Origin of the sequence: Streptomyces sp. NPDC058051 (genome assembly GCF_042885475.1) — a bacterium.
In the GTDB taxonomy this organism is placed as follows: domain Bacteria; phylum Actinomycetota; class Actinomycetes; order Streptomycetales; family Streptomycetaceae; genus Streptomyces.
This window is the reverse complement of sequence record NZ_JBHVRW010000004.1, coordinates 343,085-400,200: the sequence shown is the minus strand read 5'-3', so window position 1 is coordinate 400,200 and position 57,116 is coordinate 343,085. Positions and strand designations below refer to the sequence as shown.

At 71.2% G+C, this 57,116-nt stretch carries 53 protein-coding genes and 1 riboswitch (2 of these 54 running past the window's edge); of the genes, 34 read left to right on the top strand and 19 right to left on the bottom strand.

The genetic code is table 11. From position 1 onward, the window contains the following. From ACFVUT_RS09755 to ACFVUT_RS09730, 6 genes are all read left to right on the top strand, one after another. Positions 1-494, top strand: partial view of a metallophosphoesterase gene (locus ACFVUT_RS09755; RefSeq protein WP_389645885.1) — the 3' portion only. Its footprint begins 313 nt before the window's first position; only the last 494 of its 807 coding nucleotides appear in the window; its start codon lies beyond the left edge, outside the window; the stop codon is at positions 492-494. Between the two features lie 107 nt (positions 495-601). After that, positions 602-1,051 (top strand): SRPBCC family protein, encoded by a 450-nt coding sequence (locus tag ACFVUT_RS09750; RefSeq protein ID WP_389645888.1) that lies wholly within the window; start codon positions 602-604, stop codon positions 1,049-1,051. A gap of 4 nt (positions 1,052-1,055) precedes the next feature. Beyond that, a complete protein-coding gene (locus ACFVUT_RS09745; protein WP_389645891.1) occupies positions 1,056-2,372 on the top strand; it encodes an ArsA family ATPase in 1,317 nt (438 codons plus the stop codon). A gap of 84 nt (positions 2,373-2,456) precedes the next feature. Further along, entirely contained in the window at positions 2,457-2,915 is a 459-nt protein-coding gene (locus ACFVUT_RS09740; protein WP_389645894.1) for a DUF5304 domain-containing protein, read from the top strand. Between the two features lie 74 nt (positions 2,916-2,989). After that, the gene (locus tag ACFVUT_RS09735; protein ID WP_389645897.1) at positions 2,990-3,931 is read left to right on the top strand and encodes an ROK family glucokinase; all 942 of its coding nucleotides are present in this window, start codon (positions 2,990-2,992) and stop codon (positions 3,929-3,931) included. A gap of 78 nt (positions 3,932-4,009) precedes the next feature. Continuing rightward, a complete protein-coding gene (locus tag ACFVUT_RS09730; RefSeq protein ID WP_389645900.1) occupies positions 4,010-4,768 on the top strand; it encodes an endonuclease/exonuclease/phosphatase family protein in 759 nt (252 codons plus the stop codon). A 66-nt stretch (positions 4,769-4,834) separates the two neighbouring features. Here the strand turns inward: ACFVUT_RS09730 and ACFVUT_RS09725 are convergent, their stop codons facing one another. Continuing rightward, entirely contained in the window at positions 4,835-5,557 is a 723-nt protein-coding gene (locus ACFVUT_RS09725) for a hypothetical protein (RefSeq protein ID WP_389645903.1), read from the bottom strand. Then, a complete protein-coding gene (locus tag ACFVUT_RS09720; protein WP_389645906.1) occupies positions 5,550-6,329 on the bottom strand; it encodes an alpha/beta hydrolase in 780 nt (259 codons plus the stop codon). Before ACFVUT_RS09720 ends, ACFVUT_RS09725 begins: the two co-directional genes overlap by 8 nt. A 227-nt stretch (positions 6,330-6,556) precedes the next feature. Between ACFVUT_RS09720 and ACFVUT_RS09715 the strand changes: the two genes are divergently transcribed. The 5 genes from ACFVUT_RS09715 to ACFVUT_RS09695 all read left to right on the top strand — a co-directional run bounded on the left by ACFVUT_RS09715 (position 6,557) and on the right by ACFVUT_RS09695 (position 11,604). After that, positions 6,557-7,285: a lysophospholipid acyltransferase family protein gene (locus ACFVUT_RS09715; protein WP_389646809.1), complete on the top strand. Its 729-nt coding sequence runs from the start codon at positions 6,557-6,559 to the stop codon at positions 7,283-7,285. A 50-nt stretch (positions 7,286-7,335) separates the two neighbouring features. Continuing rightward, positions 7,336-8,559, top strand: coding sequence for a MacS family sensor histidine kinase (gene macS / locus ACFVUT_RS09710; RefSeq protein ID WP_389645909.1), 1,224 nt, complete (start codon positions 7,336-7,338; stop codon positions 8,557-8,559). Then, positions 8,556-9,248 (top strand): response regulator, encoded by a 693-nt coding sequence (locus ACFVUT_RS09705; RefSeq protein WP_389645912.1) that lies wholly within the window; start codon positions 8,556-8,558, stop codon positions 9,246-9,248. The genes macS and ACFVUT_RS09705 overlap by 4 nt, the downstream gene beginning before the upstream one ends. Positions 9,249-9,361: 113 nt before the next feature. Beyond that, a complete protein-coding gene (locus ACFVUT_RS09700; RefSeq protein ID WP_389645915.1) occupies positions 9,362-10,390 on the top strand; it encodes a 6-phosphofructokinase in 1,029 nt (342 codons plus the stop codon). Between the two features lie 206 nt (positions 10,391-10,596). Next, positions 10,597-11,604 (top strand): 2-hydroxyacid dehydrogenase, encoded by a 1,008-nt coding sequence (locus ACFVUT_RS09695; RefSeq protein WP_389645918.1) that lies wholly within the window; start codon positions 10,597-10,599, stop codon positions 11,602-11,604. A gap of 214 nt (positions 11,605-11,818) precedes the next feature. Here ACFVUT_RS09695 and ACFVUT_RS09690 read toward each other — a convergent pair whose 3' ends face one another. Continuing rightward, positions 11,819-13,741, bottom strand: coding sequence for an anthranilate synthase family protein (locus ACFVUT_RS09690; RefSeq protein ID WP_389645920.1), 1,923 nt, complete (start codon positions 13,739-13,741; stop codon positions 11,819-11,821). Positions 13,742-13,832: 91 nt separating this feature from the next. Beyond that, entirely contained in the window at positions 13,833-13,889 is a 57-nt protein-coding gene (locus ACFVUT_RS09685) for a trp operon leader peptide (protein WP_078513512.1), read from the bottom strand. Between the two features lie 103 nt (positions 13,890-13,992). Between ACFVUT_RS09685 and ACFVUT_RS09680 the strand changes: the two genes are divergently transcribed. Next, a complete protein-coding gene (locus ACFVUT_RS09680) occupies positions 13,993-15,339 on the top strand; it encodes a class II 3-deoxy-7-phosphoheptulonate synthase (RefSeq protein ID WP_389646813.1) in 1,347 nt (448 codons plus the stop codon). A gap of 168 nt (positions 15,340-15,507) precedes the next feature. Next, positions 15,508-15,792: a bacterioferritin-associated ferredoxin gene (locus ACFVUT_RS09675; RefSeq protein ID WP_389645923.1), complete on the top strand. Its 285-nt coding sequence runs from the start codon at positions 15,508-15,510 to the stop codon at positions 15,790-15,792. A gap of 159 nt (positions 15,793-15,951) precedes the next feature. On the opposite strand, the gene bfr is transcribed toward ACFVUT_RS09675, so the two are convergent. Continuing rightward, the gene (gene bfr / locus ACFVUT_RS09670; RefSeq protein WP_389645926.1) at positions 15,952-16,431 is read right to left on the bottom strand and encodes a bacterioferritin; all 480 of its coding nucleotides are present in this window, start codon (positions 16,429-16,431) and stop codon (positions 15,952-15,954) included. 154 nt (positions 16,432-16,585) lie between these two features. On the opposite strand from bfr, the gene ACFVUT_RS09665 reads away from it, so the two are divergent. Further along, positions 16,586-17,218 (top strand): sulfite oxidase-like oxidoreductase, encoded by a 633-nt coding sequence (locus ACFVUT_RS09665; RefSeq protein ID WP_389645929.1) that lies wholly within the window; start codon positions 16,586-16,588, stop codon positions 17,216-17,218. Positions 17,219-17,288: 70 nt separating this feature from the next. Here the strand turns inward: ACFVUT_RS09665 and ACFVUT_RS09660 are convergent, their stop codons facing one another. The 5 genes from ACFVUT_RS09660 to thiO all read right to left on the bottom strand — a co-directional run bounded on the left by ACFVUT_RS09660 (position 17,289) and on the right by thiO (position 22,527). Continuing rightward, positions 17,289-18,146, bottom strand: a complete 858-nt coding sequence (locus ACFVUT_RS09660; protein WP_389645932.1) for a deoxyribonuclease IV — start codon at positions 18,144-18,146, stop codon at positions 17,289-17,291. Between the two features lie 6 nt (positions 18,147-18,152). Then, positions 18,153-20,069: a Stk1 family PASTA domain-containing Ser/Thr kinase gene (gene pknB, locus ACFVUT_RS09655; RefSeq protein ID WP_389645935.1), complete on the bottom strand. Its 1,917-nt coding sequence runs from the start codon at positions 20,067-20,069 to the stop codon at positions 18,153-18,155. A 135-nt stretch (positions 20,070-20,204) separates the two neighbouring features. Next, a complete protein-coding gene (locus tag ACFVUT_RS09650) occupies positions 20,205-20,999 on the bottom strand; it encodes a thiazole synthase (RefSeq protein WP_389645938.1) in 795 nt (264 codons plus the stop codon). A 2-nt stretch (positions 21,000-21,001) separates the two neighbouring features. Beyond that, positions 21,002-21,346 carry a sulfur carrier protein ThiS gene (gene thiS, locus ACFVUT_RS09645; protein ID WP_389645941.1) on the bottom strand — a complete coding sequence of 115 codons (345 nt, stop codon included), beginning with the start codon at positions 21,344-21,346 and terminating at the stop codon, positions 21,002-21,004. Further along, positions 21,343-22,527, bottom strand: coding sequence for a glycine oxidase ThiO (gene thiO / locus ACFVUT_RS09640; protein ID WP_389645944.1), 1,185 nt, complete (start codon positions 22,525-22,527; stop codon positions 21,343-21,345). Before thiO ends, thiS begins: the two co-directional genes overlap by 4 nt. A gap of 21 nt (positions 22,528-22,548) precedes the next feature. Beyond that, a riboswitch (TPP riboswitch) is annotated at positions 22,549-22,662 on the bottom strand. Positions 22,663-22,939: 277 nt separating this feature from the next. Between thiO and ACFVUT_RS09635 the strand changes: the two genes are divergently transcribed. The 5 genes from ACFVUT_RS09635 to ACFVUT_RS09615 all read left to right on the top strand — a co-directional run bounded on the left by ACFVUT_RS09635 (position 22,940) and on the right by ACFVUT_RS09615 (position 27,410). Continuing rightward, positions 22,940-24,193 carry an NAD(P)/FAD-dependent oxidoreductase gene (locus ACFVUT_RS09635; protein WP_389645947.1) on the top strand — a complete coding sequence of 418 codons (1,254 nt, stop codon included), beginning with the start codon at positions 22,940-22,942 and terminating at the stop codon, positions 24,191-24,193. Between the two features lie 64 nt (positions 24,194-24,257). Next, positions 24,258-24,623: an Rv2175c family DNA-binding protein gene (locus ACFVUT_RS09630; RefSeq protein WP_389645950.1), complete on the top strand. Its 366-nt coding sequence runs from the start codon at positions 24,258-24,260 to the stop codon at positions 24,621-24,623. A gap of 97 nt (positions 24,624-24,720) precedes the next feature. Continuing rightward, positions 24,721-25,374, top strand: coding sequence for a thiamine phosphate synthase (thiE, locus tag ACFVUT_RS09625; RefSeq protein ID WP_389645953.1), 654 nt, complete (start codon positions 24,721-24,723; stop codon positions 25,372-25,374). Positions 25,375-25,473: 99 nt separating this feature from the next. Next, positions 25,474-26,391: a methylenetetrahydrofolate reductase [NAD(P)H] gene (gene metF, locus ACFVUT_RS09620; protein WP_389645958.1), complete on the top strand. Its 918-nt coding sequence runs from the start codon at positions 25,474-25,476 to the stop codon at positions 26,389-26,391. A gap of 50 nt (positions 26,392-26,441) precedes the next feature. Next, positions 26,442-27,410, top strand: coding sequence for a hypothetical protein (locus ACFVUT_RS09615; protein WP_389645961.1), 969 nt, complete (start codon positions 26,442-26,444; stop codon positions 27,408-27,410). A gap of 160 nt (positions 27,411-27,570) precedes the next feature. Here ACFVUT_RS09615 and ACFVUT_RS09610 read toward each other — a convergent pair whose 3' ends face one another. The 5 genes from ACFVUT_RS09610 to ACFVUT_RS09590 all read right to left on the bottom strand — a co-directional run bounded on the left by ACFVUT_RS09610 (position 27,571) and on the right by ACFVUT_RS09590 (position 33,621). Next, positions 27,571-29,082, bottom strand: coding sequence for a phytoene desaturase family protein (locus tag ACFVUT_RS09610; RefSeq protein ID WP_389645964.1), 1,512 nt, complete (start codon positions 29,080-29,082; stop codon positions 27,571-27,573). Between the two features lie 30 nt (positions 29,083-29,112). Further along, positions 29,113-29,730, bottom strand: a complete 618-nt coding sequence (locus ACFVUT_RS09605) for a DUF4126 domain-containing protein (protein ID WP_389645967.1) — start codon at positions 29,728-29,730, stop codon at positions 29,113-29,115. A 367-nt stretch (positions 29,731-30,097) separates the two neighbouring features. After that, entirely contained in the window at positions 30,098-30,709 is a 612-nt protein-coding gene (locus ACFVUT_RS09600; protein WP_389645971.1) for a TetR/AcrR family transcriptional regulator, read from the bottom strand. A gap of 55 nt (positions 30,710-30,764) precedes the next feature. Continuing rightward, positions 30,765-32,852 (bottom strand): YhgE/Pip family protein, encoded by a 2,088-nt coding sequence (locus tag ACFVUT_RS09595; RefSeq protein ID WP_389645974.1) that lies wholly within the window; start codon positions 32,850-32,852, stop codon positions 30,765-30,767. Continuing rightward, on the bottom strand, positions 32,824-33,621 hold the full coding sequence (locus tag ACFVUT_RS09590) for an ATP-binding cassette domain-containing protein (RefSeq protein WP_389645977.1): 798 nt from the start codon (positions 33,619-33,621) through the stop codon (positions 32,824-32,826). The genes ACFVUT_RS09595 and ACFVUT_RS09590 overlap by 29 nt, the downstream gene beginning before the upstream one ends. Positions 33,622-33,790: 169 nt before the next feature. On the opposite strand from ACFVUT_RS09590, the gene ACFVUT_RS09585 reads away from it, so the two are divergent. From ACFVUT_RS09585 to ACFVUT_RS09575, 3 genes are all read left to right on the top strand, one after another. Further along, positions 33,791-34,318: an SAV_6107 family HEPN domain-containing protein gene (locus ACFVUT_RS09585; protein WP_389645980.1), complete on the top strand. Its 528-nt coding sequence runs from the start codon at positions 33,791-33,793 to the stop codon at positions 34,316-34,318. Positions 34,319-34,420: 102 nt separating this feature from the next. After that, the gene (locus ACFVUT_RS09580) at positions 34,421-35,179 is read left to right on the top strand and encodes a class I SAM-dependent methyltransferase (RefSeq protein WP_389645984.1); all 759 of its coding nucleotides are present in this window, start codon (positions 34,421-34,423) and stop codon (positions 35,177-35,179) included. 293 nt (positions 35,180-35,472) lie between these two features. Continuing rightward, positions 35,473-35,862, top strand: a complete 390-nt coding sequence (locus ACFVUT_RS09575) for a DUF3040 domain-containing protein (protein WP_389645987.1) — start codon at positions 35,473-35,475, stop codon at positions 35,860-35,862. A 631-nt stretch (positions 35,863-36,493) separates the two neighbouring features. Here the strand turns inward: ACFVUT_RS09575 and ACFVUT_RS09570 are convergent. The 4 genes from ACFVUT_RS09570 to ACFVUT_RS09555 form a co-directional block, all read right to left on the bottom strand. Further along, the gene (locus ACFVUT_RS09570; protein ID WP_389645990.1) at positions 36,494-38,917 is read right to left on the bottom strand and encodes a DUF3488 and DUF4129 domain-containing transglutaminase family protein; all 2,424 of its coding nucleotides are present in this window, start codon (positions 38,915-38,917) and stop codon (positions 36,494-36,496) included. Beyond that, the gene (locus ACFVUT_RS09565) at positions 38,914-40,302 is read right to left on the bottom strand and encodes a DUF58 domain-containing protein (RefSeq protein WP_389645993.1); all 1,389 of its coding nucleotides are present in this window, start codon (positions 40,300-40,302) and stop codon (positions 38,914-38,916) included. Before ACFVUT_RS09565 ends, ACFVUT_RS09570 begins: the two co-directional genes overlap by 4 nt. Next, the gene (locus ACFVUT_RS09560) at positions 40,302-41,351 is read right to left on the bottom strand and encodes an AAA family ATPase (RefSeq protein ID WP_389645996.1); all 1,050 of its coding nucleotides are present in this window, start codon (positions 41,349-41,351) and stop codon (positions 40,302-40,304) included. Before ACFVUT_RS09560 ends, ACFVUT_RS09565 begins: the two co-directional genes overlap by 1 nt. 243 nt (positions 41,352-41,594) lie before the next feature. Next, complete coding sequence (locus ACFVUT_RS09555) at positions 41,595-42,158, bottom strand: beta-class carbonic anhydrase (RefSeq protein ID WP_389645999.1); 564 nt, start codon at positions 42,156-42,158, stop codon at positions 41,595-41,597. 379 nt (positions 42,159-42,537) lie between these two features. On the opposite strand from ACFVUT_RS09555, the gene rsmH reads away from it, so the two are divergent. The 12 genes from rsmH to pgeF all read left to right on the top strand — a co-directional run. Further along, positions 42,538-43,503 (top strand): 16S rRNA (cytosine(1402)-N(4))-methyltransferase RsmH, encoded by a 966-nt coding sequence (gene rsmH, locus ACFVUT_RS09550; protein WP_389646002.1) that lies wholly within the window; start codon positions 42,538-42,540, stop codon positions 43,501-43,503. A gap of 40 nt (positions 43,504-43,543) precedes the next feature. Further along, a complete protein-coding gene (locus ACFVUT_RS09545; RefSeq protein WP_389646005.1) occupies positions 43,544-44,146 on the top strand; it encodes a septum formation initiator in 603 nt (200 codons plus the stop codon). A gap of 4 nt (positions 44,147-44,150) precedes the next feature. Further along, complete coding sequence (locus ACFVUT_RS09540; RefSeq protein WP_389646008.1) at positions 44,151-46,133, top strand: peptidoglycan D,D-transpeptidase FtsI family protein; 1,983 nt, start codon at positions 44,151-44,153, stop codon at positions 46,131-46,133. A gap of 18 nt (positions 46,134-46,151) precedes the next feature. Next, positions 46,152-47,879, top strand: coding sequence for a UDP-N-acetylmuramoyl-L-alanyl-D-glutamate--2,6-diaminopimelate ligase (locus ACFVUT_RS09535; RefSeq protein WP_389646011.1), 1,728 nt, complete (start codon positions 46,152-46,154; stop codon positions 47,877-47,879). A 4-nt stretch (positions 47,880-47,883) separates the two neighbouring features. Continuing rightward, positions 47,884-49,290 carry a UDP-N-acetylmuramoyl-tripeptide--D-alanyl-D-alanine ligase gene (murF, locus tag ACFVUT_RS09530; RefSeq protein ID WP_389646014.1) on the top strand — a complete coding sequence of 469 codons (1,407 nt, stop codon included), beginning with the start codon at positions 47,884-47,886 and terminating at the stop codon, positions 49,288-49,290. Then, positions 49,287-50,357: a phospho-N-acetylmuramoyl-pentapeptide-transferase gene (gene mraY, locus ACFVUT_RS09525; RefSeq protein ID WP_389646017.1), complete on the top strand. Its 1,071-nt coding sequence runs from the start codon at positions 49,287-49,289 to the stop codon at positions 50,355-50,357. Before murF ends, mraY begins: the two co-directional genes overlap by 4 nt. After that, entirely contained in the window at positions 50,354-51,781 is a 1,428-nt protein-coding gene (gene murD, locus ACFVUT_RS09520) for a UDP-N-acetylmuramoyl-L-alanine--D-glutamate ligase (RefSeq protein ID WP_389646816.1), read from the top strand. Before mraY ends, murD begins: the two co-directional genes overlap by 4 nt. 113 nt (positions 51,782-51,894) lie before the next feature. After that, entirely contained in the window at positions 51,895-53,334 is a 1,440-nt protein-coding gene (gene ftsW, locus ACFVUT_RS09515; RefSeq protein ID WP_389646019.1) for a putative lipid II flippase FtsW, read from the top strand. Between the two features lie 6 nt (positions 53,335-53,340). After that, positions 53,341-54,435 carry an undecaprenyldiphospho-muramoylpentapeptide beta-N-acetylglucosaminyltransferase gene (murG, locus tag ACFVUT_RS09510; protein ID WP_124718176.1) on the top strand — a complete coding sequence of 365 codons (1,095 nt, stop codon included), beginning with the start codon at positions 53,341-53,343 and terminating at the stop codon, positions 54,433-54,435. A gap of 51 nt (positions 54,436-54,486) precedes the next feature. Then, on the top strand, positions 54,487-55,281 hold the full coding sequence (locus ACFVUT_RS09505) for a cell division protein FtsQ/DivIB (protein WP_389646023.1): 795 nt from the start codon (positions 54,487-54,489) through the stop codon (positions 55,279-55,281). A gap of 277 nt (positions 55,282-55,558) precedes the next feature. Continuing rightward, a complete protein-coding gene (gene ftsZ / locus ACFVUT_RS09500) occupies positions 55,559-56,773 on the top strand; it encodes a cell division protein FtsZ (RefSeq protein WP_389646026.1) in 1,215 nt (404 codons plus the stop codon). Continuing rightward, positions 56,770-57,116, top strand: partial view of a peptidoglycan editing factor PgeF gene (pgeF, locus tag ACFVUT_RS09495; protein ID WP_389646029.1) — the 5' end (the start) only. The gene runs 415 nt beyond the window's last position; 347 of the gene's 762 nt are visible here — the first part of the coding sequence; its start codon is at positions 56,770-56,772; the stop codon falls past the right edge of the window. The genes ftsZ and pgeF overlap by 4 nt, the downstream gene beginning before the upstream one ends.

Genomic DNA, 57,116 nt, shown 5'->3' with positions numbered 1-57,116 from the left:
CCGTGCGCAAGCAGTACGCCGAGCTCTTCGCCGCCTTCCCCACCCCGACGTACGCCACCTACGGCAACGTCGACATCCCCGGCCTGTGGCCCGAGTACGCCCGCCCGGGCACCACCGTCCTCGACGGCGACCGCGTGGAGATCGGCGGCCGTGTGCTCGGCTTCGTCGGCGGCGGCCTGAAGACCCCGATGAACACCCCGTACGAGATCAGCGACGAGGAGTACGCGGCCAAGATCGAAGCCATCGGCCCCGTCGACGTGCTCTGCACCCACATCCCGCCCGATGTCCCTGAGCTGACGTACGACACGGTCGCGCGCCGCTTCGAACGCGGCAGCCGGGCCCTGCTCGACGCCATCCGCAGGACCCGTCCCCGCTACGCGCTGTTCGGCCACGTCCACCAGCCGCTGGTCCGCCGGATGCGGATCGGCACCACCGAATGCGTGAACGTCGGTCACTTCGCGTCCACCGGCACGCCCTGGGCCCTGGAGTGGTGACCGCACCGGCACCGGACCCTGGGACGAGGCGCCGGGGACACGCGATAGCCTTCTGACGGCAGTCCACTGCCGACGCACCGGTACACCGCACTGGAGGAGCCACGGCGATGGCTGAACACACCAGCTCGACCATCACGATCGAGGCGGCGCCGGCCGACGTCATGGGAGTGATCGCCGACTTCGCCCGCTATCCGGAATGGACCGGCGAGGTCAAGGAGGCCGAGATCCTCTCGACCGACGACGAGGGCCGCGCCGAGAAGGTCCGCCTCGTCCTCGACGCCGGGGCGATCAAGGACGACCACACCCTCGCGTACACCTGGATCGGCGACTACGAGGTCAGCTGGACCCTCGTCAAGTCCCAGATGCTGCGCGCCATCGACGGCTCCTACGCACTGGCCCCGCTCGGCGACGGCGACCGCACCGAGGTCACCTACCGGCTGACCGTCGACGTCAAGATCCCCATGCTCGGCATGATCAAGCGCAAGGCCGAGAAGGTCATCATCGACCGGGCCCTGGCCGGCCTGAAGAAGCGCGTCGAGTCCGTCCCGAAGGCCTGACCCGGTGCGTACGGTCCTCGTCACCGGCCCCGGCGGCGCCGGCCGTACCACCGTCGCCGCGGCGACCGCCCTGGCGGCGGCCCGTCGGGGCCGCCGCACCCTGCTGCTGTCCGCGGAGGCCGTACCGGGCTTCCCCGAGGACACGGAACCCACCGAGGTCACGGACGGCCTGCGGTTCGCCCGCATCGACTCCGGCGCCCACTTCCGCAACGAACTGCTCACCCTCCAGGACCGGGCGTCCGGCGTGCTCGACCTGCTCGGCGGGAACCGGCTGGACGGCGAGGAACTCACCGAACTTCCCGGCAGCGCCCAGCTCGCCCTGCTGCACGCCCTGCGCCGCGCAGCCGAGGGCGACTGGTCGCAAGGCGGCCACGACCTGCTCGTCGTCGACCTGCCGCCGCTGCGCGAGGCGCTCGCCGTGCTCGCCCTGCCCGAGCAGCTGCGCCGCTACCTGCGCCGGCTGCTGCCGCGGGAACGCCAGGCCGCACGCGCCCTGCGCCCGGTGCTCGCCCAGCTCGCGGGCGTACCCATGCCCGCGCAGTGGCTGTACGAGGCCGCCGCCCGCAAGGACGCCGAGCTGGCCGCCGTCCAGGCGCTGATCGAGGACCGCGGCACCACGCTCCGGCTGGTCGCCGAACCCGGACCCGCCGCCGAGGACGCCCTGCGCACCGCCCGCACCGGCCTCGCCCTGTACGGACTGCGCGTCGACACGCTCGTGATGAACCGGGTACTGCCCCGGCACTCCGGCGACCCCTGGTTCGCGGCGCTCGCCGCGCAGCAGGAGAAGACCGTCGACCGCTGGTACGAGGAATGGGTGCCCTCGGCAGACCTGTGCGAAGTGCCCCACCTCGGCCGCGATCCGCGGGGGACGGACGACCTCACCCTCCTTGATGCCGGAGCCGACCGCACCGTCTTCGAGGAGGCGGGTACCGGCGGCGGCCTCTTCGAGGGCGACGGACTCGCCGTGGCACCGGACGACCGGACCCCCGGCCGGGCCGACGACCCCTGGTGGATCGAGGACCCCAACGCCCCGGACGGGCTGGGCTCGTTGCTGCCCGGCGGCCGGGTCGTGGCCGCCGGACCGCCCGGCGAAGGGGACGGCATCCTGGTCTGGTGCCTGCCCCTGCCCGGCGCCGTCAAGTCGGACCTCCAACTGGTGCGCCGCGGCGACGAACTGCTCCTCACCGTCGGCCCGTTCCACCGCATCCTCCCCCTGGAGTCCGGGCTGCGCCGCTGCACCGTGTCCGGAGCCGCGCTCACCGACGGGGTGCTCCGGGTCAGGTTCACGCCCGACCCCGGTCTGTGGCCCAGGAGAGGCTGAACGCCGCGTCGCGGTTCGGGTAACGTCGGTAGTGAGTGCCCCGTATGCCGGGCCCGCCGGCACACCCCGTCGCAGGAGTCCGCCATGAGCGAAGCCACCGATCGTCCCGTCGACGACGACGCGTGGGCGAAGGCCTGCGCCGAGGACCTCGAAGCGGAGAAGGCCCGCCGCCGTGCCCAGCACGGCCCGCCCCCCGGCTCCGCCGCCGAGGAGCTGCGCAAACTGGTCGACGCCGTGGCCGACAAGGTCTCGTCCCTCCAGTCGCCGCTGTTCGGCGCCGCCGCCCAGGGAACCGTGCAGCAGATCATCAAGCAGGCGAAGTCCGCCGTCGAGCCCCTCGTCGAACGCAATCCGGACGTCTTCGACCACATCGCCGCGGCCGGGAACGAACTCCTCGCCGCCTACCGTTCCGCCGTGGAAGGCCAGGAACGCCGCTGGACCCAGGGCGCCCAGGACCCCGCGGGCACGGAGAAGAAGGCCGACGACCCCACCGACCCGCGCGACGAGGGCCCCGGCACGGGCGAACACATCGACCTGGACTGACCGGCACCGATGGGTCGGCCCCCCGGCTCGGGTACCGTTGGACACAGCGGGGCTCGACCGAAACTGAGGGATTCATGGGACTCACCATCGGCGTCGATATCGGCGGCACCAAGATCGCAGCTGGAGTGGTCGACGAAGAGGGACAGATCCTCTCGATGTTCAAGGTGCCGACCCCGCCGACGGCTGAAGGCATCGTGGACGCGATCGCGACGGCCGTGTCCGGCGCGAGCGAGGGCCACCAGATCGACGCCGTCGGCATCGGCGCGGCCGGATACGTCGACGACAAGCGCGCCACCGTGCTGTTCGCACCGAACATCAACTGGCGGCACGAGCCGTTGAAGGACAAGGTCGAACAGCGCGTGGGCCTTCCGGTCGTCGTGGAGAACGACGCCAACGCCGCCGCCTGGGGCGAGTACCGCTTCGGCGCCGGTCAGGGCCACGACGACGTCATCTGCATCACGCTCGGCACCGGTCTCGGCGGCGGCATCATCATCGGCAACAAGCTGCGGCGCGGGCGCTTCGGCGTGGCCGCCGAGTTCGGCCACATCCGGGTCGTGCCGGACGGCCTGCTCTGCGGCTGCGGCAGCCAGGGCTGCTGGGAGCAGTACGCATCGGGGCGCGCACTCGTGCGCTACGCCAAGCAGCGCGCCCACGCCACCCCGGAGAACGCCGCGGTCCTGCTGTCGCTCGGCGACGGCACGGTGGACGGCATCGAGGGCAAGCACATCAGCGAGGCCGCCCGGCAGGGCGACCCGGTGGCGGTCGACTCGTTCCGCGAGCTGGCCCGCTGGGCCGGTGCGGGACTCGCCGACCTCGCCTCGCTCTTCGACCCGTCCGCGTTCATCGTCGGCGGCGGCGTCTCGGACGAGGGCGAACTCGTCCTCGACCCGATCCGCAAGTCGTTCCGGCGCTGGCTGATCGGTGGCGAATGGCGCCCGCACGCCCAGGTGCTCGCGGCCCAACTGGGCGGCAAGGCAGGTCTGGTGGGCGCGGCGGACCTGGCCCGCCAGGGCTGAACCACCTGGACCTGGACACAACCGGACGCCCGTCGCGCCCCTCTGGGGAGCGGCGGGCGTCCGTCGTATCGTGAGCGCATGGTCCTGACGCCGCTGCCCGACTCCCGTACCGAGCCGGATGGTTCGGCCGTCATCAGAGTGCTCAGCTACAACATCCGGTCGATGCGCGACGACCGTGAGGCGCTGGCCCGCGTCATCGGCGCCTGCGCACCCGATCTGGTCTTCGTCCAGGAAGCCCCGCGCTTCTTCCGCTGGCGCAAGCGCGCCGCCTGGCTGGCCGCCCGTACCGACCTGGTCGTCCTGAGCGGCGGTGCCACGGCGGCCGGGACGCTGCTTCTCTGCTCGCTGCGGGCCACGGTGGAGCGTACGGAGGACGTGCTGCTGCCGCTCACCCCCGGACTGCACCGCAGGGGTTTCGCCACGTCGGTGGTACGGATCGCGGGCACCCGGATCGGTCTGGTGAGCTTCCATCTGAGCCTGCGGGGCGACGAACGCCTGGTCCAGACGGAGATGCTGCTGGAACGGCTCGACACGATGGGGGTCGAGCACGCCGTAGCGGCCGGCGACCTCAACGACGTACCGACCGGGACCGCGTTCCGGAGGCTTTCCGGGCAGCTCCAGGACTGCCGCGCCGTACGGCCGTGGGGAGGCGAGGACACCTTCTCGGCGGACCGTCCGCGACGGCGCGTCGACGCGGTGTTCGCGACGGACGGGATCGAGGTGCTCGGCTGCGGTGTCCCGGTGGGGCTGCCCGGCGTCACCAACGCGGACCTGCGGGCGGGCACGGACCACCTGCCGGTCCTGACGGCGCTGCGGGTGCCCGCCACCCGGCCCTGAGCCGCGTTCCGCCGGAGGCCGGTCCCCGAGCCGGATGCGGCTCGGGGACCGGCCTCCGGCCCGGTCTCAGACCACCGCTCCGCGACCGGGATCGTCGTCGTCCTCGCCGCCGTCCATCCGTGCCACCAGCGTGACGAATCCGCCCAGGAATCCGCCCACGCAGACCGTCGTGAGCCACCAGGTCATGTCCCACCGCAGCAGCACCGCGACGAGCATCAGCACCGGACCGCCGACGACAGCGAGCCAGGCGAACTTCGCCGTGACATCGGCCTCCGGCAGCGGCGGCGGCTCCGGAGGGACGAAATGCCCCTCGTCGATGTCGTCGATGTCGCCGTCCTTCGGCTCCGCGACCTCGTAGTCGCGCGGTCCGGCCACGCCGGGCGCGAACACGATCGAGCTGCCGAGCGGCTTCTCCGGCGGTTTCTGGGTCTTCTTCCCGATCCCCTTGTCCGGATCCAGGACGCCCGACTGATCGTCCTCCATCAGCGCCAGGTCCTCGACCGACCTGAACGGCTTGGCTCCCGGCGGGTCCGGCGGTTCCTCGCCGTACCCGGCGACGATCGCCTGCCACGCGGCGTCCTCGTCGACCGTCCGGTCGGTGTCGGTGTCGGTCTCAGCGCCGGACGGCGCCGTCGGGGCCGCGGCGTCCGGCGGACCCGCGCCGTCGTCGGGCACGGCCGTTCCCCCGTCGGGCACAGAGGTTCCCTCGGCGGGGGCGGCGGTTCCTTCCGCGGGCCGGGGCTCGTGCCCCTCCTCGCCGCTCGTGCGCTCCGCGTCGTGCTCAGCCACCTGACGTGCTCCCCTTCTTTCCGACGCTCGGAGCGAGGCGGCCGATGAACCGGTGGCTCTCGTCGAAGATTCGCTCCGCATCGTGGTCCAACGTCGCCACGTGGTAGCTCTGTTCCAGCAGGATCTCCTCGACATCCGTCGAGGACACCCGGCTGAGGATCCGGGCCGAGTCGGCGGGCGGCACCACATGGTCCTGCGTGCTGTGCAGCAGGACGATCGGCTGAGTGACCTGGGGCAGCTCGGCATCGACCAGACGGAAGAAGTTCCGCAGCGAATGCGCGGCGTGCAGCGGCACCCGGTCGTACCCCACCTCGGCGGCGTCCTCCCGCGCGATGTCGCTGGCCAGCCCCTTCGTCGTGCGCACCAGATGGCGGGCGACCGGCAGCGCGTACGCGGACAGGCCGTGCACCCTGTTCGCCGGATTGACGAGCACCAGACCACTGATCGCGTCCCCGTGCTTCGCCGCCAGCCGCAGTGCGAGGGTGCCGCCCATGGAGAGCCCGAAGACGAAGACCTGGCGGCACCGCTCCAACAGGGCGCGCAGCTCCCGGTCGACCTCCGCGTACCAGTCCTGCCATCCCGTGAGCTGCATGTCCTGCCAGCAGGTGCCGTGTCCGGGCAGCAGCGGCAGCGAGACGGTGAGCCCGCGCGCCGCCAGATGGTCGGCCCAGGGGCGCAGCGACTGCGGGGAACCGGTAAATCCGTGACAGAGGAGGACGCCGACCTCTCCGCCCTCGTGGCGGAACGGCTCGGCTCCAGGCAGGACGGGCACCGGGGTCTCCTGTTCGTGAGGCTCGAATGTTCGTGAGGCTCGAAGGGGAGCGAAGGGGGGGAGTGCGGAAGGATTACTTCACCGTACGCGACCGGACCGACACCGACCAGGGCCGTCCCGGTCCCGGGCGCCGCATCGGCTCCGTGCTGGGTGGGAGCGCGGGCGGCAGCACGGGTTAAGGTCTGTCGGACAGCACACAGGAGGCACCCGAGTTGATCTACGGCGCAATGAAGTTCTCCATCGGCGGGTCGCTGAAGCTCGCCTTCAGGCCGTGGGTGGAGGGCCTGGAGAACATTCCCGCGCAGGGACCGGCGATCCTCGCGAGCAACCATCTGTCGTTCTCCGACTCCTTCTTCCTGCCGGCCGTCCTGGACCGCAAGGTCACCTTCATCGCCAAGTCCGAGTACTTCACCGCGCCCGGTGTGAAGGGCAGACTGACCGCCGCCTTCTTCAAGGGCGTCGGCCAGCTCCCGGTCGACCGCTCGGGCGCCCGCGGTGCCGGCGACGCGGCCATCAAGGCGGGCATCGAGGTCATCGAGAGCGGCGGGCTCTTCGGGATCTACCCGGAGGGCACCCGCTCACCCGACGGCCGTCTCTACCGCGGCAAGCCCGGCGGACTCGCCCGGGTGGCGCTCGCCACCGGAGCCCCCGTCATCCCTGTCGCGATGATCGACACCGAGAAGATCCAGCCGCCGGGGCAGGTGATCCCCAAGCTCATGCGCCCGGGGATCAGGATCGGCAAGCCGCTCGACTTCAGCCGCTACCACGGCATGGAGGGGGACCGTTTCATCCTGCGCTCGATCACCGACGAGGTGATGTACGAGATCATGAGGCTCTCCGGCCAGGAGTACGTCGACATCTACGCGACGGCTGCCAAGCGGCAGATCGCGGAAGAGGCGAAGCTCCGCGCCGAGGAGGAGAAGCAGGCGCGCAGAGAATCCGGAACGCAAGGCTGACGGAACGGTTCGGCGCGGCACCGCGTCGTATCCGTCCGGGGGGTGGGGAAGTGGCCAGGCGCGAGCGGGTCGTGCGCATGTCGGTCGAACAGCCGCTGTGGCGTGCGCTGATGGCGTACCGCATTCTGACGATGCTCTACGCGGTCCTGCTCGCCGTCTTCGGCCGGGACAGGTACGACCGGCCGTGGGTGGCTGTCGCCTTCCTGGTGGTGATGGTGGCCTGGACGCTCGGCACCCTTCCGAAGGTGGCGGGCGCCGCCGCGTGCACCAAGCGCTTCCTCGGCGCCGACCTGACCCTCGCCCTCGTCGGCATCCTGCTCACCCCGGTCGCCGACTTCGAAGCCCAGCACGTCGACGGTCCGACACTGCCGTCCATCTGGACCGCGGGCTCCGTGCTGGCCTTCGCCATCAAGGGCGGCTGGCGCTGGGCGGCCTTCGCGTCCACCTTCGTCGCCCTCGCCAACATCATCGAGCGCGGCGAGCCCAGCCGGGACACCTTCCACAACGTCCTGCTGGTCTGGGTCGCCTCCATCGCCATCGGTTACGTCGTCGAGGTGGCCAGGGCCAGTGAGCGCACCCTGGCCCGTGCTCTGGAGATCGAGGCCGCCACCCGGGAGCGGGAGCGGCTGGCCCGCGACATCCACGACAGCGTGCTCCAGGTCCTCGCGATGGTGCAGCGCCGCGGCACCGCGCTGGGCGGTGAGGCCGCCGAGCTGGGCCGGATGGCCGGAGAGCAGGAGGTCGCCCTGCGCACCCTGGTCTCCAGCGGGCTGGTGCCCACCACCCGGGTCTCCGAGGACGCCGCGGAGGGCGCCGTGGTCCGCAGCGTCGAGGTCGACGACGAACCGTCCGGCCGGGCCGACTGCGATCTGCGCTCCCTGCTCGCCCCGCACGCCGGCTCCCGGATCAGCTTCGCGGAGCCCGGTGCTCCGGTACTGCTCGCTCCCGGGGCGGCGAAGGAGCTGGCGGCCGCTGTCGGTGCAGCCCTGGACAATGTCAGGGTCCACGCGGGAGAGAATGCCCAGGCATGGATTCTCGTCGAGGACTGGCCGGACGAGGTGATCGTGACGGTTCGGGACGACGGCCCCGGCATTCCGGACGGACGGCTCGTCCAGGCCGAGGGCGAGGGGCGGCTGGGGGTCGCCCTGTCGATCCGGGGACGGCTGCGTGACCTGGGCGGTACGGCGGAGTTGATCTCGGTGCCCGGCCAGGGCACCGAGGTCGAGTTGAAGGTTCCGAAGGTTTCACGGGGGAAGGCAGGATCAGTCGGATGAGCACGCAGAACACCCAGGGTGCCGAGGAGCGGGCCATCAAGGTGATGGTCGTCGACGACCACCCGATGTGGCGCGACGCCGTCGCCCGCGACCTGTCCGAGTCCGGGTTCGACGTCGTGGCGACCGCCGGGGACGGACCGCAGGCCGTCCGCAGGGCGAAGGCCGCCGTCCCCGACGTTCTGGTGCTCGATCTCAATCTGCCCGGCATGCCCGGTGTCCAGGTCTGCAAGGAACTCGTCGGTTCCCAGCCCGGACTGCGGGTCCTGGTGCTCTCCGCGAGCGGCGAGCACGCCGACGTCCTGGAAGCGGTGAAGTCCGGAGCCACCGGCTACCTGCTCAAGTCGGCCAGTACCCAGGAGCTGACCGAGGCCGTGCGGTCCACCGCCGTCGGCGACCCCGTCTTCACACCGGGCCTGGCCGGTCTGGTCCTCGGCGAATACCGCAGGCTCGCCTCCGACCCCGCCCCCGTCGCGTCCGACGATCCCAAGGTTCCGCAGCTCACCGAGCGCGAGACCGAGGTACTGCGCCTGGTCGCCAAGGGGCTCTCGTACAAGCAGATCGCCGAGCGTCTGGTCATCTCGCACCGCACCGTCCAGAACCACGTCCAGAACACCCTGGGCAAGCTCCAGCTGCACAACCGTGTGGAGCTCGTGCGGTACGCGATCGAGCGCGGCCTCGACGACGCGTGACCCGGCCGCGCCCCCGTATTGCACCGTACGTACCCTTCCGGTCCATCCCCGAGTGACGTGGGTCGTGCCTAGCGTGGTGGCCAGTGGGGCCACTTCGGCGAAGGGATGCTTCCATGCGGGTCGGAGTGCTGACCGGCGGCGGCGACTGCCCCGGGCTCAACGCGGTCATCCGCGCCCTCGTCCGCAAGGGCGTGCAGGAGTACGGCTACGACTTCATCGGTTTCCGGGACGGCTGGCGCGGTCCGCTGGAGGGCGAGACGGTGCCGCTCTCCATCCCGGTGGTGCGCGGCATCCTGCCGCGGGGCGGCACCATCCTCGGTTCCTCGCGCACCGATCCGCTCGGTGCGGAGCACGGCGTCCGCCGGATCAGGGACAACCTCGCCGCGTACGAGGTCGATTCGCTCATCGCGATCGGCGGCGAGGACACCCTCGGCGTGGCGGCGGCCCTGTCGGGCGAACACGGCATCAAGTGCGTCGGCGTTCCCAAGACCATCGACAACGACCTCTCCGCCACCGACTACACCTTCGGCTTCGACACGGCCGTCTCCATCGCGACGGAGGCCATCGACCGGCTGCGCACCACCGCCGAATCCCACAAGCGGGTCCTCGTCGTCGAGGTGATGGGCCGTCATGCGGGCTGGATCGCGCTCCACTCGGGACTGGCCGGAGGTGCGAACGTCATCCTCATCCCGGAACAGCGCTTCGACATCGAGCAGGTGTGCGCCTGGGTGACGTCCCGTTTCAGGGCGAGCCACGCACCGATAGTGGTCGTCGCCGAGGGCGCCCTGCCGAAACAGGGCGGGATGACCCCTCAGGACGGACCGCGTGACCGCTTCGGCCGGGGTTGGCACCCCGGCGTGGGTGAATGGCTCGCCGGGGAGATCGAGAGCCGCACCGGCAAGGAGGCACGCACCACCGTCCTCGGCCCCGTCCAGCGCGGCGGCACCCCCAGTGCCTTCGACCGCTGGCTGGCCACCCGCTTCGGCCTGCACGCGATCGACGCCGTGCGGGACGGCGACTTCGGCACGATGGTCGCCCTGCGAGGCACCGACATCGTCCGGGTGCCGATCGCGGAGGGGATCGCCCGGCTCAAGACCGTCGATCCGGCCCTCTACGCGGAGGTGGGTGTCTTCTTCGGCTGAGCGGCGCGCCGGGGCAGGCGCCGGGGCGGGCGGTACGGCGAGTACCGGCGCCCGGCTGAGTACCGGCGCCGGGCTGAGCGGCACGCCCCGGCCGGTGACCGGGACAGGCGGTAGGGCGAGCACCGGCGGCACAGTGCGGGCCGGGGCCGTATATTCGCGATGACCGTCCCCACATCACCTGGTATGCCCAGCAAGCAGGAGGAATTGTGGAAATCCTGGCATTCGGCGTGCAGTCCGATGAGAAGCCGCTGATCGAGAGGGCCATCGGGAAGGCCTTCGCCGGGCAGCACGAGGTCCGTTGCCTGGACGTCTTCCTGACCAAGGACACCGCCCCCATCGCGGCGGGCTACGAGATCATCTCCACCAGCGTCAACGCCGACCTGGGCAGCAGCGTCCTCCAGACCCTCGCGACGGGCGGCACGCAGATGATCGCCCAGCGGTCCACCGGCTTCAACAACATCGACCTCGACGTCGCCGAGCGGCTCGCGCTGCGGGTCGCCCGCGTCTCCTTCTACTCGCCGTACTCGGTCGCGGAGTTCGCCTGGACCCTCGCCATGGCGGTCAACCGCCGCATCATCCGGGCCGCGAGCCGCACCCGGGACTTCGATTTCCGGCTCGACGGACTGCTCGGCCGGGACATGCACGGCCGCACGGCCGGAGTGATCGGTACCGGCAAGATCGGCGAAGCCTTCACCCGGATCGCCCACGGCTTCGGCATGAGGCTGCTCGGCTGGGACATCACCGAGAACCCGGCCTGTGCCGCACTCGGCATGGAGTACGTCGAGAGGGAGCGGCTCCTCGCCGAGTCGGACCTGATCAGCCTGCACGTCCCGCTGCTGCCCTCGACCCACCACATCATCGACGAGGACGCCCTGAAGCACATGAAGGACGACGCGATCCTGATCAACTCCAGCCGCGGTGGACTCATCGACACCACGGCGCTGGTCGCCGAGCTGCGCGCGGGCCGTCTCCTGGGCGTCGGACTCGACGTGTACGAGGCGGAGGCGGGCCTCTTCTTCCTCGACAAGTCCCTGGAGGGCATCGACGACGACACGCTCGCCCGGCTCGTCACGTTCCCGAACGTCGTCGTGACCTCGCACCAGGCGTACTACACCCAGGACGCCGTGGCCCAGATCATCGACGCCACCGTCCAGAACGTCGCCGACCACCTGGCCGGCCGCCGCAGCGACAACGTCCTCGTCCCCCGACGCTGACGCGGCCAAATCCGACTCCCTCCGCCCCTGCGCGTCCTCCCACCCCGCTGGGAGCCGCCCTCCGCCTCCCCTCCGTCCGCGTCCTCCCGCCCCGCCGGGATCCCGCCCTACGGGGCCCCGGAACTCCTCCGGGGCCCCGTCCTCTTCCTTTTCCTTTTCCCCTTCCCCTTCCCCTTCCCCTTCCCCTTTCTTCTTCCTTCAGCTTCCTCTTCCTTCAGCCAGCCACAGGCAGCCCCGCCAGCAGTTCGGCCACGATCGTCGCGCCGCGCAGGGTGAGCACCGACTCGGGGTGGAACTGCACCGAGGCGAAGCCCGGCCCGCGCAGCGCGTGCAGCTCGCCGCCGGCCGCGTCGAGGCTCGCCTCGATACCGTGCGCCGCCAGTTCGGCGACCGCGCCGTCGTCGCAACGCGCGGTGAAACTGTTGTAGAAGCCGACCGTCTCCGGCCGCCCGAACAGCTCGATCCGGGTCTGTGCGCCCTGGTACGGCACGGTCTTGCGGACGATCTCCAGGCCGAGCTCCGCCGCGATCAGCTCATGGCCGAGGCAGACCCCCAGCAGCCCGTGCCGGTGGTCGCGCACCAGTTCCGCGGCGAGCTGGCGCATCAGCCGCATCTTCGGATCGGCGGTGTCGCCCGGATCGCCGGGCCCGGGCCCCAGCACGACCGGACCCTCGTGCGCCCGCACCCGCGCCCGAAGCCCCGGCTCGTCGTAGCGGTGCACCGACACCTCCAGTCCCGAGGAACGCAGGAGATGCGCCAGCATCGCGGTGAACGTGTCCTCCCCGTCGATCACCAGCGCGTGGCCGGACAGCTCGTGGGTGGTCTCCTGCATCCGCAGCCAGAACGGTGCGAGACCGTCGCGCCGGGCATCCAGCGCCGTCTGGATCCGCGGGTCGGCCGCCAGGCGGGCGTGCGCCGGCCCCTCCCTCTTCCGGGCTGCCGGCCGCACCCCCAGCGCGGCCAGCACCCCGGCCGCCTTCGCATGGGTCTCGGCGACCTCGCTGTCCGGGTCGGAGTGGCGGACCAGCGTCGCTCCGACGGGCACCCGCAGACGGCCGTCGGCCGAGATGTCGGCGGTACGGATCAGGATCGGCGAGTCCAGGGTCTGCGCCCCGCCCGGCTCCTGCCGCAGCAACGCCAGCGCGCCCGCGTAGTACCCGCGACCGCCCGGTTCGTACCGCTCGATGACCCGGCAGGCGTTCTGCACGGGCGAGCCGGTGACCGTCGCCGCGAACATGGTCTCCTTCAGCACCTCCCGCACATCCAGCGAGGAACGCCCGCGCAGCTCGTACTCCGTATGGGCGAGATGGGCCATCTCCTTGAGCCGCGGTCCGATCACCACCCCGCCCATGTCGCCGACCGTGCACATCATCTTGAGTTCCTCGTCGACCACCATGGAGAGCTCGTCCCGCTCCTTGCGATCGGCGAGGAAGGCCAGCAGGCTCTCGACCGTCGGGCCCTCGGCGGGGTAGCGGTAGGTCCCGCTGATCGGGTTCATCACGACCGTCCCGCCGGACATCCGCACGTGCACCTCGGGGCTGGCGCCGACGAGCGTCCGCCCGCCCGTCGCGGAGGGCCCCTCGGGGCCGCTGTCGCCCGTGTGCACGACGAACGTCCAGTACGCGCCCCGCTCACCGGCCAGCAGCCGTCGGAAGAGGGCCAGTGCGTCGGCCCGGCCGAAGCCGGGAATCTCCCCCCGGAAGGTCCGGCGGATGACGAAGTTCGCCCCCTCGCCCTGCCCGATCTCGTCCTCGATGACGCGCCGGACGATCCCGGCGTACTCCTCGTCGGGGACGTCGAAAGCACCGTCCTCGACCGTCACGGCATGGTCCGGCAGCTGCTCCAGCACCTCGGCCAGCGGCAGCACGCAGGTCTCTTCCGCGACCAGCACGGACAGCGGCGTTCCGTCGTCGCGCACATCGAAACCGCGCTCGGCGATCTGCCGGAACGGCACCAGCGCGAGCGAGGGCAGTGCGCCGACCGGAAGGTCGGCGAGCCGGTCCACTTCCCGCACCCGGCCGATCAGCACCTCCACGGTGTCCTGGTCATGGCCGGGAGTGCGGCGGCGCAGCAGTGCGAACGGCGGGCAGTCGTCGGCGAGAAGCCTCTCGACGACGCGAGCGGTGCGGTGCGGCATGGGTTGTTCCTTCCGGGAGGGAGGAACGGCCCCCGGAACGCGGAGAAGGCCGCCCCTCGGGCGGCCTTCGCGTGGTCTGTCGCGCGATCGATCAGTGGGCCGCCGGATGAGCGGTCCACCACCAGTTCTGGGTCGTCTGCGCGAACATGCTCCGAACCTTAACGGATGACCATGCCGTCCGAGCACGCGTCTCAACTGCTGAGCTTGAGGCAGGACGCACCGCCCGACACCGTAATGTTGTCCGTGTGACCGTGAACGCCAATACCTCCGTCGCCGGTGGCCACACCTGGCGAGACCTTCCCGCGGCGCAGCAGCCCGAGTACCCCGATGCCGAGGCTCTGCGCGATGCACTCGCGGACCTCGCGTCGTATCCCCCGCTCGTCTTCGCGGGTGAGTGCGACCAGCTGCGTGCCCGTATGGGAGCCGTCGCCAAGGGCGAGGCGTTCCTGCTGCAGGGCGGCGACTGCGCCGAGGCCTTCGACGCCGTGTCGGCCGACCACATCCGGGCCAAGCTGAAGACGCTGCTCCAGATGAGCGCCGTCCTGACCTACGCGGCCTCGGTACCCGTCGTCAAGGTGGGCCGGATCGCCGGGCAGTACTCCAAGCCGCGCTCCAAGTCGACCGAGACCCGCGACGGCGTCACCCTGCCGACCTACCGCGGCGACTCCGTCAACGGCTTCGCCTTCACCGAGAAGGCCCGCGTCCCGGACCCGGAGCGGCTGAAGCAGATGTACCACGCATCCGCTTCCACGCTGAACCTGGTGCGCGCCTTCACCACCGGCGGTTACGCCGATCTGCGCCAGGTGCACGCCTGGAACCAGGACTTCGTGAAGTCGTCGCCGTCCGGCCAGCGCTACGAGGCGCTCGCCCGCGAGATCGACAACGCGCTGAACTTCATGAAGGCGTGCGGCACGGATCCGGCCGAGTTCAAGGCGGTCGAGTTCTACTCCTCGCACGAGGGCCTGCTGCTGGACTACGAGTCGGCGCTGACCCGCACCGACTCGCGCACCGGAGAGCTGTACGACACCTCCGGCCACTTGATCTGGATCGGTGAGCGCACCCGCCAGATGGACGGCGCGCACATCGAGTTCGCCTCGAAGATCCGCAACCCCCTCGGCATCAAGCTCGGCCCGACGACCACCGTCGACGAGGCGCTCGGCTACGTCGACCGCCTCGACCCCGAGCGCGAGCCCGGCCGGCTGACCTTCATCGTCCGCATGGGCGCCGACAAGGTCCGCGACAAGCTCCCCGAGCTGGTCGAGAAGGTGACCGCCTCCGGTGCGGTGGTCGCCTGGGTCACCGACCCGATGCACGGCAACACCTTCGAGGCCGCCTCCGGCCACAAGACCCGTCGTTTCGACGACGTCCTGGACGAGGTGAAGGGCTTCTTCGAGGTGCACAAGGCCCTCGGTACGCACCCGGGAGGCATCCACGTCGAGCTGACCGGTGACGATGTCACCGAGTGCGTCGGCGGCGGACACGAGATCTTCGTGGACGATCTGCACCAGCGCTACGAGACGGCCTGCGATCCGCGGCTCAACCGCAGCCAGTCCCTCGACCTGGCGTTCCTGGTCGCCGAGATGTACCGGGACCAGTAGGCGCCACCGCAGGCAGCGCGCGCAGGACCGTGGGGCACGGATCGATGTGATCCGTGCCCCACGGAGCGTTCTGAGGCTTTCGAGGACTTTCGGCGCCGGGTAAGGTTAGGTTAGCCTCACCGATTAGCGGGGGGTGGCAACGGCCGATCCCGCCGGGAGGTGAACCGCATGTACGTCTGCTCGTGCTTCGGCATTACGGAGAAGCAGGTCAAGGAACATGCGGAAGCCGGGGCGTGCACGCCCCGCCAGATAGCCTCCGCCTGCAAGGCGGGCACGGACTGCGGTGGCTGTGTCCGCGCCATCCAGGCCGTCCTCGGCCGCGGCGCCTGTCCGCGCCGCGAACTGCTCGACGGGAAGCGCGCTCCCGGCACCCCGGCCGACGCCGCCCCCAGGACGGCTCCCGCCGTCGCCCCCGGTGTGACCCCGGGCATCCGGCTCTCCGAAGCGGCCTGACCGCCGCGAAGGCCGGGGTTCGGCCCTGGGCTCCGGTGCCGGCGACTCGTACGTCCAGTCCGAGGTCTTCCGGCCGGCACATCGAGAGCACGCACCCCGCGCCGCTCCTTGACGGGCGAACGTTGCCTGCCGCGCCCGCCGGGAATTACGGGACAGCCCTCAGCTGTCCGGCTGCTCGATCTGCTGGGCGATGTACAGCGCCTCACCGAGCTTCTCGACCAGTTCCAGCTGGGTGTCGAGATAGTCGATGTGGTGCTCCTCGTCGGCCAGGATCGACTCGAAGATGTTTGCGGACGTGATGTCGCCCTTGCCGCGCATCAGCTCGATCCCGCGCTTGAGGCGGTCGATCGCCTCCACTTCGACCTGGCGGTCGGCCTGGAACATCTCGGTGACGGTCTGCCCCACCCGTACGTGGAACAGCCGCTGGTAGTTGGGCAGTCCATCGAGGAAGAGGATGCGGTCCGTGAGGATCTCGGCGTGCTTCATCTCGTCGAACGACTCGGAGCGGGTGTACTTCGCGAGCTTCGTCCAGCCGAAGTTGTCCTGCATCTTCGCATGCAGGAAGTACTGATTGATGGCGGTCAACTCGGCGGTCAGCTGCTCGTTCAGGAACTCAAGGACCTCGGGGTCGCCCTGCATCGCAGAGACTCCTTCCAACCGGTGAACGGGGCAAGTTGGCCGCATCCTCGCATCGCACCCGATGATCGTCCAGTAAGTGCATACTTAGTACGGGTTGCCCGAATTGCCCCTGTCCTGGTCGGAACCATACCTGCCCGTCTGTCACCATGGAGTCATGGGTCAGCCGGAAAGCCGGGAAAACAGCGCGCCAGAGCCGTCCGAGCTTCCGCCGGGACAGCGACTCCAGCGCGGCTGGCCGGTCACCCACTACGGGCCGGTTCCCAAGTTCAAGCCCGACCGTTGGGAATTCCGGGTGTTCGGCGCCACGGCGGACGGCGAGAAGCACTGCTGGAACCACCAGGAGTTCTCGGTGCTGCCGTTCACCTCGGTCGTGGCCGATCTGCACTGCGTCACCAAATTCAGCATGCTCGGCGCCGAGTGGGGCGGAGTGCTCGCCCGTACGGTCCTGGAGCTCGCGCCCCCCGCGCCGCACGTCACGCACGTCATGGTCTGGGCCGAGTACGGGTTCAGCTCGAACCTGCGGTTCTCCGACTTCGCCTCGGACCGAACACTTTTCGCCACCCACAAGGACGGCGAACTGCTCACCGCCGAGCACGGTTTCCCGCTCCGGCTCATCGTGCCGCACCTCTACGCCTGGAAGGGGCCCAAGTGGGTCCGCGGCGTCGAGTACATGACGGCCGACCGCCGCGGTTTCTGGGAGGAGCGCGGCTATCACAACATCGGCGACCCGTGGCGCGAGCAGCGCTACTCCTACCAGGAGGAGCCCGGGGACGGCCCCGAGCTGTGACCCGACGGCCCGAGGCCGGGCCGCACACGTCCCCGGCGCGTGGTGGCCGGCCGAAGCGGCGGCAAGGCGCTCAGCCCCGGTGGCGCAGCCCCTTCAGCCGGGCCACATCCGCCGCGTGGCCTTCCTTGCCGCCCGGAGTCTCGATGATCAGCGGTACGCCGGCGGTCGCCGGATGGGAGAAGAGCTCCCGGAACGGCTCCTCCCCGATGTGACCGGCGCCGATGTTCTCGTGCCGGTCCTTGTGGGCTCCCACGACGTCCTTCGAGTCATTGGCGTGGATCAGTTTCAGCCGGCCTTCGCCCACCGTCCCGACCAGGAGATCCAGGGTCTGCCGCATGCCCTCAGGGCCCGTCAGATCGTGACCGGCCGCGTAGATGTGGCAGGTGTCGAGGCACACGCCGAGCCGGGGATGGGCGTCGAGCGCTTCGAAGTACGGGCCGAAGTCCCAGGTCCGCGAGCAGAGCGAGAAACCCTGCCCTGCGGTCGACTCCAGGAGCAGCCAGGGGTCGTCGTCGTGCGTCAGCTCGTCCAGGAGCGGCCGCATGTGCGTGCGGACCTGGGCGAGGGCCTGCGCGTGCGGCCGGCCGCCGGTCGCCGAGCCGGTGTGCACCACGACGCCCAGGGCGCCGATCTCGCGGGCCCGGCGCAGCGAGTGGCGCAGTGACTCCACGGACTTCTCGACGGTGGCCTCGGTGTGCGAACCGAAGTTGATCAGATACGGGGCGTGGACATAGACGGGTAGGGACTGGGCGTCGCACTCGGCGCGGAACTGCTCGTCCTGGGCCGGGTTGCCGACGGGTGTCGCCCAGCCGCGCGGGTTGGCGACGAAGACCTGGACGGCCTCCGCCCCCATCTCGCGCGCGTAGGGGAGGCCGACCTTGGCGAGGCCGCCGGCCACGGGAACATGGCCGCCGACGGGGTTGCGCATGTGGATCTAGAGTCCCTTGGTCTTGATGGTGATGGTGCTTCCTTCGGGGGCCTGCTCGCCGCCGTCGACGGACTGGCTCGCGACGGTGTCGCTGAAGGAGAGGAACGGCCGCTGGACCTTGACCTCGAAGCCCGCGTCCTCCAGCGCGCTCCTGGCCTCGTCGACATCCTTGCCGGTGACGTCAGGGACGTCGATCATCCGCGGTCCCTTGGAGACCGTGAGCGTGACGCTGTCGCCCTCGGCGGCCTCGGCGCCCTCGCCCGGCGACTGACGGGCGACGTCGCCCGCGTCCTCGGGGGCGTTGACCCGGTCGGGCAGCACCTTGGCCTTCAGCCCCTTCTCCGCCAGCGCGGCGGTGGCGTCGGCGACGGACAGTCCCGTGACATCGGGGATGTCGACCGGAGCGCCCTTGCTGACGACGAGGGCGATCGCGGAGTCCGGGTGGCGTTCGGTGCCCGAAACCGGATCCGTACGGATCACGTCGCCCCGTTCCGTCTCCTCGCTGAACTCCGTGGTGACCATGCCGGGTACCAGACCGGCCTTCTTCAGCGCGCGCCTGGCGTCCGCGAGCGAGAGGTCCTGGACATCGGGCACCTTCACGATCTCGGGGCCGCGCGAGATGACGAGCGTCACCGCGTCGTTCCCCCGGACACGGGCGCCGGACTTGGGGTCGCTGCTGATGACCTTGCCGCGCTCGACGGTGTCGCTGTAGTCGCGCGTGACGCCCTTGAGGCCCAGACCGGCGCCCGAGAGCCGGTCCCGGGCGGTCTTCTCGGTCTGGCCGAGCACGGACGGAACCCGGGTGAACTGCCCGGAGTTGATGTACCAGACGCCGGTACCGATCCCCAGCGCCAGGAGCACGGCGACGACCACGGCGACGACGGAGCGTCGCGGACCGCGGCGCCGCAGGCCGGGCCGAGCGGGCCGCGGCGGCACCGGAGGGGGCATCTCCAGCCGGCTGGTGTGATGGGCGACGCCCTGATCGGCCGGGAGCAGCCTCGGGATCACGCTCGTGCGGTCCTCGGCGGCGTCGTGCGCCTCGGCCAGGGCCTGCGGCGGTACGGCGTCCAGCTGGGCTTCGGTGAGGCCGGACCGGGCCTCACGGGCCTCGGCGAGCAGCGCCACCGCGTCGAACGGGCGGATCTCGGGGTTCCGGGCGGTGGCGCTCGCCACCAGGTCGTCGAGCGCGACCGGGAGCCCGGGGACGGCGGCCGACGGGGCCGGGACGTCCTCGTTGAGATGCTGGTAGATGACCTGGGCGGGTGTCTCGCCGGTGTGCGGCTTGGAGCCGGTCAGCATCTCGTACAGGACGACACCGCAGGCGTACACATCGGTGCGGGTGTCCGCCGTGCCGTCCTCTATCTGCTCGGGGGCGAGATAGGACACGGTGCCCAGGACCGATCCGGTGGTGCTGGTGACGGCGCCCACCGCCCGTACGAGACCGAAGTCGGCGACCTTCACCCGGCCGTCGTCCCCTATGAGGACGTTCTCCGGCTTCATGTCGCGGTGCACGAAGCCCGCCCGGTGCGCGGCGCCGAGGGCGGCGAGGACGGGTTCCAGGATGTCCAGCGCGGCCCTCGGCTGGAGGGCGCCACGGTCGCGCAGCACGTCGCGCAGGGTGCAGCCCGCGACGTACTCCATCGCGAGGTAGACGTACTGGCCCTGGGCGCCCTGGTCGAAGACCGCGACCACATTGGGGTGCGCCAGCCGGGCCACGGACTTGGCCTCGCGGATGAAGCGCTCGACGAACGAGGCGTCCGTGGCGAGTGCCGGATGCATCACCTTGAGGGCGAGCACCCGGTCGAGCCGGGTGTCCACGGCCCGGTAGACCGTGGCCATGCCGCCCACGGCGATGCGGGCATCGACGCGGTAGCGGCCGTCGAGCAGCTGCCCGACGAGAGGGTCCTGGAGGGTCGTATCCACGCAAGCGAGTCTACGAGCCGCCACGGACACGCCCCACGCGTCGGGGCGGACCCGGGGCAGTACTGCAGCGGAGCCGTGACAGGGACATGCGATCCACGGTGTCCGACCGGGTCCTGGCGGGCCGGTCCCGGTCGGTCAGAACGCCGGGCGCTCCGGGTCCAGCGCCGCGCGTCCCCCCACGGGCGACGATGCCTCGGCGAAGTGGCGGCGCGGGATCCGGCCCGCGCGGTACGCCAGGCGCCCGCCCTCCACCGCGTGACGCATCGCCGCGGCCATCAGCTCCGGCTCCTGGGCCCGGGTCACCGCGGACGCCAGCATCACCGCCGCGCACCCCAGCTCCATCGCGAGCGCCGCGTCCGAGGCCGTCCCGGCGCCCGCGTCGAGAATCACCGGCACCCGGGCCTGCTCGACGATCAGCCGGAAGTTGTGCGGATTGCGGATGCCGAGGCCGGAACCGATGGGGGAGCCGAGCGGCATCACCGCCGCGCACCCCACGTCCTGGAGCCTGCGGGCCAGCACCGGGTCGTCATTGGTGTACGGCAGCACGGTGAAGCCGTCGTCCACCAGGATCTCGGCGGCGTCCAGCAGCTCGATCGGGTCGGGGAGCAGAGTCCGCTCGTCGGCCACGACCTCCAGCTTGACCCAGTCGGTGCCGAGCGCCTCGCGCGCCAGCCGGGCGGTCAGCACGGCCTCGCCCGCGGTGAAGCAGCCCGCGGTGTTCGGCAGGACGCGAATGGAGAGCCGCTGGAGCACGGAGAGCACCGAGCCCTGCACGGTCGGATCGAGACGGCGCATCGCGACGGTGGTCAGCTCGGTGCCGGAGGCGGTCAGGGAACGCTCCAGGACGTCGAGGCTGGGAGCCCCGCCCGTCCCCATGATCAGCCGGGAGCAGAAGGCGGTGCCGCCGAGGGTGAAGAGGTCGTCGGACATGCTCAGCCTCCCTGGACCGCGGTCAGGACCTCGACGCGGTCACCGTCGCGGAGCGTGGCGGTGGGCCACTGGCCGCGCGGGACGACGGTCTCGTTGACGGCGGCCGCGACGCCGGAGGGCGCGGCGGTCAGCGTGGCGACCAGCGCCTCCAGGGTGGTGCCCGCGGCGAGCGGACGGACCGCCCCATTCACGGAAACGGAAACGGAAACGGACACGGAATCGGGGGCGGGCGCGGAGGCGGAGGCGGAGGCGGAGGCGGGCGCGGAATCGGAGGCGGGTACCGGCTCGAAGTCCGGCGTGGACGGGGAGGCGGGCACGGGCTCGGAGCGATGTGCGGGCGCGGTCATGCGGGCTGCTCCTGACGTACGGAGACGGCGGCGGACGGGAAACGGCGCGGCGTGAAGGGGAGGGCCGGCTCCGGCAGCTCGCCGCCGGCCAGGAGGTCCGCCATGACGTCACCGGTGACAGGGGTCAGCAGCACCCCGTTGCGGTGGTGGCCGGTGGCGAGGTGGAGACCGGGCAGGGCGGTGGGGCCGAGCAGCGGGGCGTTGTCGGGGGAGGTGGGGCGCAGACCGGCCCGCGTCTCGGCGAGGGGCAGTTCGGTGATGCCGGGAACCAGCTCGTGGGCGTCCCGCAGCAGTTCGTAGACGCCGCCCGCGGTGACGGTGGTGTCCCAGCCCATCTCCTCGCTGGTGGCGCCCACGACCAGTTCGCCGCTCTCGCGCGGTACGAGGTAGACATGACTGCCCCGGACGACGGCCCGGACGGTCCGGCTGAGGAAGGGCGCGTACGCGGTGGGCACGGTCAGCCGCAGCACCTGCCCCTTCACCGGCCGGACCGGCGGCACGACCTCGTCCGGAAGCCCCGGGAGCCGGCCGCTGAGGCTGCCCGCGGCGAGCACGACCTGGTCGGCGGCGAGCTGTGTACCGTCGGCGAGCACGGCTCCGGCGGCCCGGTCGCCCACCACCGTCAGCCGCTCCGCCCAGCCGCGGTGGAAGACCACCCCGGCCCGCTCGCAGGCGGTCAGCAGCGCGGCGGCCAGTCGGCGGGGATCGATCTGGTGGTCGCCGTCGACCCGCAGACCGCCGCGGACGCCCGGCGCGAGCATCGGCTCCAGCCGACGGCATTCGCGGCCGGTGAGCCACTCCGACTCCAGGCCCGAACGTCGCTGCAGGGCATGCAGCTCCCGCAGATGGGTGCGGTCGTCGGCGTCCAGCGCGACGGCCAGGGTGCCACAGGTCCGGAAGCCGGTCTTCTGCCCGCTCGCCTCTTCCAACTCGGCCACGAAGGCCGGATAGCGGGCGGCGGAGGCGACACTGAGAGCCAGCAGCATCTCTTCGCCGTAGTGGAGTTCGGTGACGGCGGCCAGCATGCCGGCCGCCACCAGGGCGGCGCCGCCGCCCGGTTCGGGATCGGCGACCGCGGTGCGCAGTCCGCGTTGCGCGGCCCGCCAGGCGGTCACCAGACCGATGATCCCGCCCCCGATGACGAGGACGTCGGATCCGTTTCCGTTCCGAGAGGAACGCATGGGTCCGTTCCGAGAAGAACGCATGGGCGTCCAGCCCCTCCCTTCGCCGGCATGACCCGGATCAGGTTCGTACGGTCGGAGGCCGCCCCAGCCTCCCTCTCAGCCCGGTGCGTCCGGGCTCCCGCGAGTGTCTTACCGTGGCCACCCTAAACCCCGCCCCGTCATGTCTTTCGCGGTCCTGCAACGGGACCGCCGGCCTCCGGGCCCGGCATGACGGTTGCCCCCTGTCGACGACATGACCCGGAGGTGGTGTCACCGGGCCCGGAAGGTGTCGGCACAGACGCTGATGAGAGGCACGGCCTGTTCCGGCAGGACCAGCGGTGGGAAGGGGAGTCGCAGGAGGACAGCGGGACGAGCACGGTGGGAGAGCCGCCGCTGTCCTGACGTTCCGTCACGTGCTTAAGGTGTACGGGTGAGCGAGCAGCAGCAGTCAGACCGGCCGGACCGGCGGGCAGGGCGCCGCGTCGTCATCGTCGGCGCGGGCATGGCGGGTGTGCAGACGGCGGTGGCTCTGCGGGAACAGGGTTTCACCGGCCCCGTCACCCTGATCGGCGCCGAGCCCCACCAGCCCTACGACCGGCCCCCGCTGTCCAAGGCCGTCCTGCTCGGCACGGCCGAAGGCTCCGCCTTCGACATCGACTTCGAGGCGCTGGACATCGATCTGCGTCTGGGCCGCGAGGTCACCGGTGTGCGGCCGGGCGCGCATGAGCTGGACACCCTGTCGGGGCCCGTCCCCTACGACGTCCTGGTGATCGCGACCGGCGCCGAACCGGTCGTCCTGCCCGGCACCGAGGGCGTCCCCGGCGTCCATCTGCTGCGCACCCTCGACGACGCGGCACGGCTGCGGCCCGTCCTCGACGAGCGGCACGGCGTCGTGGTCGTCGGCGCGGGCTGGATCGGTGCCGAGTTCGCCACCGCGGCCCGCGCCGCGGGCTGCGCGGTCACCGTCGTGGAGGCCGCCGACCGGCCCCTCGCCGGCGCGATGCCCGCGGAGGTCGCCGCCCCGATGACCGCCTGGTACGCGGAGAGCGGCGCCGAACTCCTCACCGGAGCCCGGGTCGCCCGCATCGAACCCGGCCGGGTGATCCTCGCGGACGGCCGCACGATTCCGGCCGGAGCGGTCGTCGTCGGCATCGGCGCGCGGCCCGCCACCGACTGGCTGGCCGGTTCCGGTATCGCGCTCGGCCCCGACGGATCGGTGACCGCCGACGAGGCGCTGCGCACCTCGTTCCCCGATGTGTACGCGGTCGGCGACTGCGCCTCCTTCCCCTCCGCCCGCTACGGCGAACGCCTTCTCGTCCACCACTGGGACAACGCCCTCCAGGGCCCGCGGACCGCCGCCGCCAACATCATCGGAGCGGGGTCCGAGGGTGGCCCCGAGCCCCGGACGTACGACCCCGTGCCGTACTTCTGGTCCGAACAGTTCGACCGGTTCGTCCAGTACGCGGGCCACCACGGGGGTGCCGACACCCTGCTGTGGCGCGGCGATCCGGCCGGCCCCTCCTGGACGGTGTGCTGGCTGCGCGAAGGCGTCCTGGTCGCGGTCCTCGCGGTCGGCCGACCGCGCGATCTGGCGCAGGGGCGCAAGCTCATCGAGGCCGGGGCGCGGCTCGACGGGGTGCGCGCGGCCGACCCTTCCGTACCGCTGAAGGCGGCGACCCTCTGACGGAGTACCCCCGTACGGTCGGCCCGGCTTCCGACTGTCGGTGCGGGATGGCACGCTTGTCCCTGTGACCGAGATTGACGCAAAGATCGATGCTCTCGTCCCTGCCTGGCTCCACCTTCCCGACATCGCGGAAATGCTCGATGTCGAGGTGACACGTGTGCGGCAGCTGGTCAAGGAGGGCCAGCTCATCGCCGTACGCCGTGGTGAGAACCGGACGCTTCAGGTGCCGGCCGCCTTCATCGCCGACGACAAGGTGGTCAAGGGCCTCTCCGGCACCCTGACGCTCCTGAGGGACGACGGCTACTCCGTCGAAGAGATGCTGGAATGGCTCTTCACCCCCGACCCGACCCTGCCGGGCACCCCTGCCCAGGCACTGAGCGAGAATCGCGGAACGGAGGTGAAGCGCCGAGCTCAGGCGCTCGCCGTCTGACCGCAGGCCGCGGTTGAGGTGCGGGCCGCCCTGCACGGGGCGGCCCGCACCCCCGCGTCCGTACCGAGAACCGCTCGCTCCCTGGGGGAACCGCGCCATGCCCACGACCCGCGCGCCGCTGTCCGATGCCCGGCTCTATCTGTGCACGGACGCCCGTAAGCGCCAAGGCGACCTCCCCGCGTTCCTCGACGCGGTTCTCGCCGCCGGGGTGGACATCGTCCAACTGCGCGACAAGGGCATGGAGGCGGCCGAGGAGCTCGAACACCTGGCGGTCTTCGCCGAAGCCTGCAGGCGGCACGGCAAGCTCCTCGCGGTGAACGACCGGGCCGATGTCGCCCACGCCATCGGCTCCGATGTCCTCCACCTCGGCCAGGGCGACCTGCCGGTCCCCGCCGCCCGCGCCGTCATCGGCGAGGACGTGGTGATCGGCCGCTCCACCCACGCCGAGTCCGAGGTCGACGCCGCCGTCGCCGAGCCGGGGGTGGACTACTTCTGCACAGGCCCCTGCTGGCCCACCCCGACGAAGCCCGGCAGACACGCCCCGGGCCTGGACCTCGTGCGGTACGCCGCCTCGCTCGGCCCGCGGCGCCCGTGGTTCGCCATCGGCGGCATCGACGCGGGCAATCTCGACGAGGTGCTCGACGCCGGGGCGCGACGGGTCGTGGTCGTACGGGCGATCACCGAGGCCGACGACCCCGGCGCCGCCACCGCCGAACTGGCCGGGAGAATACGGGCGCGCACAGGGACGTGATTCGGCCAGGCGTCCGAAGGATGGACAAGTAATCGGTCAATTCGGACAATTCTCGTTGGACTTGCCCTGTGTCCGTCGCACTCTGGTTAACCTGCCGGTATGGCCCTTGGCACACCTTCTACCAGGACAGATCACGCGCGCACGGTGCGTGACCTCCTTGCGACCGGCAAGACCTCGTATTCGTTCGAGTTCTGGGCGCCGAAGACCGAGAAGGGCGAGCGGAACCTCTGGAACGCGCTGCGCCGCGTCGAGGCGGTGGGGCCGAGCTTCGTCTCCGTGACCTATGGGGCCGGTGGTTCCACCCGCGCCGGGACGGTCAAGGCCACCCAGCAGATCGCCGCCGACTCCACCCTCACCCCCGTCGCGCACCTCACGGCGGTCAACCACTCCGTCGCCGAGCTCCGCAACATGATCGGGCAGTACGCCGACGCCGGAATCCGGAACATCCTCGCCGTGCGCGGAGACCCGCCCGGCGACCCGACGGGTGAGTGGGTCGAGCACCCGCAGGGTGTGCGCTACGCGGCCGATCTCGTCCGGCTCATCAAGGAATCCGGCGATTTCTGCGTCGGCGTGGCGGCGTTCCCCGAGATGCACCCGCGCTCGACCGACTGGGACACCGACATCCGGCATTTCGTGGACAAGTGCCGTGCCGGTGCCGACTATGCGATCACCCAGATGTTCTTCGATCCGGACGACTATCTGCGGTTGCGTGACCGTGTGGTCGCCGCAGGTTGCGAAACGCCGATCATTCCCGAGGTCATGCCGCTGACGAACGTCAAGCAATTGGACCGGTTCGCGCAGCTCAGCAACGCGTCTTTCCCTTCCGCGCTGAAAGAACGGATCCTCGCCGTCAAGGACGATCCCGCCGCTGTACGCTCCATTGGCATCGACTTCGCAACGCAGTTCTGCGCGAAGCTGCGATCCGAGGGTGTGCCCGGACTGCACTTCATCACGCTCAACAACTCGACGGCGACGCTCGAAATCTACGAAAATCTCGGACTGCACAAGCAGTCGTGACCGGCCGTACCCGCCACGATCCGGGGCGGTGGCCGTAGAAGGGGGCGGGCATGGGCTGGACAGTCCTCTACATCGCGTTCGGAATCGTCGCGCTGTGGCTGCTCGGCGAGGTGCTCCTGCAGTACAAGGCGCGGCTGCGCTGGCGTCTGCTCGCCTTCGCGGGCTTCGGCTGTGTGGTCGTCGGCGTACTGATGCCGTCCGTGTTCGTCATCGCCGTCGGCACGATCGCGTTCGCGACCGGTCAGACCTACGTCACGCTGTCCTTCCGGCGCGGCTTCTCGACCGGCTGGGCGATAGGGGGCAACCCCGGCGAGAGCCGCCGCCGCCGGGGTGGGGGAACACGCGGCACACGCGAACCCACGCTTGAGGTGTCGGACCTGGAGATGGAGTCCGGCGAGCAGGTACCGCCCCGGCCGGACACCACGCCACCGGTCGCCGCGGTCTACGCGCCGCAGCCGCTGCCGGACGACACCGGCCAGTACGGCATCTACAGCGATCACCCGCAGGCGCGGCAGGGGCAGAACCAGGACCGGCCGTCCGAGCAGCAGCCCCAGTACGCGTCGTACGAGCCCTACGCCGATCACACCGCCTATCCGTCTCCCGGCCAGGATCCGTACGTGGGGCAGGGCTCCTTCGGCGGTCAGGATCCGTACGCGGGGCAGGGCTCCTTCGGCGGTCAGGACCCCTTCGCCGGGGGGTACGACTACGGCACGGGCGAGCAGCAGTACGCCGCGTACTCCGACCCGTACATCGGGACCGGCACCACCGCGGGCCCCACGCAGTACGCCTCGTACGACAGCTACGGCAACGGATACGACAGCTACGGCGGCCAGCAGCAGTACACGGCCGATCCGTACGCCCAGCAGTACGCCCCCGAGACCCCGCCCGGTGGCGTCTGGGTGCCGCAGCAGCGCGAGGGTGAGCAGTACCCGCCCGCGCCTCCGGAGCCGCCGACGCAGCCCGCCCCGTACCCGAGCGGCTACGACACCGGCTACAACGAGCAGCAGTACCGCTACTGACCACGGCCCCGCAGGGGCGGTGACCCGCCGGAGCGGCTGGAGCGGCCGGAAAGACCGGCAAGGGGCCCGCGACCGGATGTGTCCGACGCTCCGGTCCGTGGCGCGCACCCCTTGTGCCCAGAGGCGTCCGACGCCTCCCGTGGTGCCGGCGGCCTCTTCCTCATCGGGAGCCCCGGAACCCGTCCCCCTCCACGATCAGCCCGGCGACCAGCGCCCCCGACATTCCCGCGTGAGCGAGCCCGCCGCCCGGGTGCGACCAGCCGCCCGCTGCGTAGAGCCCGGGCAGCCGCGTGCGATTGCCCGGATGCAGATACGCGCCTCCTGCCCCGGCCAGCGCGGGCGCGGGCACCGAGCCACCCTCGGCGCCGGTGTCGGCCGCCGTCTCGGCCGGTGTCCGGATCTCGACGTGGAGCAGCCGCTCCCGCAGGCCGGGCACGGCCGCTCCGGCCACCTCGATCAGTGCGTCGGCGCACCGGTCGCGCAATGCCGTGTCCGTCCAGTCCACCGGCCCGTGCGGGGCGACCGTCGCGATCAGGGTCACCGCCTCGTGCGCGTCGTCGGGGCGGGTCGACGGGTCGTCCGGGCGCAGGACCGTCACCGTGGGCCGTCCGGCGACTCCTCCGCCGAACACCGCCTCGCGCTCCGCCGCACCGTCCGCCGGGTGCACCACGGTCCGGTGCACGGCATCCGCGGGCCGGGCACCGCGCAGCGACAGCAGGACCTGGAGCCGGCCGGGCACCACCTCCTGCCTCGGCCGCACCGCGACATCGCCCTCTCGCCGCAGCTCCTGACCGGGCACCAGGCCCGGATGCGGACGGGCCCCCAGCACCACGTGGTCGGCCTCGGCGACCGTCCCGTCCAGGAGCTCGACGCCTGCCGCCCGGCCGTCCTTCTCGAAGACCCGGGCCACCTCGCCGTCGAAGACGAAGGCCACCTTCCGGACCAGGCACCGCTCGTACAGCGCCTGCGCCAGGGCCCGGATCCCACCCAGGACGTACCAGCTGCCGAAGGTCTCCTCCATGTACGGCAGCAGGGCCGCCGCCGCCGGGGCGCGCAGCGGATCCAGGCCGTACGACAGGGCGTACCCGTCGAGGAGGGCGGCCAGCCGGGGGTCCGACAGCTCCCACGCGCCGACCTCCGTCACCGTGCCGGCCCGACGGGCCGGGCGCAGCAGCCGGCGCTGCCGGAGGGCCGGATACGGATCGCGGCCGAGCACCTGCCAGTCGGCGCGCAACGGCTCCTCCAGCAGGGGACGCCGGGAGCGGTCCCAGGCATCGCGCGCCCGGTCGAGGAACGCGCCCCAGGCCGCGCCCGCGCCGCCGCCGAGCGCGGCGTCCAGAGCGGCGACCACCCCGGCCCGTGAGGCGTTGGGCAGCGAGACGGCCGTGCCGTCCGCGAAGACGTGGCGGCTCGCCGGATCGACCTGGGTCAGGGTGACGCACTGCTCCAGCGGCTCCTTGCCCGTCTTCACGAACACGTCGCGGTAGACCGCGGGCAGGTGCAGCAGCGTGGGGCCGGTGTCGAAGGCGAAGCCTTCGTGGGTGTACCGGCCGACCGAGCCGCCGAAGGTCCCCGACCGCTCGTACACCGTCACCCGGTGGCCTGCCACGGCGAGCCGGGCAGCCGCCGCCATCGCGCCCATCCCGGCGCCGATCACCGCAATTCGTGCCATGCCAGTGACCTTAACGGCCACCTGTGACACTCAGTCCAGGGGCCAGTGCGAACCGCTCCCGGCCAGGTGCTTCTCCTCGCGGCGCCGGGCCCTGCGGCGCAGGAACCGGCGGATGCGGGAGGCCAGGAAGATCAGTACCGCTATGCCGAGCAGCAGCAGGACCGCGGCGATGACCGCGGATATCAGCGGATGGAATATCGCGAAGGTGATGATCCCCGCGACGCCCAGGTCCTCGACCGTGCTCACCGCGATGTTGCTGAACGGCTCGGGGGAGGTGTTGACCGCCATCCTGGTGCCGGCCTTCACCAGATGGCTCATCAGCGCGGTCGAACCACCGACGGCCCCGGCCGCCAGCTCCGGCAGCGAACCGCTCTCGCCGGCCAGCAGCGCCGCCACGACGGCCCCGGCGACCGGCCTGACGACGGTGTGCACGGAGTCCCAGACCGAGTCCGCGTACGGGATCTTGTCCGCCACCACCTCGCACAGGAAGAGCACACCGGCCACGACGAGGACGTCCGTGCGCTGCAGCGCACCGGGCACCTCGTCACTGATGCCGGTGGCGCCGAAGAGACCCAGCAGCAGGACCACGGCATAGGCGTTGATCCCGCTCGCCCAGCCGCTTGTGAACACCAGAGGAAGTACGGACACGGACGGGATCGTAACCAAACGGCGTTCGAACCGGGGTGGGTTCCGGTGCACAGCCCTGAGTATCCGTACTCAGGCCAGGAGATGAGTAGGGACGCGGATGGGTTCCCACCTGCGTGGACGGGAGAGTGGAGGGCACGGAGAGGGGCGCGGCCCCGGCACCGCCGGCACGGGGCGGCGGAACGGACGCGGCACTCCTTCCGGAGCGGGGGAGCAGGACGGAGGGCCCGGGGACCACGGGGGAGAACGGCGGTCGCGGGGGAGGCTCTCCGGCAGCACAGCGGACGCCGGTGCGGTGCGGGCTCGGGGGGATCGAGCCTCGCCGGACCGGCGTCCGCTGTGCTGCCGTGCGCGGTCGGCGGAGACCGGGTCAGCGCCCGCTGACCCGCCCGCGCAGCAGCAGCGACAGCGCCGAGTGCACATCGTCGATCGACCGCTCCGGCTGGAACGCCTGCCAGTCCAGCGCCGCCACCAGCACCATGCCGACCAGGGCGGCGGCCGTCAGCCCGATGTCGATCTCCTCGCTGAGCTCCCCGCTCTTCACCCCCGCGCGCAGCACGTCCTCGACGACGGCGACGGCCTCCTGGCGGACCACCAGGAGGGTCGCCTGCCAGGCCCGGTTGGTGCGCCACAGTTCCGCGACGTACAGCTGGGTGAAGGACGGGTAGCGGTCGATGAAGACAAGGCCGGCTCTGATCATCGCGTCCAGGGCCTCGACTGGGGTGCCGCCGCGGTCCTCGGTCTCCTCCGCCGCCGAGCGCAGCGAGGCGGTGAGCAGCCCGACGCCGTGGCGCAGCAGCTCCTCGAAGAGCTCGGTCTTGCTCTTGAAGTTGTAGTAGACCGTGCCCTTGGCGACCCCGGCGCGTTCGGCGATCTCGTCCACCGTGGTCGCCGAGAAGCCCTTCTCCGCGATGAGGGTCACGGCCGCCTCGTAGAGTTTCTGCCGGGTGGCCTGGCGGCGCGTGGTGCTACTGCTTTCCATGCCTCTGATTCTCACAGGTCCGGGCCCCCTCACAGACTCAGCTCCGGATGGAGCCTCACAGACTCAGCTCCGGATGGAGCCGCTCCGGAGTCCACACCTGCTTGCGGCGGGCGGAGACCGCGGTCAGGGCGAGTGCCCCGGCCGTGAAGGCCGACAGCACCGCGCAGCCCTGCCAGACGGGGCCGAGCCCGCCTCCCGTGATCAGCCGGCGCAGCCCCTCAACGACGTAACTCATCGGCAGGTAGGGGTGGATGGCGTTGAAGAACCCGGGGCTGGTCTGGACGGGATACGTCCCCCCGGCCGACGTCAGCTGGAGCATCAGGACAGCCAGCACGAGAATCCGTCCCGCAGCTCCGAACCGGGCATTGAGCCACTGGACGATCGCCGCGAAGCAGCAGGTCACCAGGGCCAGGAAGCCGATCGTCCCGACGGCGCGGGCCATCTGCAGCCCCAACCCCCAGTGCAGTACGGACATCAGGGCGGCCACCTGGACCAGACCGATCGCGGCCACCGGCAGCCAGCCCGCGAAGGCGATCCGCCAGGCGGAGGCCCCGGCGGCGAGCGCGCGCCGGTTGAGCGGCTGAATCAGCATGTACGCCACCATCGCGCCGACCCAGAGGGAGAGCGGGATGAAGTACGGGGCGAAGCCGGTGCCGTAGTTGGGGGCCGCGTGCAGCGACGAGGAGGCCAGCCGCACCGGGTCGGCCATGACGTCCGTCCGCGCGTCGCGGTCCTTCTTGTCGTAGTCGGGAATCCTGCCGACACCGTCGTTGAGCCCCTGGGCGAGGGCAGCCGATCCGTCGCCGAGCCGGATCAGGCCACCGTCCAGGTCGTTCGCGCCCTTCTTCAGATCGCTCACCCCGGTGTCCAGCTCGGCGGAGCCGGTCCTGGCCGAGACCAGGCCGGTGCGCAGTTCGCCCGCTCCCGTGGCGACTTCGTGGGCGCCGGTGTTGAGCGCGTTGACCTTCTTCACGGCGGACTTCAGGTCCTTGTCCAGGTGCGGCGCGCTCTCGGCCAGGTCCTCGGCCTTCTCCTGGAGGGAGGTCAACCGGGTGCGCAGCTTCTTCAGATCGCCGTCCTGGTTCGCCACCAGCGCGTTCACCTCGTCGGCGACCTTCGTGACATCGGCCGCGGCGGTGTTCGCGCGCTTCAGCGACGGGCAGACGGCGGGGTCGGCGAGCGGCTGCTCCGTGCAACGGCTGCGGTAGACCTCCGCCAGGTCGTCGGATGCCGTGTGGGCGGCCGTGGCCGCGGCGGGCGCCGTCTTCACCAGCAGGTCGAGGTTGTCCCGCACGGTCTGCGAGGTGTCGGCGACCAGCCGGGCGGTGTCGCCGACGGACGTGCCGTGGTCCTTCAGGAACGGGCGGACATCGGCTGCCATCCCGTTGACCTTGTCGGCGAGCGACTGGGTGCCGTCGGCCACGTGCCGGGAGCCGGTTTCGAGGTCGGCCGCGCCCTTGTTCAGCCTGACGATCCCACCGGCCAGACTGCTGCTGCCTGCCTTGGCGTTCTTCAGTCCGTCCGCGAGGTCCTTCGAGCCCTTCTTCGCCTTGTCGATGCCGCCTTCGAGGTCGTCGGCGCCCTTGGCGGCCTGCGCCGTGGCGTCGTGGAGGTCGGAGAAGCTGATGAAGATCCGGTCGAGGAAGCCGCGCGAGGCGTTGACCGACGCGGCGGTGCGCACCTCCGAGAACACCGTCCGGGAGATCTGCCCGACGATGTAGTTGTTGGCGTCGTTGGTCCGCACCTGGAGTGCGCCCGTCTCGGGGGAGTCGCCCGAACTGGAGGCGATCCGCCTGCTGAAGTCCGACGGCATGGTGAGCGAGAGGTAGTACGTACCGTCCTCGACGCCCTTGTGCGCCTCGGCGGCGCTCACCTCGTGCCACTCGAAGGTCCGGGAGTCGAGGAGCTTGCCGGTGATCTCGTCGCCGACCGCGATGCGCTTGCCCGCGGCGGTGGCCCCTCTGTCGTCGTTGACCAGTGCGACGGGGATCTTGTCGAGACGGCTGTACGGATCCCAGAAGGAGCACAGGTAGAGGGCGCCGTAGAGCAGCGGCAGCAGCAGGAGCGCGATGAGTGCGGCGACCGGCAGCCTTCCCCTGCCGAAGCGCTTCAGCTCAAGAGCGGCCAGTTTCGGCGAACGCATCGTCCGCTCCCTCCTCGGTAGTGGTGCTCACGGCTTCGTCGTTCTGCGCGTGGGCCGGCGGGGCGGCGGTGCCGGTACGCACGGTGACGGTGTTCCCGGGGGCCTGGCTGCACACGGCGAGCACGGTCGTCCCGCTGTCGGCGACGGACCGCAGCAACTCCCAGGCCTCGGTCCGTTCGGAGTCGGCGAGCTTGAGATCGGTGTCGTCCACCGCGAGCAGCCGGGGCCGGCCGATCAGCGCGAGCGCGACGGACAGGCGCAGTGCCTCCAGCCGTTCCAGATCCCGTACGGAGGTCCGCTCGGCCTTGGGCAGGGCGGCGGGGTCGAGTCCGGCGGCTTCGAGCGCCGCGTCGATCCGTCCGCGCGCGGTGGCGACGCGCTCGGCGCGCGGACGCAGCAGGGTACGCGGCGAACTGTCGAAGCGGCGCTGCAGCAGGGCCCTCTCGCGCAGGTGCTCGGCGACGGTGAAGGCCGGGTCGAGCTCGTTCACCCCGGGCACCGGGCCCAGGGCGCTGATACGGCGTACGGCGGCCATCCGGCGCGGCAGGCGCAGCCCGTCGATCTCCGCCCGGCCCTCGGTGGGGCGCATCCGGCCGGTGAGGGCGAGCAGCAGGCTGGTGCGGCCGGAGCCGGACGGACCCTCGATCGCCACGAGCGAACCGGCCCCCGCCTCCAGGCCCACGCCCCGGAAGGCCCAGCCGCGCGGCCCCGAGAGCCCGAAGTCCTCGGCGGTGACGGCTGCCCCGTGCGGGCTGTCCGGGCTGTCCACAGACCCCTCCAGAGTTTTGAACTGACCAGTCAGTGCAAAAAGCTAGCCCGAACTCGCGATCGAAGCAAAGGGGCAGGTCAGGAGGTGTGCGGGGGTCGATTGTCAGTGGTGCCCCTCACGATGGACACATACGGCCACGGAGCCGTTACACGAGACAGGAGGTTTCGTCATGGCCCACTCGTCCGCAGCAGCCGCACCCCGGCGCCGCGCAGACGGCCCTGCCCCCTCACTGACCGGCCCGGCACACGACGTCCACCCCGTTCTGCGTCGCACCACGGCGCCGCCCGCCGCCCTCGATCTGCTCGCCCAGGCCCGCGCCGGCCTCGACGAGGCCGCCGTTCTCGATGTTCCGAACGAGCGGTACGCCACCGCCCACCTCGCCGCGCTGCGCACCGCCGCCGCGGTGCTCGCCGTGCGGGGCCGGCCCGAGACCTCCAGGCGGCGCCGGGAGCGGATCCGCAGTGCCTGGGAGGTCCTGCCGGAAATAGCTCCCGAACTGACCGAGTGGAGCGCGCTGTTCGCCTCGGGCGCCCGGCGCAGGGCCCGCGCGGAGGCCGGCATACCGGGCGCGGCCGGCCGGCGGGACGCCGATGACCTGTTGCGTGACGCGGCGATGTTCCTGCGCCTGGTCGAGCGGCTGCTGGTGCTTCAGCCGGTGCTCCCGCAGGCCCGGAGAGAGCGGCCCGACGCGGGATGACGGCACCAGGAGCGCGAGGCAATAGGGTGGAGAGCACCAGTACCACCTGCACTGTTCACGCTCCGCCGTCCGTGGCGGCACCGTGCCGAGGAGTCATCTGCCGTGTCGGACCAGCTGCGCCCCCGCGCCTCCCTCCGTACCGCCGTGGTCTGGGAGGTCCTGAAGGACGCCCTCGACCGCCAGGTGAAGGCGACCGGCAGGGACGCCCTGGATGTCCTGGACACCGGCGGCGGCACGGGCAACTTCGCGGTGCCGGTGGCCCGTCTCGGCCACCGGGTCACCGTCGTCGACCCGAGTCCGAACGCGCTCTTCGCACTGGAGCGCCGTGCCGCCGAGGCCGGGGTCGCCGACCGCGTCCGTGGGGTCCAGGGCGACATCCACGGCCTGTTCGAGGTGGTCGAGCGCGGTGGATACGACGCGGTGCTGTGCCACGGAGTCCTGGAGTACGTCGACGACCCGGCCGAGGGCGTGCACAACGCGGTCGAGGCGCTCCGCCCGGCCGGTGCGCTCAGCCTGCTCGCCGCCGGGCTCGGCGGCGCGGTCCTGGCCCGGGCGCTCGCCGGCCACTTCAGCGAGGCCCGCCAGGTGCTCGGCGACCCGGCGGGCCGCTGGGGTGCCGGGGATCCGGTGCCCCGGCGCTACACCGCCGAGCAGCTCACCGAGCTGGTCTCCGCGGCGGATGTCGAGGTCGGTGCGGTCCACGGAGTGCGGGTCTTCGCCGACCTCGTACCGGGCGTCCTGGTGGACACCGAGCCCGGCGCACTGGACGCTCTCCTCAAGCTGGAGGCGGCCGTGGCCGAACTGCCCGCCTTCCACTCCGTCGCGACGCAACTGCACGTCCTGGGCACGAAGCGCGGCTGAGCGCGGCCGTGGGCAGGTGGTAGCTCGGTTGTAGCGCGGCTGATCAGGGATGCAGCCGCAGATGGAGTACGGCCCAGGACCCCCGATCGAGGGCTTCGCCCCGTATGATCGAGGGACACCATCCGGCATGACGGAGCGGAGGTTGGGGAATCAACGCCTCAGCAGCTGAGCCGTCGTGGCGGCCCGGACTGGCTGATTGGCAAAGAGGGCGGGTTTCACGGGGGCGATTCCCTGCCTATCCTGGAAGGGCCGCATACCGGCCGCCCCCCGCGGCCGACGACGAGGAGGACTCCGTGCCGCTCTCGGAGCACGAGCAGCGAATGCTCGAGCAAATGGAGCGAGCGCTGTACGCCGAAGATCCCAAGTTCGCGACAGCGCTCGAGGGAAGCGGGCTGCGTACGTACACCCGGCGACGGGTCTACCAGGCGGTCGCAGGCTTCCTGGTTGGTATCGCGCTCCTCATGGCCGGAATGGCCCTGCAGATCTGGATCAGCGTGGTGGGGTTTCTCGTCATGCTCGGCTGCGCGGTCCTTGCGGTCACGGGTTGGCGCAAAGCGCCCAAGCCGGGCGAGCGGCCGGCAGCCGGAAGCGGCGGCGAGAGCCGTCGGCCCAGGCAGCGCCGGACCGTGATGAATCGGATCGAGGAGCGGTGGCAGCGCCGCCGCGACGAGCAGGGCCAATAGGGTCTCGGACAGCCTTCGGGTGAGGGGCGGCCGCATTTTCCGCGACCGCCCCTCACGCGTGCCCGGGACCGGTCCTGGCTGCCCGCCGACCGGTCGCGCTGTCCGCGTCGCGGGTGCCCAGGGCGGGCCGACGTTCTGTCCGTGCCCTGGTCGGACCGGCGGTGCCCGGTTCGGCCCTCGACCGGCGGGCTTCGAAGACCAGCCCTGCCCCGCGATGAGGGAGTGCCCCTGAGCGCGGCGGGCCCTGCGGAGTACCGATCCTGCCCTTGCCGGGACCGGGACGAAGAGTGCAGGACATCCCGGACCGTCCGGCGATCGTGGCGGGGAGGGACCGGCGGGCGACCGCCCCGCTGCCCGCTCGGGTGGGTGTTCCCGTCGTCCCTGCCCAGATGGGTGTCCCTGCCGTTTTCGTCCGGGGGCGCCGTGGAGCCGTGGTTTCTGCTCGGGTGGGTGTCCCCCCGTCCTCGTCCGGGGGCGCCGTGTTCCCCGGCAGGGCATCGTCGTCCCTGTCCGAGGGTGTCGCCGTCATCTCCGTCCGAGGGATGCCGCCGCTCCTGTCATGCCGTTCCGAGGGCGCCGTCCGGAGGGCGCACCGACCACTGACGAGGTGGCCGGTGCGCTCCCGATGCCGTTACCCCTGCTGGCGGGACGGACGGCGCAGCCGACCCGTCCACCGGCCCTGCCGCCACCCGGCCGCCCACTTGCCGGTGAACGCCACCCAGCGATCCGACGCGGCCCAGATCACCCGAACGGCCGAGCGCGGCGCCACGACCGCGCGGATCCGGGCGAACCGGCCGGCCGATGCCCGCAGACCGGCCCGCACCGCCTCCACGTCCTCGGTGAGCCCGGTACCCGAGCGGGGTTCCCGGGCGTAGAGCACCTGTTCCACCGCCCCCGCCACCCGATGCACCGCGGCGGCCTGTTCGGGACCGAGCCGCCCCAGCCGCACCACGCGGGCCGCGGTCTTGCGCGCGGTCTGGGAGTCGTCCGGCTCGATGCCGTGGTCCCACGCCGTGTCGATGATCTCCTGCCAGGCCGCCAGTGTTCTGGCCGTCGCGTCCTCGGGTGTGCGCCCGGCGGAGAAACTCACCCTGCGCCTGCGCGTCCGAAGCCGCCAGAGCATTGGCAGCGACGGCAGCGCCAGGATCACCAGGGCCCCCAGCACCAGGCTCAGAACGGTGCCGGCCGGCGTCCCGGAATCCGTCGGAGCCACCACCCCGGGCGCTTCGGAACTGCCGCACTCGCCCTGCTTGCGCATCTGGGCCGGGCAGCTGTCCGAGACGGACGGTGCGACCGACGGAGCGGTCGACGCGCCCGGCTCCGGCAGGGCCGGGTCGGACGTGCCGCCGGTCGGGGCCTCCGCCCGGGAGTAGGGCGGGGCGCTGCCCCGCGTCGGAGTCGGCTCGAAACGGGTCCACCCGATGCCCTCGAAATACAGCTCCGGCCAGGCATGCGCATCGCGCAGCCCCACCGACACCGCACCGTTCGGCTGCTGGGTGCCGGGGGTGAAACCCACCGCGACCCTGGCGGGAATGCCCAGCGTCCGTGCCATCGCGGCCATCGTGAACGAGAAGTGGACGCAGAAGCCCCGTTTGTCTTTCAGGAACCGGGCGACCGCCGCGCTTCCGGTGCCGGAGCTCACCGAGGTGTCGTAGGTGAAGCCGCCCTCCGAGGCGAAGAAGTCCTGGAGCTTCACCGCCCGCTCGTAGTTGTTGGCCGCGCCCTTCGTCACCTGGTCCGCGGTCTGCCGGACCACCTTCGGCAGGGAGTCGGGGACACGGGTGTACTCGCGCTGCAGATCGGCCGGCGGCGCGCCCGCCGCGGCGAGCTGATCCGCCGTCGGCTGGACCACCAGACTGGAGACCTGGTACTGCGCGCCGCGGGTCGTTTCGCCGCGGTCGCCGACGAGTGTCCGCCCCGCCGGTTCGTACCGCCAGCGCCCGTCGATCGTGACCTCGGTCACGGGGTACGGAAGCGGGAGATAGGTCTGCTGGTAGGAGGGGGATGCGGAGATGTTCGATCTGATCTCCGTGACCGTGACGTCCGGGCCGAGCCCCTCCGGGGCCGGGAGCCGCTTCGGCACATCCTTCAGACGACGCGTGGAGGGCCGCCACTCGTCGCCGGTGAACTGGTCCAGGGCCAGGATCCGCAGATAGAAACCCTGCGGATCACCGGAATTGGTGCGGTAGGACATCACCTCCCGGTTCTCCGGCTGGTTCAGGTTGTTCTGCAGCGAGACCAAGGGGTTGACCGCGGAGATGGTGCCGCCGCCGTTCCCTCTGCCGTTCGCGCCGCCCCTGCCGATCAGCAGGCCGCCGTCGAGCGCGGGCAGCGCCGCCGGTACGACCAGCGAGATGCCCAGCGCCAGCACGCCGATGCGGTGTCCGGTCCGCACCGAAGCCGTCGGACGTCTGACAGCGGTCGCCGCACCGGCCGCCGGACCGTTCGGGGATCCGGCCGCACCGCTGAAGACCCGCCCCCACTGGGAGAGCCGGTCCCGTCCCTCGGCCAGGAGGAGCAGCAGATAGCCGCCGGCCGCGAGCAGGAACCAGAGCCAGTCCGTTCCGCCCTCGGAAAGGCCCGCGGCGACCGAGTACAGCGCGAGGAGCGGCAGACCTGCCGGGGCCGCGCTGCGGAACGTCACAGCGAGGGCGTCCACCAGCAGGCCGACCAGCAACACACCGCCGATCAGCATGAGCCGGATCCCGTCCGTCACGGGCGCCGGAGCGGCGTATCTCCCGACGTCCTCGGCGCCCGACGTGAACAGGTCCGTGAGCCGCTGGACGGCCTCCGGGCCCGGCAGGAAACCGGCCAACGCCTGGGTCCTGGCGAACACCACCGTCAGCAGGACCAGGGTGACCAGCACCTGCGCCGCGACGACCAGCATCCGGGGCACGGGTGCGCGGCGGGCGAGCGCGCCCGTCCCGCATTGGACCGCCAGCAGTGCTGTGGCTTGCACGATCCACCCGGTCGGTTCGACCAGCGGCAGCATCGAGCCCGCCGCCAGCAGCGTCGCCGCGAAGGCGCACAGCGTCAGCCGACCACGACCGCTCATGACCATCCCCCGGAGAAACCCGTCGTGCCATGGGTGGTGCCGCCGACGGCAGTCGACTGCGTCGCCAGGCCCTGGTGTCCCGCCTGCTGCCAGTACGGCGCGAGCCCGGTCCCCGGTGTCACCGCCACCGCCGTCCAGCCCGATTCGCGCAAGCGCCGCAGTCGCCGCTCGAACTCCGTGTCCGCCTGCGCGGGCGCGGCGCCCTGCACCCAGGCCGTGCTGTCGAGGACGAACGCGACGGCGCCGCCACTGCGCTGCCGCATCCGGGCCGCCACCGCCACCTGCTCCTCGTCCAGATCACCGAAGAACGCGATCAGCAGTCCCTCGTTGCCGCCGCGCAGCACGTCGTACGCGCGCGACAGACCACCCCCGTCGGAGTGGTCGACCACCGCGAGGGTGTCCATCATCAGACCCGCGGAGTCGGCGGACTCCTGCGTCGATCCGGCGAAGCCCCCCTCGCCCTCGCCCGGCACCGCGTTCCCGTCGTCGGTGAGCAGCCGGACCGCGAAGCCGCGCTCCAGCATGTGCACCAGCGCGGACGCCGCCCCGGACACCGCCCACTCGAAGGCGGAGTCGGGCCCCGCCCCCTGATAAGCGATGTGCCGGGTGTCCAGCAGCACCGTGCACCTGGCCCGCTGCGGCTGCTCCTCGCGACGCACCATCAGCTCGCCGTAGCGCGCGGTGGAGCGCCAGTGGACCCGGCGCAGATCGTCGCCGTGCCGGTAGCCGCGCGGAATCACGTCGTCGTCACCGGCCAGCGCCAGTGAACGCTGCCGTCCTTCGCCGTACCCGGTGGACTCGCCCGCCAGCCGTACCGGAGGCAGCGGCTCGGTCCGCGGGATGACGACAAGGGTGTCGTACGCGTGGAACGAACGGGTCAGCTCGCACATCCCGAACGGATCGCTCAGCCGCAACTGCAGCGGTCCCAGCGGATAGCGCCCGCGCAGATCCGACCGCACCCGGTAGGAGACCTCGCGACGCCCACCCGCCTCCACCCGGTCCAGCACGAAACGGGGACGCGGCCCGAGCACATAGGGAACCCGGTCCTGCAGCATCAGCAGCCCGGTGGGCAGCCGCGACACGTTCTCCATCCGCAGATGGACCCGTGTCTCCGTGCCGGCGGGCACCCGGGACGGTGAGAGCCGCCGGGTGCCGACGACGCGGTAACGGGTGCGGACGAGCACGACCGCACAGACGAGCGGCAGCGCGGCGAGCAGCAGCCCCACCCGCAGCAGATCCGCCTGGCCGAGCACATACGCACAGATCGCCGCGGCGACACCGGCCGCGAGGAAGGACCGCCCACGCGTGGTCAGCCCGCTCAGCGCGGCCCACAGACCGCCCTTGTCGTCGCCGTCGTCCATCGCGGCCGGCCCCCCGGAGGCCATCAGACCCGCCGTACGCCGGGCTGCTGCCGGCCGTACACCGGACGGTCCGGCTGGTGCGGGGGCCGTACCTGGGTGACGCCGCCGTCGGCGGTGGGTACCGGTGTCTGCCCCACGATCTCCAGCACGACCTGCTCGGCGGTACGACGGTTCAGCTGGGCCTGGGCCGTCGGCAGCAGCCGGTGCGCGAGCACCGCGACCGCCAGCGCCTGCACGTCGTCCGGCAGGCAGTAGTCCCGGCCGCTCAGTGCCGCGGAGGCCTTCGCGGCGCGCAGCAGGTGCAGAGTGGCCCGCGGCGAGGCGCCGAGCCGGAGATCGGGATGGCTGCGGGTGGCCGCGACGAGTTCCACCGCGTACCGCCGCACGGCGTCGGCCACATGGACCGTCCGCACCGCGTCGATCAGCTTCACGATGTCGTGCGCGTGCGCCACCGGCTGCAGATCGTCGAGCGGCGAGGTCCCGCCGTGCACGTCGAGCATCCGCAGCTCGGCGTCCGCACTCGGATAGCCGATCGACACCCGTGCCATGAACCGGTCGCGCTGAGCCTCGGGCAGCGGATAGGTGCCCTCCATCTCCACCGGGTTCTGCGTGGCCACCACCATGAACGGGTCGGGCAGCTCGTACGTGTGCCCGTCGCTGGTGACCTGGCGCTCCTCCATCGACTCCAGCAGCGCCGACTGCGTCTTCGGCGACGCCCGGTTGATCTCGTCGCCGATCACGACCTGGGCGAAGATCGCGCCCGGTTTGAATTCGAAGTCGCGTCGCTGCTGGTCGAAGATGGACACGCCGGTGATGTCCGAAGGCAGCAGGTCCGGTGTGAACTGGATGCGCCGCACCGAGCAGTCGATGGACCGCGCCAACGCCTTGGCCAGCATGGTCTTGCCGACGCCGGGAACGTCCTCGATGAGGAGATGTCCCTCCGCCAGCAGCACGGTCAGCGAGAGCCGTACGACCTCGGGCTTGCCCTCGATCACACTCTCCACCGATCTGCGCACCCGCTCCGCTGTCGTGGTCAGATCTGTGAGGCTCGCTCGATCGTCATAGGTCGTCACCCGGCCCTCCTCGGCCCTGTCCCGCGCTCACAAGGAGCAGGGGATACCCCATCCACGGGCCGGCGCGCACGCAGCGGCGCCGCCCACCCCGAAACATGGGCACCCCTTCGGGAACGTCCGACGGGATGCCACATGTGCATTCTTGTTGCCGTTACCGCTTCGTGTCACTTGCCTGTGGACAAGTGGGGGCGATATGTCGGGGTCGATGGGGTTATCGGTTCCCGGTGAGCACGGTCCGGGTGGTCAGGAGGTGGGAAGGATCTCGCGCAGCAGGCCGGTGGTCACATCGAAGACGAAGCCGCGGATGTCATCGGTGTGCAACAGGAAGGGCGAGGTGCGCACGCGCTGCATCGACTGACGTACGTCCTGGTCGGCGTCCTTGTACGCCTCGACCGCCCAGACCGGACGCTGGCCGACCTCGGCCTCCAGCTCCTGGCGGAATTCCTCGGTGAGCGATTCCAGGCCGCAATTCGTGTGATGAATGAGGATGACGCTGCGGGTGCCGAGCGCCCGCTGGCTGATGGTCAGTGAACGGATCACGTCGTCGGTGACCACGCCGCCCGCGTTGCGGATGGTGTGGCAGTCGCCGAGCGACAGGCCGAGTGCGTCGTGCAGGTCGAGCCGGGCATCCATGCAGGCGACCACGGCGACGCGCAGCACCGGCTTGGCATCCATGCCCGGGTCTTCGAACGCGGAGGCATACCGCACGTTCGCCTCGACGAGACCGTCGGTGACGGTCCCGCCGGTGCGGGCCCCGTCGGCGGCGGGGGAGGTGGGCCGGGCGGAAGACTGAGCGGAAGTCGACATGGCTATGACGTTAGCTCTCCCCTCCCGTCCCGTCGTGCTGTGGGAGGGGACAAAGAACGTCAACGCGGCTTGTTGTGAGGTACCCCACAAGCCTCACAACCTTCGTTCGACCGGGTGAAGAGCGGGCGGGGCGACGCGCTGCCGAGCTGATTGATCGGGAATCGATCGAATGGCAGGGTGGACTAAAGTGACGGGAAGTTCCGACACCCTGCACATTCCGTAGAATTTCCCCGTTGTGCGCGGCGTACGTACGGTCCGGCCCTCTCCCGCTCGCCGGTGGACCGACGCCCCTTCCCCGGCGCCGGCCGACCTCCCCTTCTGAGCGGGCGGGGACCAGGCCGTACGTGCGGCCACACGGGATCTGAGCCTGAGAGGGCGCATGAGCCAGACCCGACACGTCCCGGTGATGCTCCAGCGGTGCCTGGACCTGTTGGCCCCGGCTCTGGAGGCCCCGGGCCCGCCGCGGCCCGTGGTCGTCGACTGCACCCTCGGCCTCGGCGGGCACAGCGAGGCGCTGCTCTCCTCCTTCCCCTCCGCGCGACTGATCGCCCTGGACCGGGACAAGGAGGCGCTGCGGCTCTCCGGCGAGCGACTCGCCCCGTACGGGGACCGGGCCACCCTCGTGCACGCGGTCTACGACGAACTGCCCGAGGTGCTTGCCGCGCTCGGCGTCTCCAAGGTCCAGGGTGTCCTGTTCGATCTCGGTGTCTCCTCCATGCAGCTGGACGAGGCCGAGCGCGGATTCGCGTACGCCCAGGACGCCCCGCTCGACATGCGCATGGACCAGACGACCGGCATCGGTGCCGCCGAGGTGCTCAATACGTATCCGCCGGGCGAACTGGTCCGGATCCTGCGGGCGTACGGCGAGGAGAAGCAGGCCAAGCGAATCGTCTCCGCGATCGTGCGTGAGCGCGAGAAGGAGCCGTTCAGCAACAGCGCCCGGCTCGTCGAGCTGATCCGTGACTCCCTGCCGCAGGCCGCCAAGCGCACCGGCGGCAACCCCGCCAAGCGCACCTTCCAGGCACTGCGCATCGAGGTCAACGGCGAGCTCGCGGTCCTGGAGCGAGCCATTCCGGCCGCGGTGCAGAGCCTTGCCGTGGGTGGCCGCATCGCCGTGCTCTCGTACCACTCGCTGGAGGACCGGCTGGTCAAGCAGGTCTTCGCGGCGGGTGCCGCCACCACCGCGCCGCCCGGACTGCCGGTCGTGCCCGAGCGCTATCAGCCCCGGCTCAAGCTGCTGACCCGTGGCGCGGAGCTGCCCACGGAGGAGGAGGTCGCCGAGAACAGGCGCGCCGCCCCCGCCCGGCTGCGCGGCGCCCAGCGGATCCGCGAGGAGGAACGATGAGCGTCCGGCGTCGGGGGAACCGGCCACCGGGGGCGGCGCGGTGAGCGGACCGGCCGGGCAGTTGAAAGGGCGAGCCGCGCGGCTCGCCCGGCTGATGCCGTCCGGGCCCAGCAACGCGGCCCGAACTCCCTTCGTCCTGCTGGTCGTGCTGCTCCTCAGCGGCGGTCTCATCACGCTGCTGGTACTCAACTCCGCCCTCAACGAAGGATCGTTCAGGCTGAGCGAGCTGAAGAAACGGACCACCGAGCTCACGGACGAGGAGCAGGCCCTCCAGCGCGACGTCGACAGCTACTCCGAGCCGGACGCCCTGGAGCGCCGCGCTCGCAAGCTGGGCATGGTGCCCGGCGGCAGCCCCGCCTTCCTCGACCCCGACGGCACGGTCCGCGGCGTACCCGCCGAGACCAGCGCCCAGCCGACCCCCGCGCCGCAGCCACCGAAGCCCGGCGCGCCCAAGGCGTCCCCCACGGCCTCGCCCACGACCACGGCCTCGTCCGCTCCCACGGCACAGGCCACTCCCTCGGGCGCCGCGAAGCCCGGATCGACCGCCTCCCCGGCCGCCGCAGTGAGGCCCAGTACCTCCGCGGCCCCGCCCGCCGGGCCGCATACCCCGGCAGTCCAGCCCTCGACGAGCCCCGGCAGGTGACGCAGTGCCGTCCAAGGAACCACCGCGCCGCCGGGTTCCCGGCCCCGCGCGCCCCCGCAGTGCCGCAGGCGGCCAGGGACGCCCCCGGCCCGCCGCCCGACGTCCGTCGTCCCCGGCACCCCGCAACCGCCCCCCGCGCAACCGGCCCGCGCGCCCGCTGCGCCTCGGCAGCCCGCGGCCCCGGCTCCGCCTCGTCGGCCTCGCCCTGACCCTCGTCATGCTGACGTTCGTCGTCCGGCTCCTCCAGGTCCAGGCGGTCGACGCCCCCGCGTACGCGGCCAAGGCCAAGGAGAACCGCTACCTCAGCTACACGATCTCCGCCGAGCGCGGCGAGATCACCGACCGCAGCGGTATCGCACTGGCCACCAGCGTCGACGCGTACGACATCACCGCCGACCCGTCGATGTTCACACCGAAGATCAGCAAGGCCCCCGACGCGCCCCAGCAGGCGGCGGCGCTCCTCGCGCCGATCCTCGGTGCCGAGGTCTCGGAGCTGACGGCGAAGCTGTCCGGAAAGGGCCGCTACACCGTCCTGGCCCGTCGCCGGACGCCGCAGGTCTGGAACCAGATCAAGGACCTCAAGTCCGTCTTCGCCGAGAAGGCCGCGAAGGACAAGGCGGCCGGCGGCACCGGAGCCAACGTGCTGGCCGGCGTCTTCCAGGAGGCGACGACCAAGCGGGTCTATCCGAACGGAGGGCTCGCCGCCGGGATACTCGGTTACGTCAACACCGAGGGCAAGGGCGCAGGCGGTCTCGAATCCCAGCTGGACCAGGAGCTCGCGGGCGAGGACGGCAAGATCAAGTACGCCCAGTCCGGCGGCCGCCGGGTGCCCACCGCGGGGACCGAGGAGGTGCCCGCCGTCGCCGGGTCGGACGTCGAGCTGACCATCGACCGCGACATCCAGTGGGCCGCGCAGCAGGCCATCACCGACCAGGTGAAGAAGTCCAAGGCGGACCGCGGCTACGTGATCGTGCAGAACACCAGGACCGGCGAGGTCCTCGCGATGGCCAACGCCCCCGGCTTCGACCCCAACGACCTCTCGCAGGCCGACGCGGCGTCGCTGGGCAACGCGGCGCTGCAGGACGTCTACGAGCCCGGCTCCACCAGCAAGGTCATGTCGATGGCCGCCGTGCTGGAGGAGGGGGTCGCCACCCCCGGCACCCACGTCACCGTCCCCAACCGGCTGCACCGCGGTGACCGGCTCTTCAAGGACGACATCGACCACGCCGTCTGGTACCTGACGCTCAACGGCGTACTCGCCAAGTCGAGCAACATCGGCACCATCCTGGCCACCGGAGAGCTCGGCAAGACCCAGCCCGAGGCCAACAAGGTCCTCTACTCCTACCTGCGCAAGTTCGGCATCGGCTCGCCGACCGGCCTCGACTACCCCGGCGAGACCCCCGGCATCCTCGCCAAGCCCCAGGACTGGTCGACCTCGCAGCAGTACACGATCCCGTTCGGCCAGGGCCTCTCGCTCAACGCCATGCAGGCGGCCTCCATCTACTCGACGATCGCCAACGGCGGGGTCCGCGTGGCGCCCACTCTCGTACGCGGCACCAAGGGCCCCGACGGCCACTTCAAGGCTGCCCCCGCTCCCGAACAGACCCGGGTGGTCAGCGAGAAGACAGCCAAGTCGCTCGCCACCATGCTGGAGTCGGTGGTCGGTGACGAAGAGGGCACCGGAACCAAGGCCAAGATCCCCGGCTACCGGGTGGCGGGCAAGACCGGTACGGCCAACCGGGTCGATCCGGTGCGCGGCGGCTACCACGGTTACACCGCGTCCTTCGCGGGTTTCGCGCCCGCCGACAACCCGCAGATCACCGTCTACTGCGCGATTCAGAACCCGACCAAGGGCAGCTACTTCGGCGGCCAGATCTGCGGGCCGATCTACAAGCAGGTCATGGAGTTCGCGCTCAAGACGCTCCAGACCCCACCCTCCGGCAGCAAGCCGTCCCGGCTGCCGGTGTCCTTCAAACCCGGCGAGTGAACACAGGGAAACCAGCCAGTGACAACCATCACCCCCGATCCCTGGAACCGGAACGGGAACCACCAGAGCCCCGGCCCCTCACTTCGCGAGAGGCCGGGTGAGCCCGGTACGCTCACCGCCGTGCCTCACGCTGATCAGTTCCAAACCACCCAGAAGGACGCCCCTGTGAACTACCCGGGAGCGCCCCGCCCGGATCGGCTCAGGCCGACATCGCTCGGCGAGCTGGCAGCCCGGCTGGGAGTCGAACCACCGGGAACCGGCGAGGTCACCGGCATCACGCACGACTCGCGGGCGGTCCGGCCCGGTGATGTGTACGCGGCCCTGCCGGGTGCCCGCTTCCACGGCGCCGACTTCGCCGCCCAGGCAGCCGGTCTCGGCGCGGCGGCGGTCCTCACCGACCCGGCGGGCGCCGAGCGCGCCGCCACCACCGGACTGCCGGTCCTGGTCGCCGACGACCCGCGCGGCCGGATGGGCGAACTCGCCGCCGAGATCTACGGACAGCCCGGCGCCGACCTCCTCCAGATCGGCATCACCGGAACCTCCGGCAAGACCACCACCGCGTACCTCGTCGAAGGGGGCTTCAGGGGCGCCGGGCGCGCCACCGGGCTGATCGGCACCGTGGAGACGCGGATCGGCGACGAGCGCATCAAGTCCGAGCGCACCACCCCCGAGGCCACCGACCTCCAGGCCCTGTTCGCCGTCATGCGCGAGCGCGGCGTCGACGCCGTGACCATGGAGGTGTCCAGCCACGCTCTGGTGCTCGGCCGGGTGGACGGCTGCGTCTTCGACGTCGCGGTCTTCAACAACCTCAGCCCGGAGCACATGGAGTTCCACTCCGGAATGGAGGACTACTTCCAGGCCAAGGCACAGCTCTTCACTCCTCGGCGCAGCCGGCAGGGCGTCGTCAACTTCGACGACGAGTACGGCCGCAGGCTGATCACCGAGGCTTCCGTCCCGGTCGTCACCTTCTCCGCAGAGGGGCACCCGGACGCCGACTGGCGCGCGGAGGACGTCGAGGTCGGCCCGGCGGGCTCCACCTTCACCGTCGTCGGCCCCAAGGACGAGCGGATCGCCGCCAGGGCCCCGTTGCCCGGCCCGTTCAACGTCGCCAACACCCTCGCGGCGATCGTCACGCTCGCCGTCGCGGGCCTGGACCCGCAGATCGCGGCCGACGGTGTCGCCGCCGTTCCGGGCGTCCCCGGCCGGCTGGAACGCGTCGATGCCGGGCAGCCGTACCTCGCGGTCGTCGACTACGCGCACAAGACCGACGCGGTCGAATCCGTGCTCCGCTCCCTGCGGAAGGTCACCGAGGGCAGACTGCACGTCGTTCTCGGCTGCGGCGGCGACCGCGACATCACCAAACGCGGCCCGATGGGCGCCGCCGCGGCGCGCCTCGCCGACACCGCCGTACTGACCTCGGACAATCCCCGTTCCGAGGACCCCCTCGGAATCCTCGCCGCAATGCTCGCGGGCGCCGCCGAGGTGCCCGTCCACGAGCGGGGCGACGTCCTGGTCGACGCCGACCGGGCCGCCGCCATCGCCGCCGTGGTCGCCCGCGCCGAGCCCGGTGACACGGTGCTGATCGCCGGCAAGGGCCACGAGCAGGGCCAGGACATCCACGGCGTGGTACGCCCCTTCGACGACCGCGTGGTCCTGCGCGCGGCCATCGAGCGGTCCCTGGGGCACAGCGGCACCGAAAGGGCCGCCCACCGCGCCCCCACCCACGAGAACAACAGTCAGGGATGACCCAGTGATCGCCCTTTCCCTCGCCGAGATCACCGAAATCGTCGGCGGGCAGTCGTACGACATACCCGATCCGGCAGCAACCGTCAGCGGGCCCGTGGTCATCGACTCCCGAGAGGTGAAGCAAGGCAGCCTGTTCGCCGCCTTCGTCGGCGAGCGGGTCGACGGCCACGACTACGCGCAGCGGGCCGTCGAGGCGGGCGCGGCAGCCGTGCTGGCCACCCGTCCCGTCGGTGTACCGGCGATCGTCGTCGATGACGTCGTGGCCGCACTCGGCGCGCTCGCCCGCGCCGTCGTCGGCCGCCTCGGCAGCACCGTCGTCGCCCTCACCGGCTCCGCGGGCAAGACCTCCACCAAGGACCTCATCGCCCAGCTCCTCGAACGCAAGGGGCCCACCGTCTACCCGGCGGGCAACCTCAACAACGAGATCGGCCTGCCGCTCACCGCGCTGCGCGCCACCGAGGACACGAAGCACCTCGTCCTCGAAATGGGCGCGCGCTACATCGGCGACATCCGGTACCTCACGGAGCTCGTCCCGCCGCGGATCGGTCTCGTCCTCAACGTCGGCACCGCCCACATCGGCGAGTTCGGCGGACGGGAGCAGATCGCCCAGGCCAAGGGCGAGATGGTCGAGTCCCTGCCCGAGGACGGCGTCGCCGTGCTCAACGCCGACGACCCGCTCGTGCGCGCCATGTCCGCACGCACGAAGGCCCGGCTGCTCCTCTTCGGCGAAGCCGCGGATGCGGACGTACGGGGAGAGAATGTCCGTCTCACCGACGACGGACGCCCCACTTTCAAGCTCCACACACCCACCGGGTGCAGCGACGTGACCATGCGCCTGTACGGTGAGCACCACGTGTCGAACGCGCTCGCCGCGGCCGCCGTCGCCCATGAGTTGGGCCTGTCCGCAGACGAGATCGCCGAAGGGCTCTCCGAGGCGGGCACCCTCTCCCGCTGGCGCATGGAGGTCACCGAGCGTCCGGACGGCGTGACGTTCGTCAATGACGCCTACAACGCGAACCCCGAATCCATGAAGGCAGCGCTGCGCGCACTGGTCGCCATGGGGAAGGGCCGGCGTACGTGGGCGGTGCTCGGCCCCATGGCCGAGCTGGGCGACGCCTCGCTCGCCGAGCACGACGCGGTCGGGCGGCTCGCCGTCCGACTCAACGTCAGCAAGCTCGTCGCGGTCGGGGGCAGAGAGGCCTCCTGGCTGCGACTGGGCGCATACAACGAGGGTTCGTGGGGTGAGGAGTCGGTGCACGTGTCCGACGCACAGGCTGCCGTCGACCTGTTGCGCAGTGAACTGCGCCCGGGAGACGTCGTGCTGGTGAAGGCGTCCCGGTCGGTCGGCCTGGAGCAGGTCGTTACGGCACTGCTGGAGAACGCGTCCGAGGGCGAGGTCACCGGCCGATGAGGCAGATTCTCTTCGCGGGGGCCATCGGGCTCTTCCTGACCCTGGTCGGGACTCCGCTGCTGATCAAGCTGCTGGCCCGCAAGGGATACGGGCAGTTCATCCGGGACGACGGCCCGCGCACCCACGGGTCGAAGAAGGGCACGCCCACCATGGGCGGTATTGCCTTCATCCTGGCGACGATCGTCGCGTACCTCGCGGCGAAGCTGATCACCGGCGAAGAGATGCGCTTCTCCGGGGTGCTGGTGCTCTTCCTGATGACCGGCATGGGTCTCGTCGGCTTCCTCGACGACTACATCAAGATCGTCAAGCAGCGCTCGCTCGGCCTGCGGGCGAAGGCGAAGATGACCGGCCAGCTGATCGTCGGTATCGCCTTCGCCGTGCTCTCGCTCCAGTTCGCCGACTCCCGCGGCAACACCCCTGCCTCCACGAAGCTGTCGTTCGTCGCGGACTTCGGCTGGTCGATCGGCCCGGTTCTGTTCGTCGTCTGGGCCCTGTTCATGATTCTCGCCATGTCCAACGGCGTGAACCTGACGGACGGTCTGGACGGCCTGGCCACCGGCGCGTCGGTGATGGTCTTCGGCGCGTACACCTTCATCGGGCTGTGGCAGTTCCAGGAGTCCTGCGCCAACGCGATGACCCTGACCAACCCCAACGCCTGTTTCCAGGTGCGCGACCCACTCGACCTGGCCGTCGTCGCCTCCGCCCTGATGGGCGCCTGCTTCGGCTTCCTGTGGTGGAACACCTCGCCCGCCAAGATCTTCATGGGTGACACCGGATCGCTCGCCCTCGGCGGCGCGCTCGCCGGCCTGGCGATCTGTTCCCGCACCGAGTTCCTGCTGGCCATCCTCGGCGGCCTCTTCGTGATGATCACCATGTCCGTGGTCATCCAGGTCGGTTCCTTCAAGATGACCGGCAAGCGGGTCTTCCGGATGGCGCCGCTCCAGCACCACTTCGAACTCAAGGGGTGGTCCGAAGTCCTTGTCGTGGTCCGCTTCTGGATCATCCAGGGCATGTGCGTGATCGTCGGACTCGGTCTCTTCTACGCGGGATGGGCAGCCGAGAAGTGAGCAACCAGGACTGGCAGGGCAAGCACGTCACCGTCGCGGGGCTCGGTGTCTCCGGCATCCCGGCGGCCGAGGTGCTGAACGGCCTCGGGGCCGTCGTCACGGTGGTCAACGACGGGGACGACGAGCGTTCCCGTACGCAGGCCGCGAAGCTGGAGGCGCAGGGCATCACCGTGCGCCTCGGCGACGGGGCGACCCTGCCCGAGTCCACCGAGCTCATCGTCACCACCCCCGGCTGGAAGCCCGACAAGCCGCTCTTCGCCGCAGCCGCCGAGGCGGGCGTCCCGGTCTGGGGCGACGTCGAACTCGCCTGGCGGCTGCGCGGACTTGACGGCAGGGAACCCGCACCGTGGCTCGCGGTCACCGGCACCAACGGCAAGACCACGACCGTCCGGATGCTCGCCTCGATCCTGGAGGCGGCCGGGCTGCGCACCGCCGCTGTCGGCAACATCGGCGTCTCCCTCCTCGACGCCGTCCTCGGCGAAGAGAAGTACGACGTGCTCGCCGTCGAACTCTCCAGCTACCAGCTGCACTGGGCGCCCTCGCTGCGCGCCCACTCCGCGGCCGTCCTCAACCTGGCACCCGACCACCTCGACTGGCACGGCTCCATGGAGGCGTACGCCGCGGACAAGGGCCGGATCTACGAGGGCAACCGGGTCGCCTGCGTGTACAACGCCGAGCAGAAGGCGACCGAGGACCTGGTCCGCGAGGCCGATGTCGAAGAGGGCTGCCGCGCCATCGGCTTCACCCTGGCCACACCGGGTCCGTCGCAACTGGGCGTCGTCGACGGCATCCTCGTCGACCGCGCCTTCGTGACGAACCGGCAGAAGCAGGCCCAGGAGCTCGCCGAGGTCACCGACGTCAACCCGCCGGCCCCGCACAACATCGCCAACGCCCTGGCGGCCGCGGCCCTGGCCCGCGCCTTCGGCGTCGAGCCCGCGGCCGTACGGGACGGGCTGCGGGCCTTCCGCCCGGACCCGCACCGCATCGAGCACGTCGCGGACGTCGCCCAGGTCGCGTACGTCGACGACTCCAAGGCCACCAACACCCACGCCGCCGAGGCATCCCTCGCGGCCTACGAGCCGATCGTCTGGATCGCCGGAGGACTCGCCAAGGGCGCCACCTTCGACGAGCTGGTGGCCGGGGCCGCGGGGCGGCTGCGGGGCGTCGTACTGATCGGCCGCGACCGTGCCCTGATCCGCGAAGCCCTGGCGCGACACGCCCCCGAGGTCCCGGTGGTCGACCTCGACCGGACCGACACTGGGGCGATGTCCGAGGCGGTCCGCGAGGCGGCACGGCTCGCCCGGCCGGGAGACACCGTACTGATGGCCCCGGCCTGCGCCTCGATGGACATGTTCGTCAACTACAACAAGCGGGGCGAGGCGTTCGCGGACGCGGTCCGCGCACTCGCCGCCGAGAGCGCCTGACGGCCCGGCCCCGCGCCGTACCGTCTCCGGCAGGACCGGACGTGGGCGGCCGTGCCACGGCCCTTGGCCCTCGGCGGTGGTCCCGGGCACGAGCAGTGGAGGGGACAGCGACGATGCCGGCCGAAGAGAGCTCCGCCGGGCCCCGCGGGGACCGCCCACGGGCCACCGCGGCGATCAGCCGGGCTCTCGCCCCATCCCGGCTCGCGGCCGCCCCGGCGACCCTCGGCCCCGCTCTGCGGGTCCGGTCGGACGCCGGCTACCGGGGCCCCTCGGAGCCCCGCTCCCAGAAGCGCTCCACCGGCGGCTCCCGCTCTCCCGGGGGCGGCATCCGGCGGACGTACGAGCGGGCACGCAGGGCCTGGGACCGCCCTCTGACCGCGTACTACCTGATCCTGGGCGCCGGCCTGCTGATCACCGTCCTCGGCCTGGTGATGGTCTACTCCGCCTCGATGATCAAGGCCCTGGAGCTGGACAAACCCGGCACCTACTTCTTCCGCAAACAGTTCCTCGCCGCCGTCATCGGCGCCGGGCTGATGGCGCTCGCCGCCCGGATGCCCACCAAGCTGCACCGCGCGTTCGCCTATCCACTGCTCATGGGAACCGTCTTCCTGATGGTGCTGGTCCAGGTGCCGGGGATAGGGATGTCGGTCAACGGCAACCAGAACTGGCTCTATCTGGGCGGCCCCTTCCAGCTCCAGCCCAGCGAGTTCGGAAAGCTCGCCCTGGTCCTGTGGGGCGCGGACCTGCTCGCCCGCAAACAGGACAAACGGCTGCTGACGCAGTGGAAGCACATGCTCGTACCGCTCGTACCGGTCGCCTTCATGCTCCTCGGGCTGATCATGCTCGGTGGTGACATGGGCACTGCGATCATTCTCACGGCGATCCTGTTCGGACTGCTCTGGCTGGCCGGGGCCCCCACCCGGCTCTTCGCCGGGGTGCTCGCCTTCGCCGGAATGATCGCCTTCGTGCTGATCAAGACCAGTCCGAACCGGATGTCCCGGCTCGCCTGCATCGGCGCCAGTGAACCGGGCCCGGGGGACTCCTGCTGGCAGGCCGTGCACGGCATCTACGCCCTGGCGTCCGGCGGATGGTTCGGATCCGGGCTCGGTGCGAGTGTGGAAAAATGGGGCCAACTGCCTGAACCTCACACCGACTTCATCTTCGCCATCACCGGGGAGGAACTGGGGCTGGCGGGGACGCTGTCGGTGCTCGCCCTCTTCGCGGCTCTAGGCTATGCGGGTATCCGCGTGGCCGGACGCACGGAGGACCCCTTCGTGAGGTACGCCGCGGGAGGTGTGACCACCTGGATCACGGTGCAGGCCGTGATCAACATCGGTGCGGTGCTCGGCCTGCTGCCGATCGCCGGTGTCCCGCTCCCGCTGTTCTCCTACGGAGGGTCGGCCCTGCTGCCGACCATGTTCGCTGTCGGGCTGCTGATCGCGTTCGCGCGACAGGAGCCCACCGCGAAGGCGGCCCTGGCCATGCGGAGGCCCGGGGTGAGATGGAAGACGATGAGACGGCGCGTCAAGAAGCGTCCGTCCGGAGAGCGGTGAATTTCGGTGCATGTCGTACTCGCCGGTGGGGGGACCGCCGGCCACATCGAGCCCGCGCTTGCCCTCGCGGACGCCCTGCGCAGGCAGGACCCGACCGTGGGAATCACTGCCCTCGGCACGGAGCGCGGACTGGAGACCAGGCTCGTACCCGAGCGGGGGTACGAACTCGCCCTGATCCCGGCCGTGCCGCTGCCCCGCAAGCCCACTCCGGAACTGATCACCGTCCCGGGGCGGCTGCGCGGCACCATCAAGGCGGCCGAGCAGATCCTGGAGCGCACCAAGGCGGACTGCGTGGTCGGCTTCGGCGGCTATGTCGCCCTGCCCGGCTATCTCGCCGCGAAGCGGGCCGGTGTGCCGATCGTCGTCCATGAGGCCAACGCCCGGCCGGGCCTGGCCAACAAGATCGGTTCGCGGTACGCCCACGGGGTCGCCGTCTCCACCCCCGACAGCAAGCTGCGCGGTGCCCGCTACATCGGTATCCCGCTGCGCCGGACCATCGCCACCCTGGACCGGGCCCGGGTCCGTCCCGAAGCGCGTGCCGCCTTCGGCCTCGACCCGAACCTGCCGACGCTGCTGGTCTCCGGCGGCTCGCAGGGCGCCCGCCACCTCAACGAGGTGGTCCAGCGGGTCGCTCCGCTGCTGCAGCGCTCCGGGATCCAGATCCTGCACGTGGTCGGCCCGAAGAACGAATTGCCGCGCGTCGACAACATGCCCGGGATGCCGCCCTACATCCCGGTACCGTACGTGGACCGGATGGACCTCGCGTACGCGGCGGCCGACATGATGCTCTGCCGCGCGGGCGCGATGACCGTCGCCGAGCTCTCCGCCGTCGGGCTTCCCGCCGCCTACGTACCGTTGCCGATCGGCAACGGCGAACAGCGGCTCAACGCCCAGCCGGTGGTCAACGCCGGCGGCGGCCTGCTGGTGGACGACGCGGCGCTCACTCCCGAGTGGGTGCAGGGCAACGTCCTTCCGGTGCTGGCCGATCCGCACCGGCTGTACGAGATGTCCCGCGCCGCCGCCGAGTTCGGCCGCCGGGACGCCGACGACCTGCTCGTCGGCATGGTGTACGAGGCGATTGCCGCACGCCGAGGCGCGTGAGGCGGACGGGTCCGGGGGCAGCCGCCCCCGGACCCGGCAGAAGGAGCGAGCGTGGCCGGACCGACGACCGCCCAGCGCGGTGCAGAACAGCAGCAGGACTCCTCCGCCCGCCCGCCGCGCCCGCGCCCCGAGGGGCGCAGACGGCCCAGCCGCAGGCAGCTGGCCGTGAGCGGCGTGCTCGTGCTGCTGCTCGGCTCCGGCGCCGTCTGGGCGCTCTACGGCTCCTCCTGGCTGCGCACCCAACAGGTCAGGACCACCGGGGTCGACGTGCTGACACCGGCCGAGGTGGAGGCCGCCGCGGACGTGCCGATCGGTGCTCCGCTGATCTCCGTGGACACCGACGCCATCGCCGGCCGGTTGCGCCAGAAGCTGCCTCGTATCGATTCGGTGGATGTCGTGCGGTCATGGCCGCACGGAATCAGACTTAAGGTGACGGAACGGCAACCCGTTCTGCTGGTGAAAAAGGGTGCAAAGTTCATTGAAGTGGACGCGAAAGGCGTGCGCTTCGCCACGGTGGACACCTCACCCGGACATGTACCTTTGCTCGAATTGATGCCCGATCAGTCCGCGAGCCTGCGTCGCTTCGGCAGTGCCCGGCTGGTGCGGGAGGCGGTGCGCGTCGCCGGTGACCTTCCGGTCGGCGTCGCCAAGGACACCAAGGTCCTGCGGGTCACCTCGTACGACTCGATCTCCCTGGAGCTCACCCGGAAGCGAACGGTGGTCTGGGGCAGCTCCGAAGGGGGGCCGGTGAAGGCGAAGGTCCTCACCGCTCTCATGAAAACCGCGCCCAAAGCGGGGCACTTCGACGTCAGTGCGCCCACCGCCCCGGCCGTATCGGGTAGTTGACGCGCATTTCGCCTGGCCAGCACCCTGGTTGGTCAGCGCTACGGGTGATCACATAGGGTGAAAAGAAAAACGGGAGGTTCGGCGTGTTCGTTGAACGTGCGCCACTTGTCGACTTAGTGTCCTGTTCGGAAGAGTCCATGAAGCAGACACACTGGTAACCCTAAACTTCAACGTTAGGGTTTGGGTCGGCGTTTCGGACCGCCCCAATCGGCATCCGTCGTCGCGGCGGTACTACCGCAGAGCGACGACACGTAAATCGAGGCGAGAGGCCTTCGACGTGGCAGCACCGCAGAACTACCTCGCAGTCATCAAGGTCATCGGTGTCGGCGGCGGTGGTGTCAATGCCATCAACCGAATGATCGAGGTCGGTCTCAAGGGCGTCGAGTTCATCGCGATCAACACGGATGCGCAAGCCCTGTTGATGAGCGACGCCGACGTCAAGCTCGACGTCGGCCGTGAACTCACCCGCGGCCTCGGCGCCGGGGCCAACCCGGCCGTCGGTCGCAAGGCGGCAGAGGACCACCGTGAGGAGATCGAGGAGGTCCTCAAGGGGGCCGACATGGTCTTCGTCACCGCCGGAGAGGGCGGCGGCACCGGCACCGGCGGCGCACCCGTCGTCGCCAACATCGCGCGATCGCTCGGCGCCCTGACGATCGGCGTGGTCACCCGCCCGTTCACCTTCGAGGGCCGGCGACGCGCGAACCAGGCGGAGGACGGCATCGCCGAGCTCCGCGAAGAGGTCGACACCCTCATCGTCATCCCCAACGACCGGCTGCTGTCCATCTCGGACCGCCAGGTCAGCGTGCTCGACGCGTTCAAGTCGGCCGACCAGGTGCTGCTCTCGGGTGTCCAGGGCATCACCGACCTCATCACGACCCCGGGTCTGATCAACCTCGACTTCGCCGACGTGAAGTCGGTCATGTCCGAGGCCGGATCCGCACTCATGGGCATCGGTTCCGCCCGCGGCGACGACCGCGCGGTGGCCGCCGCGGAGATGGCGATCTCCTCGCCGCTCCTGGAGGCGTCCATCGACGGCGCCCGTGGTGTCCTGCTCTCCATCTCCGGCGGCAGCGACCTCGGTCTCTTCGAGATCAACGAGGCGGCCCAGCTGGTGAGCGAGGCGGCGCACCCCGAGGCGAACATCATCTTCGGTGCGGTCATCGACGACGCGCTGGGCGACGAGGTGCGCGTCACGGTGATCGCCGCGGGCTTCGACGGCGGACAGCCGCCGGCCCGTCGCGAGAACGTCCTGGGTGCGAACTCCGCGAAGCGCGAGGAGTCGGTCCCGCCGGTCCGCAGCGCCGAGCCCGTGCGCCAGGGCGGCGGACTGGGCTCCGTGCCCCCGCGCGAGGAGCCCGCGGTCCAGTCCGAGCCCGTGGCCGCGGCCGGTGAGAGCCACCTTCCCCCGGTCTCTCCGCCGCACATCCCGCCGGCCCGTCCCTACCAGGACTCCCAGGTCGAAGAGCTGGATGTTCCGGACTTCTTGAAGTGATAGCTCCGCACCACGCAGTGCCCGAAGTGTCTTCAGTAACCTCGGGGGGTCGCGCGCACTTCGCCTTCACCGACAGGTGGGGCGGGGTGAGCGCCGCTCCGTACGAGGAGCTCAACCTCGGTGGCGCGGTCGGTGACGACCCCGCCGCCGTTCTCGCCAATCGGGAGCGCGCCGCACGGGCCCTCGGCCTGGACCCGGCGCGCGTCGTCTGGATGAACCAGGTGCACGGACGGGACGTCGCGATCGTCGACGGCCCGTGGGGAGACGCTTCGGACATTCCCGCGGTCGACGCGGTGGTGACCGTACGGCGCGGGCTCCCGCTCGCCGTACTCACCGCCGACTG

Coding starts and splice junctions, on each gene's coding strand:
- mraY (WP_389646017.1), top strand. CDS start 49,287: ATGAGGCAGATTCTCTTCGCGGGGGCCATCGGGCTCTTCCTGACCCTG.
- ACFVUT_RS09650 (WP_389645938.1), bottom strand. CDS start 20,999: ATGTCCGACGACCTCTTCACCCTCGGCGGCACCGCCTTCTGCTCCCGG.
- ACFVUT_RS09585 (WP_389645980.1), top strand. CDS start 33,791: ATGGCCCACTCGTCCGCAGCAGCCGCACCCCGGCGCCGCGCAGACGGC.
- thiO (WP_389645944.1), bottom strand. CDS start 22,527: ATGCGTTCCTCTCGGAACGGAAACGGATCCGACGTCCTCGTCATCGGG.
- ACFVUT_RS09615 (WP_389645961.1), top strand. CDS start 26,442: ATGGGCTGGACAGTCCTCTACATCGCGTTCGGAATCGTCGCGCTGTGG.
- ACFVUT_RS09610 (WP_389645964.1), bottom strand. CDS start 29,082: ATGGCACGAATTGCGGTGATCGGCGCCGGGATGGGCGCGATGGCGGCG.
- thiE (WP_389645953.1), top strand. CDS start 24,721: ATGCCCACGACCCGCGCGCCGCTGTCCGATGCCCGGCTCTATCTGTGC.
- ACFVUT_RS09665 (WP_389645929.1), top strand. CDS start 16,586: ATGGGTCAGCCGGAAAGCCGGGAAAACAGCGCGCCAGAGCCGTCCGAG.
- ACFVUT_RS09700 (WP_389645915.1), top strand. CDS start 9,362: ATGCGGGTCGGAGTGCTGACCGGCGGCGGCGACTGCCCCGGGCTCAAC.
- ACFVUT_RS09740 (WP_389645894.1), top strand. CDS start 2,457: ATGAGCGAAGCCACCGATCGTCCCGTCGACGACGACGCGTGGGCGAAG.
- ACFVUT_RS09570 (WP_389645990.1), bottom strand. CDS start 38,917: ATGAGCGGTCGTGGTCGGCTGACGCTGTGCGCCTTCGCGGCGACGCTG.
- ACFVUT_RS09600 (WP_389645971.1), bottom strand. CDS start 30,709: ATGGAAAGCAGTAGCACCACGCGCCGCCAGGCCACCCGGCAGAAACTC.
- ACFVUT_RS09660 (WP_389645932.1), bottom strand. CDS start 18,146: ATGCGCAACCCCGTCGGCGGCCATGTTCCCGTGGCCGGCGGCCTCGCC.
- ftsW (WP_389646019.1), top strand. CDS start 51,895: ATGCCGGCCGAAGAGAGCTCCGCCGGGCCCCGCGGGGACCGCCCACGG.
- ACFVUT_RS09555 (WP_389645999.1), bottom strand. CDS start 42,158: ATGTCGACTTCCGCTCAGTCTTCCGCCCGGCCCACCTCCCCCGCCGCC.
- ACFVUT_RS09750 (WP_389645888.1), top strand. CDS start 602: ATGGCTGAACACACCAGCTCGACCATCACGATCGAGGCGGCGCCGGCC.
- ACFVUT_RS09735 (WP_389645897.1), top strand. CDS start 2,990: ATGGGACTCACCATCGGCGTCGATATCGGCGGCACCAAGATCGCAGCT.
- ACFVUT_RS09730 (WP_389645900.1), top strand. CDS start 4,010: ATGGTCCTGACGCCGCTGCCCGACTCCCGTACCGAGCCGGATGGTTCG.
- ACFVUT_RS09675 (WP_389645923.1), top strand. CDS start 15,508: ATGTACGTCTGCTCGTGCTTCGGCATTACGGAGAAGCAGGTCAAGGAA.
- thiS (WP_389645941.1), bottom strand. CDS start 21,346: ATGACCGCGCCCGCACATCGCTCCGAGCCCGTGCCCGCCTCCCCGTCC.
- rsmH (WP_389646002.1), top strand. CDS start 42,538: ATGAGCCAGACCCGACACGTCCCGGTGATGCTCCAGCGGTGCCTGGAC.
- bfr (WP_389645926.1), bottom strand. CDS start 16,431: ATGCAGGGCGACCCCGAGGTCCTTGAGTTCCTGAACGAGCAGCTGACC.
- ACFVUT_RS09690 (WP_389645920.1), bottom strand. CDS start 13,741: ATGCCGCACCGCACCGCTCGCGTCGTCGAGAGGCTTCTCGCCGACGAC.
- ACFVUT_RS09565 (WP_389645993.1), bottom strand. CDS start 40,302: ATGGCCTCCGGGGGGCCGGCCGCGATGGACGACGGCGACGACAAGGGC.
- ACFVUT_RS09715 (WP_389646809.1), top strand. CDS start 6,557: ATGAAGTTCTCCATCGGCGGGTCGCTGAAGCTCGCCTTCAGGCCGTGG.
- ACFVUT_RS09705 (WP_389645912.1), top strand. CDS start 8,556: ATGAGCACGCAGAACACCCAGGGTGCCGAGGAGCGGGCCATCAAGGTG.
- ACFVUT_RS09595 (WP_389645974.1), bottom strand. CDS start 32,852: ATGCGTTCGCCGAAACTGGCCGCTCTTGAGCTGAAGCGCTTCGGCAGG.
- metF (WP_389645958.1), top strand. CDS start 25,474: ATGGCCCTTGGCACACCTTCTACCAGGACAGATCACGCGCGCACGGTG.